General features: G+C 72.2%; 50 protein-coding genes, 3 pseudogenes and 1 riboswitch (2 of these 54 only partly in view). Of the genes and pseudogenes, 21 read left to right on the top strand and 32 right to left on the bottom strand.

Annotated elements, in window-relative coordinates; all coding sequences use genetic code 11:
• Both LRS07_RS03185 and LRS07_RS03180 read left to right on the top strand, forming a co-directional pair.
• Positions 1–670 carry the 3' portion of a serine hydrolase gene (locus LRS07_RS03185; protein ID WP_260500571.1) on the top strand. 536 nt of this gene lie to the left of the window's left edge, so the window shows 670 of its 1,206 coding nt (coding positions 537–1,206); the start codon falls outside the window, past its left edge; it ends in the stop codon at positions 668–670.
• The gene (locus LRS07_RS03180) at positions 594–1,703 is read left to right on the top strand and encodes a serine hydrolase (protein WP_260500570.1); all 1,110 of its coding nucleotides are present in this window, start codon (positions 594–596) and stop codon (positions 1,701–1,703) included. The genes LRS07_RS03185 and LRS07_RS03180 overlap by 77 nt, the downstream gene beginning before the upstream one ends.
• On the opposite strand, the gene LRS07_RS03175 is transcribed toward LRS07_RS03180, so the two are convergent.
• The 8 genes from LRS07_RS03175 to LRS07_RS03140 all read right to left on the bottom strand — a co-directional run bounded on the left by LRS07_RS03175 (position 1,700) and on the right by LRS07_RS03140 (position 8,513).
• Entirely contained in the window at positions 1,700–2,683 is a 984-nt protein-coding gene (locus LRS07_RS03175) for a branched-chain amino acid ABC transporter permease (RefSeq protein WP_260500569.1), read from the bottom strand. The two genes, LRS07_RS03180 and LRS07_RS03175, sit on opposite strands and share 4 nt — an antisense overlap.
• Complete coding sequence (locus tag LRS07_RS03170) at positions 2,683–3,570, bottom strand: branched-chain amino acid ABC transporter permease (protein ID WP_260500568.1); 888 nt, start codon at positions 3,568–3,570, stop codon at positions 2,683–2,685. The genes LRS07_RS03175 and LRS07_RS03170 overlap by 1 nt, the downstream gene beginning before the upstream one ends.
• A gap of 11 nt (positions 3,571–3,581) precedes the next feature.
• Positions 3,582–4,802 (bottom strand): ABC transporter substrate-binding protein, encoded by a 1,221-nt coding sequence (locus LRS07_RS03165; RefSeq protein ID WP_409450589.1) that lies wholly within the window; start codon positions 4,800–4,802, stop codon positions 3,582–3,584.
• A gap of 34 nt (positions 4,803–4,836) precedes the next feature.
• Positions 4,837–5,541, bottom strand: a complete 705-nt coding sequence (locus tag LRS07_RS03160; RefSeq protein WP_260500567.1) for an ABC transporter ATP-binding protein — start codon at positions 5,539–5,541, stop codon at positions 4,837–4,839.
• Positions 5,541–6,320 carry an ABC transporter ATP-binding protein gene (locus LRS07_RS03155; protein WP_260500566.1) on the bottom strand — a complete coding sequence of 260 codons (780 nt, stop codon included), beginning with the start codon at positions 6,318–6,320 and terminating at the stop codon, positions 5,541–5,543. The genes LRS07_RS03160 and LRS07_RS03155 overlap by 1 nt, the downstream gene beginning before the upstream one ends.
• Positions 6,321–6,330: 10 nt before the next feature.
• Positions 6,331–7,140 carry an IclR family transcriptional regulator gene (locus tag LRS07_RS03150; protein ID WP_260500565.1) on the bottom strand — a complete coding sequence of 270 codons (810 nt, stop codon included), beginning with the start codon at positions 7,138–7,140 and terminating at the stop codon, positions 6,331–6,333.
• 232 nt (positions 7,141–7,372) lie between these two features.
• A complete protein-coding gene (locus LRS07_RS03145; protein WP_260500564.1) occupies positions 7,373–7,588 on the bottom strand; it encodes a zinc-finger domain-containing protein in 216 nt (71 codons plus the stop codon).
• A gap of 7 nt (positions 7,589–7,595) precedes the next feature.
• Entirely contained in the window at positions 7,596–8,513 is a 918-nt protein-coding gene (locus tag LRS07_RS03140; protein WP_260502025.1) for a branched-chain amino acid transaminase, read from the bottom strand.
• A gap of 263 nt (positions 8,514–8,776) precedes the next feature.
• Here LRS07_RS03140 and LRS07_RS03135 point away from each other — a divergent pair, with 263 nt between their 5' ends.
• Positions 8,777–9,331 (top strand): PEP-CTERM sorting domain-containing protein, encoded by a 555-nt coding sequence (locus LRS07_RS03135; protein ID WP_260500563.1) that lies wholly within the window; start codon positions 8,777–8,779, stop codon positions 9,329–9,331.
• 42 nt (positions 9,332–9,373) lie between these two features.
• On the opposite strand, the gene LRS07_RS03130 is transcribed toward LRS07_RS03135, so the two are convergent.
• The gene (locus LRS07_RS03130; RefSeq protein WP_260500562.1) at positions 9,374–9,811 is read right to left on the bottom strand and encodes a hypothetical protein; all 438 of its coding nucleotides are present in this window, start codon (positions 9,809–9,811) and stop codon (positions 9,374–9,376) included.
• A gap of 31 nt (positions 9,812–9,842) precedes the next feature.
• Positions 9,843–11,210, bottom strand: a complete 1,368-nt coding sequence (gene radA / locus LRS07_RS03125; RefSeq protein WP_260500561.1) for a DNA repair protein RadA — start codon at positions 11,208–11,210, stop codon at positions 9,843–9,845.
• Positions 11,211–11,226: 16 nt separating this feature from the next.
• On the opposite strand from radA, the gene LRS07_RS03120 reads away from it, so the two are divergent.
• Positions 11,227–11,859 carry a LysE family transporter gene (locus LRS07_RS03120; protein WP_260500560.1) on the top strand — a complete coding sequence of 211 codons (633 nt, stop codon included), beginning with the start codon at positions 11,227–11,229 and terminating at the stop codon, positions 11,857–11,859.
• Between the two features lie 12 nt (positions 11,860–11,871).
• Here the strand turns inward: LRS07_RS03120 and arfB are convergent, their stop codons facing one another.
• Both arfB and alr read right to left on the bottom strand, forming a co-directional pair.
• Complete coding sequence (gene arfB, locus LRS07_RS03115) at positions 11,872–12,309, bottom strand: alternative ribosome rescue aminoacyl-tRNA hydrolase ArfB (RefSeq protein WP_260500559.1); 438 nt, start codon at positions 12,307–12,309, stop codon at positions 11,872–11,874.
• Between the two features lie 15 nt (positions 12,310–12,324).
• On the bottom strand, positions 12,325–13,422 hold the full coding sequence (gene alr, locus LRS07_RS03110) for an alanine racemase (RefSeq protein ID WP_260500558.1): 1,098 nt from the start codon (positions 13,420–13,422) through the stop codon (positions 12,325–12,327).
• Between the two features lie 176 nt (positions 13,423–13,598).
• Between alr and lplT the strand changes: the two genes are divergently transcribed.
• The 5 genes and pseudogenes from lplT (at position 13,599) to LRS07_RS03085 (ending at position 17,531) form a co-directional block, all read left to right on the top strand.
• On the top strand, positions 13,599–14,876 hold the full coding sequence (gene lplT / locus LRS07_RS03105; RefSeq protein WP_260500556.1) for a lysophospholipid transporter LplT: 1,278 nt from the start codon (positions 13,599–13,601) through the stop codon (positions 14,874–14,876).
• A 10-nt stretch (positions 14,877–14,886) separates the two neighbouring features.
• A pseudogene (locus tag LRS07_RS03100) lies at positions 14,887–15,243 on the top strand (EamA family transporter); the annotation flags it as partial.
• A 202-nt stretch (positions 15,244–15,445) separates the two neighbouring features.
• Complete coding sequence (locus tag LRS07_RS03095; protein ID WP_260500555.1) at positions 15,446–15,772, top strand: EamA family transporter; 327 nt, start codon at positions 15,446–15,448, stop codon at positions 15,770–15,772.
• Positions 15,773–15,802: 30 nt separating this feature from the next.
• A complete protein-coding gene (locus LRS07_RS03090; protein ID WP_260500554.1) occupies positions 15,803–16,294 on the top strand; it encodes a glutathione peroxidase in 492 nt (163 codons plus the stop codon).
• 22 nt (positions 16,295–16,316) lie between these two features.
• Positions 16,317–17,531: pseudogene (locus LRS07_RS03085) on the top strand (amino acid aminotransferase).
• Between the two features lie 15 nt (positions 17,532–17,546).
• Here the strand turns inward: LRS07_RS03085 and LRS07_RS03080 are convergent.
• Positions 17,547–17,849: a hypothetical protein gene (locus LRS07_RS03080; protein ID WP_260500553.1), complete on the bottom strand. Its 303-nt coding sequence runs from the start codon at positions 17,847–17,849 to the stop codon at positions 17,547–17,549.
• A gap of 151 nt (positions 17,850–18,000) precedes the next feature.
• Between LRS07_RS03080 and LRS07_RS03075 the strand changes: the two genes are divergently transcribed.
• Positions 18,001–19,395 (top strand): amidase, encoded by a 1,395-nt coding sequence (locus tag LRS07_RS03075; protein ID WP_260500552.1) that lies wholly within the window; start codon positions 18,001–18,003, stop codon positions 19,393–19,395.
• Positions 19,396–19,416: 21 nt separating this feature from the next.
• On the opposite strand, the gene LRS07_RS03070 is transcribed toward LRS07_RS03075, so the two are convergent.
• The gene (locus tag LRS07_RS03070) at positions 19,417–20,295 is read right to left on the bottom strand and encodes a tripartite tricarboxylate transporter substrate binding protein (protein ID WP_260502024.1); all 879 of its coding nucleotides are present in this window, start codon (positions 20,293–20,295) and stop codon (positions 19,417–19,419) included.
• Positions 20,296–20,504: 209 nt separating this feature from the next.
• Here LRS07_RS03070 and LRS07_RS03065 point away from each other — a divergent pair, with 209 nt between their 5' ends.
• Both LRS07_RS03065 and LRS07_RS03060 read left to right on the top strand, forming a co-directional pair.
• A complete protein-coding gene (locus tag LRS07_RS03065; protein ID WP_260500551.1) occupies positions 20,505–22,085 on the top strand; it encodes a winged helix-turn-helix domain-containing protein in 1,581 nt (526 codons plus the stop codon).
• 104 nt (positions 22,086–22,189) lie between these two features.
• Positions 22,190–22,984, top strand: a complete 795-nt coding sequence (locus LRS07_RS03060) for a PEP-CTERM sorting domain-containing protein (RefSeq protein WP_260500550.1) — start codon at positions 22,190–22,192, stop codon at positions 22,982–22,984.
• A gap of 13 nt (positions 22,985–22,997) precedes the next feature.
• Here the strand turns inward: LRS07_RS03060 and LRS07_RS03055 are convergent, their stop codons facing one another.
• A complete protein-coding gene (locus LRS07_RS03055; protein WP_260500549.1) occupies positions 22,998–24,947 on the bottom strand; it encodes an ATP-binding cassette domain-containing protein in 1,950 nt (649 codons plus the stop codon).
• 79 nt (positions 24,948–25,026) lie between these two features.
• Here LRS07_RS03055 and LRS07_RS03050 point away from each other — a divergent pair, with 79 nt between their 5' ends.
• On the top strand, positions 25,027–26,076 hold the full coding sequence (locus LRS07_RS03050) for a 5'-methylthioadenosine/S-adenosylhomocysteine nucleosidase (RefSeq protein ID WP_260500548.1): 1,050 nt from the start codon (positions 25,027–25,029) through the stop codon (positions 26,074–26,076).
• On the opposite strand, the gene gshB is transcribed toward LRS07_RS03050, so the two are convergent.
• From gshB to LRS07_RS03020, 6 genes are all read right to left on the bottom strand, one after another.
• Complete coding sequence (gene gshB, locus LRS07_RS03045) at positions 26,045–27,001, bottom strand: glutathione synthase (RefSeq protein WP_260500547.1); 957 nt, start codon at positions 26,999–27,001, stop codon at positions 26,045–26,047. The two genes, LRS07_RS03050 and gshB, sit on opposite strands and share 32 nt — an antisense overlap.
• A 9-nt stretch (positions 27,002–27,010) precedes the next feature.
• Positions 27,011–28,891, bottom strand: a complete 1,881-nt coding sequence (locus tag LRS07_RS03040; protein WP_260500546.1) for a potassium transporter Kup — start codon at positions 28,889–28,891, stop codon at positions 27,011–27,013.
• A gap of 124 nt (positions 28,892–29,015) precedes the next feature.
• Entirely contained in the window at positions 29,016–30,311 is a 1,296-nt protein-coding gene (gene gshA / locus LRS07_RS03035) for a glutamate--cysteine ligase (RefSeq protein WP_260500545.1), read from the bottom strand.
• A gap of 251 nt (positions 30,312–30,562) precedes the next feature.
• Entirely contained in the window at positions 30,563–32,059 is a 1,497-nt protein-coding gene (locus LRS07_RS03030) for an ammonium transporter (RefSeq protein ID WP_260500544.1), read from the bottom strand.
• Positions 32,060–32,090: 31 nt separating this feature from the next.
• Positions 32,091–32,429, bottom strand: a complete 339-nt coding sequence (locus LRS07_RS03025; RefSeq protein ID WP_260500543.1) for a P-II family nitrogen regulator — start codon at positions 32,427–32,429, stop codon at positions 32,091–32,093.
• A gap of 30 nt (positions 32,430–32,459) precedes the next feature.
• On the bottom strand, positions 32,460–33,227 hold the full coding sequence (locus LRS07_RS03020) for a TorF family putative porin (RefSeq protein WP_260500542.1): 768 nt from the start codon (positions 33,225–33,227) through the stop codon (positions 32,460–32,462).
• Between the two features lie 245 nt (positions 33,228–33,472).
• On the opposite strand from LRS07_RS03020, the gene LRS07_RS03015 reads away from it, so the two are divergent.
• The gene (locus tag LRS07_RS03015) at positions 33,473–35,011 is read left to right on the top strand and encodes a YifB family Mg chelatase-like AAA ATPase (RefSeq protein ID WP_260500541.1); all 1,539 of its coding nucleotides are present in this window, start codon (positions 33,473–33,475) and stop codon (positions 35,009–35,011) included.
• A 13-nt stretch (positions 35,012–35,024) separates the two neighbouring features.
• Here LRS07_RS03015 and LRS07_RS03010 read toward each other — a convergent pair whose 3' ends face one another.
• From LRS07_RS03010 to metH, 4 genes are all read right to left on the bottom strand, one after another.
• Positions 35,025–35,753 (bottom strand): glycine zipper 2TM domain-containing protein, encoded by a 729-nt coding sequence (locus LRS07_RS03010; protein WP_260500540.1) that lies wholly within the window; start codon positions 35,751–35,753, stop codon positions 35,025–35,027.
• 140 nt (positions 35,754–35,893) lie between these two features.
• Positions 35,894–37,378 (bottom strand): DUF1501 domain-containing protein, encoded by a 1,485-nt coding sequence (locus LRS07_RS03005; RefSeq protein ID WP_260500539.1) that lies wholly within the window; start codon positions 37,376–37,378, stop codon positions 35,894–35,896.
• A gap of 8 nt (positions 37,379–37,386) precedes the next feature.
• Positions 37,387–38,727, bottom strand: coding sequence for a DUF1800 domain-containing protein (locus LRS07_RS03000; RefSeq protein ID WP_260500538.1), 1,341 nt, complete (start codon positions 38,725–38,727; stop codon positions 37,387–37,389).
• A 604-nt stretch (positions 38,728–39,331) separates the two neighbouring features.
• Positions 39,332–42,082: a methionine synthase gene (metH, locus tag LRS07_RS02995; RefSeq protein ID WP_260500537.1), complete on the bottom strand. Its 2,751-nt coding sequence runs from the start codon at positions 42,080–42,082 to the stop codon at positions 39,332–39,334.
• A gap of 63 nt (positions 42,083–42,145) precedes the next feature.
• A riboswitch (S-adenosyl-L-homocysteine riboswitch) is annotated at positions 42,146–42,249 on the bottom strand.
• A gap of 85 nt (positions 42,250–42,334) precedes the next feature.
• Here metH and LRS07_RS02990 point away from each other — a divergent pair.
• Positions 42,335–42,805: a hypothetical protein gene (locus LRS07_RS02990; protein WP_260500536.1), complete on the top strand. Its 471-nt coding sequence runs from the start codon at positions 42,335–42,337 to the stop codon at positions 42,803–42,805.
• Between the two features lie 24 nt (positions 42,806–42,829).
• On the opposite strand, the gene LRS07_RS02985 is transcribed toward LRS07_RS02990, so the two are convergent.
• Positions 42,830–43,897: a homocysteine S-methyltransferase family protein gene (locus LRS07_RS02985; protein WP_260500535.1), complete on the bottom strand. Its 1,068-nt coding sequence runs from the start codon at positions 43,895–43,897 to the stop codon at positions 42,830–42,832.
• A 104-nt stretch (positions 43,898–44,001) separates the two neighbouring features.
• Here LRS07_RS02985 and LRS07_RS02980 point away from each other — a divergent pair, with 104 nt between their 5' ends.
• The 3 genes from LRS07_RS02980 to LRS07_RS02965 are packed head-to-tail and all read left to right on the top strand — an operon-like array spanning position 44,002 to position 47,650.
• Entirely contained in the window at positions 44,002–45,348 is a 1,347-nt protein-coding gene (locus LRS07_RS02980) for a paraquat-inducible protein A (RefSeq protein ID WP_260500534.1), read from the top strand.
• Positions 45,345–47,057 carry a PqiB family protein gene (locus LRS07_RS21945; protein ID WP_312028348.1) on the top strand — a complete coding sequence of 571 codons (1,713 nt, stop codon included), beginning with the start codon at positions 45,345–45,347 and terminating at the stop codon, positions 47,055–47,057. Before LRS07_RS02980 ends, LRS07_RS21945 begins: the two co-directional genes overlap by 4 nt.
• Positions 47,054–47,650 carry a PqiC family protein gene (locus tag LRS07_RS02965; RefSeq protein ID WP_260500533.1) on the top strand — a complete coding sequence of 199 codons (597 nt, stop codon included), beginning with the start codon at positions 47,054–47,056 and terminating at the stop codon, positions 47,648–47,650. Before LRS07_RS21945 ends, LRS07_RS02965 begins: the two co-directional genes overlap by 4 nt.
• Before the next feature lie 4 nt (positions 47,651–47,654).
• Here LRS07_RS02965 and LRS07_RS02960 read toward each other — a convergent pair whose 3' ends face one another.
• The 3 genes from LRS07_RS02960 to LRS07_RS02950 are packed head-to-tail and all read right to left on the bottom strand — an operon-like array spanning position 47,655 to position 50,201.
• Entirely contained in the window at positions 47,655–49,160 is a 1,506-nt protein-coding gene (locus LRS07_RS02960) for a DUF3455 domain-containing protein (RefSeq protein ID WP_260500532.1), read from the bottom strand.
• A gap of 38 nt (positions 49,161–49,198) precedes the next feature.
• Positions 49,199–49,321, bottom strand: coding sequence for a hypothetical protein (locus LRS07_RS02955; RefSeq protein ID WP_260500531.1), 123 nt, complete (start codon positions 49,319–49,321; stop codon positions 49,199–49,201).
• Positions 49,322–49,346: 25 nt separating this feature from the next.
• Positions 49,347–50,201 carry a class I SAM-dependent methyltransferase gene (locus LRS07_RS02950; RefSeq protein WP_260500530.1) on the bottom strand — a complete coding sequence of 285 codons (855 nt, stop codon included), beginning with the start codon at positions 50,199–50,201 and terminating at the stop codon, positions 49,347–49,349.
• A 111-nt stretch (positions 50,202–50,312) separates the two neighbouring features.
• On the opposite strand from LRS07_RS02950, the gene LRS07_RS02945 reads away from it, so the two are divergent.
• The 3 genes and pseudogenes from LRS07_RS02945 (at position 50,313) to LRS07_RS02935 (ending at position 53,080) form a co-directional block, all read left to right on the top strand.
• Positions 50,313–52,334, top strand: a complete 2,022-nt coding sequence (locus LRS07_RS02945; protein ID WP_260500529.1) for a transcriptional regulator — start codon at positions 50,313–50,315, stop codon at positions 52,332–52,334.
• 86 nt (positions 52,335–52,420) lie between these two features.
• Positions 52,421–52,738: pseudogene (locus LRS07_RS02940) on the top strand (GFA family protein); the annotation flags it as partial.
• 99 nt (positions 52,739–52,837) lie between these two features.
• Entirely contained in the window at positions 52,838–53,080 is a 243-nt protein-coding gene (locus LRS07_RS02935; protein WP_260502022.1) for a DUF1653 domain-containing protein, read from the top strand.
• On the opposite strand, the gene LRS07_RS02930 is transcribed toward LRS07_RS02935, so the two are convergent.
• The 3 genes from LRS07_RS02930 to LRS07_RS21940 all read right to left on the bottom strand — a co-directional run.
• Complete coding sequence (locus LRS07_RS02930) at positions 53,077–55,389, bottom strand: ATP-binding protein (protein ID WP_260500528.1); 2,313 nt, start codon at positions 55,387–55,389, stop codon at positions 53,077–53,079. The two genes, LRS07_RS02935 and LRS07_RS02930, sit on opposite strands and share 4 nt — an antisense overlap.
• Positions 55,390–55,586: 197 nt before the next feature.
• Complete coding sequence (locus tag LRS07_RS02925) at positions 55,587–55,859, bottom strand: BTH_I0359 family protein (protein WP_260500527.1); 273 nt, start codon at positions 55,857–55,859, stop codon at positions 55,587–55,589.
• 134 nt (positions 55,860–55,993) lie between these two features.
• On the bottom strand, positions 55,994–56,071 hold the 3' portion of the coding sequence (locus tag LRS07_RS21940; RefSeq protein WP_312028347.1) for a DUF3108 domain-containing protein. It continues 978 nt past the right edge of the window; 78 of the gene's 1,056 nt are visible here — the last part of the coding sequence; the start codon falls outside the window, past its right edge; it ends in the stop codon at positions 55,994–55,996.

The raw sequence follows: 56,071 nt of genomic DNA, 5'->3' as shown, positions 1-56,071 counted from the left end.
CGCGGTGCCGGCCGGCTTCCGCCCCATCACCACGCTGGCCGACGTGCGACGCGAGGTCTACGGCCAGCTCACGCCGGCAGCGCGCAGCCTGAGCGGGCGCGACTTCCTGCTGCTGCGGGCGCAGCCGGGCGAGGCGGAGCGGCTGCAGGTGCTGGCGCGGCGGCTCGGCGTGCCGGCCGGCGAGTTCCGCCTGCCCGGCCTGCGCCCGGCCTACGACGCGTACTACGCCGGCGGGCTGAACTCGGCGCGGCTGGACGCGTACGGCGAACTGCTGACCCGGTTCGCCCGAGGCGAGGTGCTGGACGACCGCCGCACGCGCTGGCTGCTGGCGCTCATGGAGCGCTCGCGCACCGGCCCACAACGGGTGCGCGCCGGCCTGCCCAAGGGCGTGCGCTTCGCCCACAAGACCGGCACGCAGCGCGAGCGCACGTGCGACTCGGGCGTCATCACCGTGCCGCGGCTGGGCCGCGACCAGCGCATCGTGCTGGCCGCCTGCACCCGCGGCGAACCGTCGCTGGCCGCGGCCGAACGCGCGTTGCGCGGCATCGGCACCGCCCTCTGCCGCTCCGGATTGTTGGACCAGGGAACCCGCCATGACACCGTCTGCCCCGACGACCTTCCCGCCCTGCCGCTGGCGCCGCCGCGCGGCGCTGCTGGCCCTCGCCCCTAGCCTCGCCCTCGCCTCGGCCGGTGCCGCGGTCGCCCAGGCGGCCGACTGGACGCAGGCGCTGCGCCAGGAGGTGGAGCGCATCGACCGCAACACGCCGGGCGAGCTGGGGCTGTACGTCAAGCGGCTGGCCGACGGCCGCACGCTGTCCTACCAGGCCGGCGAGCCGTGGTACCTGTCGTCGTCGGCCAAGCTGCCGATGGCCATCGGCCTGCTGCAGGAGGTGCAGGCCGGCCGGCTGTCGCTGGACCAGCGGCTGGCGCTACAGGACGGCGACCGCATCGACGGCGCCGGCAACGTGGTCTGGCAGGCCACCGGCACCCGCTACAGCCTGGGCGCACTGCTGGAGCGCACGCTGATGCAGAGCGACAACACCGCTGCCAACATGCTGGTCCGCGCCATGGGGGCGGACACCATGCAGCAGCGGACGAAGGCGTTGATCGGCGGCGACGGCTTCAAGGGCCTGACCGACTTCGCCCAGGTGCGCCGCGACGTCTATGCCGAGCTGCACCCCAGGGCGGCCGAGCTGCCCAACGCCGCGCTGGTGAAGATCGCCGCCGCCAAGCTGGGCCCGCCGCGGGTGGAGGCCGTGCGGCGCACGCTGGGCGTGCCGCGCAGCGAGCTCAAGGTGCCGACCATGGAGGCCGCCTACGACCGCTACTACGCCAAGGGGCTCAACGCGGCCTCGCTGGAGGCCTACGGCGCCATGCTGGAGAAGCTGGTGCGCGGGCAGCTGCTCTCGCCCGAGCACACCACGCTGCTCTACAAGCGGCTGAAGTACGACACCTACGACGCCTACCGGCTGGAAGCCGGCCTGCCGCGCAGCGAACGCTTCATCCACAAGACCGGCACGCAGTACCGGCGGGCCTGCCACATGGGCGTGGTCAACCCGCAGGACGGCGGTCGCGACGCGGTGGTCGTCACCGCCTGCGCCAAGGGCCTGGACGAACACGACGGCGCGGCCGCCCTGTTCGAACAGGTGGGCCGCGCCATCACCAAGACCGTGCTGCAGCCCCCGGCCGCCGACCGGCGCTAGCGCGGTGCAGGCGCCGCGGGGGCGACGGCGGCGGCGGCCTGGGCCCGTTCGCGCCGCCGCTCGGTCCAGGCCTGGTACTCGCCGACGAAGCCGCGGCGGAAGGCCAGCACGCAGACCACGAAGATGGCGCCGATGATCACCGTCACCCAGGAGCCCACCCGGTCGGCCAGGTAGTTCTGCAGGCCGATGATGACGGCCGAGCCCACCACCGGCCCGGCGAAGGTGCCCAGGCCGCCGAGCAGCGTCATCAGGATGACCTCGCCGGACAGCGACCAGTGCACGTCGGACAACGTGGCGAAGCCCAGCACCATCGTCTTCAGCGCGCCGGCCAGGCCGGCCAGCGCGGCCGACAGCACGAAGGCCAGCAGCTTGTAGCGGTCGACGTCGTAGCCCAGCGAGACGGCGCGCGGTTCGTTCTCGCGGATGGCCTTGAGCACCTGGCCGAACGGCGAGTGCACCACGCGGATGATGAACAGGAACACCGCGACGAACACCGCCAGCACGACGAAGTACAGCACCAGGTCGCTGGCCAGCGGCAGCAGGCCGAAGAGGCGGCCGCGCGGCACGCCCTGCAGCCCGTCCTCGCCGCCGGTGAAGGGCGCCTGCAGGCAGACGAAATAGACCATCTGCGCCATGGCCAGCGTGATCATGGCGAAGTAGATGCCCTGGCGACGGATGGCGATGAAGCCGACCACCAGGCCGAGCAGGGCCGCCACCGCCACGCCGGCCAGCACGCCGAGCTCCGGCGGCCAGCCGGCCGAGCGCACGAACCAGCCGCAGGCGTACGCCGCCGACCCGAGGAAGGCCGCATGGCCGAACGACAGCAGGCCGGTGTAGCCCAAGAGCAGGTTGAAGGCGCAGGCGAAGATGGCGAAGCACAGCGCCTTCATCATGAAGACGGGGTACAGGCCGATGAAGGGTGCCGCGATCAGCAGGGCCAGCACCACCAGCGCGATCGCCTGCGCAGAACGGCGGCGCATCACTTCTCCTTCCCGAACAGCCCGGCGGGCCGCACCATCAGCACGATGGCCATGATGACGAAGACGACGATGTTGGAGGCCTCCGGGTAGAACACCTTGGTCAGCCCCTCGACCAGGCCGAGGCCGAGGCCGGTGAGGATGGAGCCCAGGATGGACCCCATGCCGCCGATCACCACCACCGCGAACACCACGATGATGAGGTTGCTGCCCATCAGCGGCGTGACCTGGATCACCGGCGCGGCCAGCACGCCGGCGACGGCCGCCAGCGCCGCGCCGCCGGCGTAGGTGAGCGTGACCATGCGCGGCACGTTGACGCCGAAGGCCTGCACCAGCTTCGGGTTCTCGGTGCCAGCGCGCAGCGTCGCGCCGAGCGACGTCTTCTCGATGACGAACCAGGTGGCGAAACACACCACCAGCGAGGCCAGCACCACCCAGCCGCGGTAGTTGGGCAGGATCATGAAGCCGAGGTTGGTGGCGCCCTGCAGCGCGTCGGGCACCGGGTACTGCTGGCCGGAGACGCCGAAGCGGTCGCGGAACACGCCCTCGAAGATCAGTGCCAGGCCGAAGGTGAGCAGCAGGCCGTAGATGGGGTCGAGCTTGTACAGGTGCTTGAGCATCGTGCGCTCGACCACCACCCCCAGCGCGCCGACCAGCAGCGGCGCCAGCAGCAGCGCCCACCAGTAGCCGATGCCGAAGTACTCCAGCGCCCCCCAGCCGACGTAGGCGCCGATCATGTACAGCGCGCCGTGGGCGAAGTTGACGATGCCCAGCAGCCCGAAGATGACCGCCAGGCCCAGGCTGAGCACGGCGTAGAACGAGCCGTTGACCAGCCCGAGCAGCAGTTGCCCGAGCAGGGCCGGCAGGGGGATGCCGAAGATCTCCGTCATGTCACGTCAGGTCACTTCCAGAGCGGGCACTTGGTCTCGGCCTTGGTGGTGAAGGCGTCGTCGCCCTTGATGGTGGTCACCACGTTGTAGTAGTCCCAGGGCTCCTTCGACTGGTCGGGCGCCTTGACCTGCATCAGGTACATGTCGTGCACCATGCGGCCGTCGGCGCGCAGGCTGCCGTTCTTCATGTACAGGTCGTTGACCTTGACCTTGCGCAGCTGCTCCATCACCTTGTCGCCGTCGTCGGTCTTGGCCGCCTTCACCGCGTTCAGGTAGTACATCGTGGCCGAGTAGTCGGCCGCCTGCAGGGAGGACGGCATGCGCTTGACCTTCTCGAAGAAGCGGCGGCTCCAGGCGCGGGCCTCCGGCGACTGGTTCCAGTACCAGCTGTCGGTGAGGTACATGCCCTGCGTCGACTTCAGGCCCAGCGAGTGGATGTCGTTGATGAAGACCAGCAGGCCGGCCATCTTCATCGTCTTGGTGATGCCGAACTCGTTGGCCGCCTTGATCGCGTTCACCGTGTCGCCGCCGGCGTTCGCCAGGCCGAGGATCTGCGCCTTGCTGGTCTGCGCCTGCAGCAGGAAGGACGAGAAGTCGCTGGCGTTGAGGGGGTGCCGCACCGCGCCGGCCACCACGCCGCCGGAGGCCTTCACGATGTTGGCGGTGTCGTTCTGCAGCGCCTGGCCGAAGGCGTAGTCGGCGGTGAGGAAGAACCAGTTCTTGCCGCCGGCCTTGACCACCGCGTTGCCGGTGCCCTTGGCCATGGCCACGGTGTCGTAGGCGTAGTGGATGGTGTAGGGCGTGCACTGGTCGTTGGTCAGCGCCGACGAGCCGGCGCCGATGACGATGAAGGGCTTCTTCTTCTCCTGCGCCACCTTGGCCATGGCCAGGCTGGCGCCGGAGTTGGTGCCGCCGATGAGCATGTCCATGCCCTGCTGGTCGAACCATTCGCGCGCCTTGGCGGCGGCGATGTCGGGCTTGTTCTGGTGGTCGGCAACCAGCACCTCCACCGTCTTGCCCTCGACCTTGCCGCCCAGGTCGGCGATGGCCATGCGGATGGCCTCGGCGCCCGCCGGGCCGTCGATGTCGGAATACAGGCTCGACATGTCGGTGATGAAGCCAATGCGGATCACATCGCCGGAGTACTGGGCGTGGGCCGGGGTCACGCCGAACATCGCGGCCAGCGCCAGGCCGCAGGCGGCCACGGTGGTCTTCAGGGTCCTCTTGCTCATGTCCGTCTCTCCTTGTGTTGCCAATCGAATGGCCCTAGACGCCCAGGGTCTGCTGGAGCTGCGCCATGCGCGCGGGCAGCTCCTCGCGGGTGAACTGCTGGGTGATGACGCCGTGCTCCATCACCAGGAAGCGGTCGGCCAGGCGGGCCGCGAAGCGGAAGTTCTGCTCCACCATGACCACCGTGTAGCCCTGCCGGCGCAGCTCGGTGACCATCTCGGCCAGCTTATGCACGATCACCGGCGCCAGGCCTTCCGAGATCTCGTCGAGCAGCAGCAGCTTGGCGCCGGTGCGCAGGATGCGGGCGACGGCCAGCATCTGCTGCTCGCCGCCGGACAGCCGCGTGCCCTGGCTGGACGCACGTTCCTTCAGGTTGGGGAACATGCCGTAGATCTGGTCCAGCCCCATGCCGCCCGGCGACAGCACCGGCGGCAGCAGCAGGTTCTCGTGCGCGCTCAGCGACGAGAAGATGCCGCGCTCCTCCGGGCAGTAGCCGATGCCCAGGCGGGCGATGCGGTGCGACGGCAGGTCGATGGTCTCGGTGCCGCGCACGCGCACCGAGCCCTTGCGCCGGCCGATCAGGCCCATGACGGCGCGCAGCGTGCTGGTGCGGCCGGCGCCGTTGCGGCCGAGCAGGGTCACCACCTCGCCCTCGTCGACGTGGAAGTCCACGCCGTGCAGCACATGCGATTCGCCGTACCAGCCCTGCAGGCCGCGGACTTCGAGGAAGCGCTGCGACATCAGTGGGCCCCCACGAGCTCGGTGTCCGCGCTGCCCATGTAGGCCTCGACCACCAGCGGGTTCTTCGACACCTCGGCGTACGGCCCCTCGGCGAGGGTGGCGCCACGCGCGAGCACGGTGATGGTGTCGGCGATGCTGGAGACCACGCTCATGTTGTGCTCCACCATCAGCACCGTGCGGCCGGCGGCGACGCGCTTGATCAGGTCGCGGATGCGGTCGACGTCCTCGGCGCCCATGCCCTGCGTCGGCTCGTCCAGCAGCATCAGCTCGGGCTCCATCGCCAGCGTGGTGGCGATCTCCAGCGCGCGCTTGCGGCCGTAGCTGAGGTTGACGGTCAGCGCCTCGGCGTAGCCCTGCAGGTCGACCGCGGCCAGCAGTTCGCGCGCGCGCTCGTCGAGCACGGCCAGCGATCGCTCCGGCTTCCAGAAGTGGAACGACGTGCCGAGCTTGCGCTGCAGCGCCACCCGCACGTTCTCCAGCACCGTCATGTGCGGGAAGACGGCCGAGATCTGGAACGAGCGGATGATGCCGCGGCGGGCGATGTGGGCCGGCTTCTCGCGGGTGATGTCGTCGCCGTTGAACAGGATCTGGCCGGCGGTGGGCTCCAGGAACTTGGTCAGCAGGTTGAAGCAGGTGGTCTTGCCGGCGCCATTGGGGCCGATGAGCGCATGGATGCTGCCCCGGCGCACGGTCAGGTTCACCTGGTTGACGGCGACGAAGCCCTTGAACTCCTTCGTCAGGGCGCGGGTCTCGAGGATGGTGGGGCTGGCGCTGTCCATGGCGGGTCCGTCAGGCCGGCGGCGGTGGCACGAGGCCGCCGAGGCGGCGGGTGAGCAGGCGGGCGATCTCGACCACGCCGTCGAGGTGGACGCCGCCGCGGCGCGAGGCCCACAGCGCCTTCTGCACGCAGGCGCCGACGCCGGCGATCGGCGTCCCGGCGGGACCGAACACCGGCGCGCCGAAGCAGAACACGCCCTCCCGAACGCCCTCGTCGTCGACGCTGTAGCCGCGCTCGCGGGCGGTGGCCAGTTCGTCGAACAGCGCCTTCAGCGTGCCGGCCCGGCGGCCGCGGAAGAAGGGCAGCTTGCCGTCCGGGTAGAGGCCGCGCACGAAGGCCGGGTCGTGCCAGGCCAGCATGGCCTTGCCCGAGGCGGCCAGGTGCGCCGGCAGCCGCATGCCCACGGAGAAGGCCAGGCTGAGCGGCCGCTCGCCGGGCCGGGTGGCGACATAGACGATGTCGGTGCCGTCGAGCACCGACAGGATCACCGTCTCCTCCGGCGCGGCGGCCAGGTCGGGCCACAGGCTGGCGAACTCGCGCGCCACGCTGGTGTGGCCGGTGAAGGCGTTGGCCAGGCTCATCACGCCCGGGCCGATGAAGTAGCGGCCGTCCTCCTCCCGACGCAGGTAGCCGCGGGCGGCCAGCGTGTTGCACAGGCCGTGCACGCTGCTCTTGGGCAGCTGCAACCGTTCGGCCAGGCGGGTGGGGGTCATCGGCATGCGTTCGGCGGCGAGCAGGTCCAGCAGGCTCAGGGCCCGGGTGACGGCCGGCACGCCAGGGGCGGTGGAGGGCGCGGCGCCGTGCGCCAGGACAGGAGACATGCGGCTGCAGCGGGAGGATCGATTCAACGGGCTGAATTGCATTCGGTTCGCTGAATCAGCGGCGGAGTCTAGGACCGGTGCCGCGCCTTGCGCATCCCTGGTGAACCCGAGGGCGGGTAAGCCCGGTCCCGACGGTCGCGCGACCCGACGGCCACAGCGCCGGCCCATGAAAAAAGGCCGGCGGGGGCCGGCCTTCGAGGGCTGCACCGGGCGCGTCGGCCCGCCGCGGTCGTCAGTGCGCCGCGGACACCTTCTCGCCGGCCTTCAGCCGGTAGACCGTGTTGCAGTAGGGGCACCAGCCCTCGCCGGTGCTCGTCACGTCGATGAACACCCGCGGGTGGTTGCTCCACAGCGGCATCTTGGGGTTCGGGCAAAACACCACGCCGGGGCCCTGCAGGTCGGCCGCCAGCACCTCGACGACGGCCTTGGGTTCCTTGCTGCTGCTCATCGCCGCCTCAGACCTTGGTCAGCCACTCGGCGTATTTGGCGTTGCGGCCGTTGACGATGTCGAAGAACGCGCTCTGGATCTTCTCGGTGATCGGCCCGCGCGAACCGCGTCCGATCTCGATGCGGTCGAGTTCGCGGATCGGCGTCACCTCGGCCGCGGTGCCGGTGAAGAAGGCCTCGTCGGCGATGTAGATCTCGTCGCGGGTGATGCGCTTTTCGACCAGCTTCAGCCCCAGGTCCTGGCAGATGGCGAAGATGGTGTTGCGGGTGATGCCGTTGAGCGCGCCGGCCGACAGGTCGGGCGTGTAGAGCACGCCGTTCTTGATCACGAAGATGTTCTCGCCCGCGCCTTCGGAGACGAAACCGGCCGAGTCGAGCAGCAGCGCCTCGTCGTAGCCGTCCTCGGTGGCCTCCATGTTGGCCAGGATGGAGTTGCTGTAGTTGCTCACCGCCTTGGCCTGCGTCATCGTGATGTTGACGTGGTGCCGGGTGTAGCTGGAGGTCTTGACGCGGATGCCGCGCTTGAGCCCCTCCTCGCCCAGGTAGGCGCCCCAGGCCCATGCCGCGATGGCGAGGTGGATGGTGTTGCCCTTGGGGCTGACGCCCAGCTTCTGCGAGCCGATCCAGGCCAGCGGGCGGATGTAACAGCTCTCCAGCCGGTTCTCGCGCACCACCTGCTTCTGCGCCTCGATGACCTGCTCGAACCCGAACGGCATCTTCATGCGCAGGATCTTGGCGCTGTTGAACAGGCGCTCGGTGTGCTCGCGCAGCCGGAAGATCGCCGTGCCGTTGACGGTGTTGTAGGCCCGCACCCCCTCGAAGACGCCGCAGCCGTAGTGCAGCGTGTGCGTCAGGACGTGGACCTTGGCGTCGCGCCAGTCGACCAACTGGCCGTCCATCCAGATCTTGCCGTCGCGGTCGTGCATGGGGAGCATGGTCAGGAGCGTCGTGCGGAAAGGCCGCATTCTAGGGCGGCGGCTGCGGCCGCCGAAGCGCCGGCGAGGTCGATGTCGCCGGCTTGGATCCCGGGGTCTGAAATGGGATCAACGTCCCAACTTCCCCCGAAAACGGGGGGGTGAGCGCCGCGCCGCCTTGGCTACATTTACCTACCCGCTCGGCAATCCGCAAGGCGATTTCCGGGCAACGGCGGGCCCATCCGGCGTCCCGCACCTAAGACTGGAGGGACCCCATGAAAAAGCTTCTGGCCCACGCGGCCTTGGCCGTCCTGGCGACGGCGAGCCTGCCGGCGCTCGCGGTGGACTGCAACGAAACCACCTGGACCGCGCTGGCCGCCAGCGACTGCCGCGGCTCGTTCAGCGGCAACATCAACGGCAGCGCCGGCGAACTGACGTACCTCGCCAGCCAGTGGGGCAGCACCTGGTCCTTCCTGGGCAAGAGCGACGACGCCGGAACCTTCGGCCCGTTCACCGGCAATCCCACCGTCGGCACCAACGGTACGCTGACGTTCGACACGCCGATCACCGGGACGTTCGTCATCGCCTTGAAGTCGTCCAACGACTACAGCTACTACCTGTTCAACGCGCTGTCGCCGGTGTCGAGCCTGACCTTCGACGACACGCTGGGAGTGACGGCCGGCGCCGGTCCGCAGGTGAACCCGAAGGCGCTGTCGCATGCGAACCTGTACGTGGCCGCCGCGCCGATCCCGGAGCCGGAAACCTACGCCCTGATGCTCGCCGGCCTCGGCGTGCTGGGCTTCGTCAGCCGCCGCCGCAGGCAGGGCTGAACCAGGCCCTCGTCGCAGAACGGCCCCCTCGGGGGCCGTTCTTCATGGCGTCGCCGAAGGTGGCAGCACCGCGGTGCCGGCGTCCTCCTCCGCTTCGGCCGACGGTCGCTCCAGCGTCCACCGCACCAGCGCCGCACGCTGGAACTCCAGCACCACCCGGCTGCCGCCCTCGTCGGTCCAGCGCCAGACCTCGGGGGACTGTGCGGGCGGGGAGACCTGCTCGCCCAGGCTGCGCGCCAGCGCCACCACCTCGATCATCTTCATGCCGCGCTTCAGGCGTGCGTTGAACATCACCGCGCTCGGCACATGCCCCACCGGCGACCGCGCCGCGCCGCGCATCACCTTCATCGCGCGGTTGAACTGCAGCAGCAGCCAGAAGACGATCACCGTCACCGCCGTCACCACACCCTGCCAGCCGTATTGCTGCCAGCCCACGCCGAGCAGCACCGCCGCCAGCAGCCATCCGATTCGAGCATCCATGGGGGGCGATTGTCCTCAGTCTCGTGCGTGATCAATCGAGGCCGCGCACCGCCTCGATGGCCTGCTCGATGCGCTCCACCGCGTGGATCGTCATGCCCTCGATCGGCCGCTTCGGCGCGTTGGCCTTCGGCACGACGGCCACCGAGAAGCCCAGCTTGGCCGCCTCCTTCAGCCGCTCCTGCCCCCGCGGCGCCGGCCGCACCTCGCCGGCCAGGCCGACCTCGCCGAAGGCGATGAAGCCGCGCGGCAGCGGCCGGCTGCTGAGCGAACTGCGGATGGCCAGCAGCACCGCCAGGTCGGCCGCCGGCTCGCTGATGCGCACGCCGCCCACCGCGTTGACGAACACGTCCTGGTCCATGCAGGAGACGCCGGCGTGGCGGTGCAGCACCGCCAGCAGCATGGCCAGGCGGTCGCGTTCCAGCCCCACCGACAGCCGGCGCGGGCTGGGCCCGCCGGCATCGACCAGCGCCTGCACCTCCACCAGCAGCGGCCGCGTGCCCTCCAGCGTCACCAGCACGCAGGCGCCGGGCACCGGCTCGCTGTGGGTGGACAGGAAGATGGCGCTCGGGTTGCTGACCCCGCGCAGCCCGCGCTCGGTCATGGCGAAGACGCCGATCTCGTTGACGGCGCCGAAGCGGTTCTTGATCGCCCGCACCAGCCGGTGGCTGGAATGGGTGTCGCCCTCGAAGTAGAGCACCGTGTCGACGATGTGCTCCAGCACCCGGGGCCCGGCCAGCGCGCCTTCCTTGGTGACGTGGCCGACCAGCACCAGCGCGCAGCCGGTGGCCTTGGCGGTGCGGGTGAGTTGCGCCGCGCATTCGCGCACCTGGGCCACCGAGCCCGGCGCGCTGGTCAGCTGGTCGGAGTACAGCGTCTGGATCGAGTCGATGACGCAGAAGGCCGGCCGCTCGGCCTCCAGCGTGGCGAGGATGGTCTCCAGCTGGATCTCGGCCAGCAGCCGCACCTTGGCGCCCGCGAGGCCCATGCGCTGCGCCCGCATCGCCACCTGCGCCGCGCTTTCCTCGCCGGTGACGTAGAGCACCGGCATCACGTTCGACAACGCGTCCACCGCCTGCAGCAGCAGCGTGGACTTGCCGATGCCCGGGTCGCCGCCGATCAGCACCACGCCGCCGGCGACGATGCCGCCGCCCAGCACCCGGTCCAGCTCCTCCAGCCCGGTGGGCGTGCGGGCCACGTCGCCGGCGGTGATGTCGCCCAGCGTCGACACCGGCTGCGAGCGGGCCAGCGACTGGAAGCGGTGCCGCACGCCACCGGTGGGCTCGGCCACCCCCTCCTGCAGCGTGTTCCAGGCGCCGCAGTGCGGGCACTTGCCCAGCCACTTCGGGCTGGCGCCGCCGCAGTCGGTGCAGGTGTAGACGGTCTTCGGTTCGCGGGCCATGGCGTATTGTCCGGGCATGGACCTCGCCGTCTGGCTCACCGCCTTCGCCGCCTGCTGGGCCATCAGCCTGTCGCCGGGCGCCGGCGCCGTGGCCGCGATGAACGCGGGCCTGCGTCACGGCGTCGCCCGCGGGCTGTGGTGCACCGTCGGCCTCGTCCTCGGCATCTGGACCCAGCTCGTCGTCGTGGCCGCCGGCCTCGGCGCGCTGATCGCCACCTCGTCGCTGGCCTTCTCGGTGATCAAGTGGGCCGGCGTGGCCTACCTCGTCGGCATCGGCGTGCAGCAGTGGCGGGCGCCGCCGCAGCCGCTGGCGGCCGCCGGCGAGGGCCCGGGCGAGGCGATGTCGCGCCGGCGCCTGGTGCTGCGCGGCTGGGCGGTCAACGCGCTCAACCCCAAGGGCACCGTCTTCCTGCTGGCGGTGGTGCCGCAGTTCCTCGACCTCGCGCGGCCGTTGACGACGCAGTACGCCGTCATCGGCGCCACCCTGGCCTTCACCGACCTGGTGGTGATGACCGGCTACACCGCGCTGGCCGCCCGGGTGCTGGGCGCGCTGCGCAGCGCGCGGTCACAGCGGCTGCTGCAGCGCGGCTTCGGCGGGTTGTTCATCGCCGCGGGAGTGCTGCTCGCCACCGTGCGCCGGAACGCCTGACGGCGTCCGCGCCTACTCCACCGCCGGGCTGCGCCGCCCGGCCTTGATCACCGCCCGCCGCCCCTTGGCCTCGACCCGACGTCGCTGCGAGGCGCGCGTCGGCCGGGTCGGCACCCGGGGCGTCGGCGGCTCGGCCACGCTGTCCACCAGCGCCTGCAGCCGGGCCATCGCCTCGGCCCGGTTGGCGGCCTGGGTGCGGTGGGTCTGGGCCTTGATGACGACGACGCCGTCATCGCCGATGCGGCGGTCGGCCAGCGACCACAGCCGCAGCTTCAGCGCCTCGGGCAGCGACGAGGCGCCGATGTCGAAGCGCAGCTGCACCGCGGTGGCCACCTTGTTGACGTTCTGACCGCCCGGGCCCTGCGCCCGGACCGCCGTCCATTCGACCTCGGACTCGTTGACCGTTGGCGCATGCGCCGGTCGGCGCTGGAGCGGGCGGCGAAGGATCATGCCGGGCCTCGCGCGTCAGCCGTCCACCGACACCGGCACGCGGGGTGCCAGCGCGCACATCAGCTCGTAGCCCACCGTGCCCGCCGCCTGCGCCACCTCGTCGATCGGCAGCACCGCGCCGTCGGCCGAGCGGCCCCACAGCGTGACCTCGCTGCCGATGCCCGACGCCGGCACGTCGGACAGGTCCACGGCGAGCATGTCCATCGACACCCGCCCGAGCAGCCGGGTGCGCCGGCCGTCGACCAGCGCCGGCGTGCCGGTGCCGGCATGGCGGGGGTAACCGTCGGCATAACCGCAAGCCACGATGCCGAGGCGCAGGGCGCGCTCGGCGCGGAAGGTGCTGCCGTAGCCCACCGTGTCGCCCGCCTGCAGCGCCTGCACCGCGATGAGCCGGCTGCGCAGGCTCATGGCGGGCTGCAGGCCCCAGTGCTGGATGCCGTGCGCCGGGAAGTCGGGCGACGAGCCGTAGCAGAGGATGCCCGGCCGCACCCAGTCGCCGCGCACCGCCGGCCGGTCGCCCTCGCGCAGCAGGGCCGCGCTGTTGGCCAGCGACCGTTCGCCCGGCAGGTCCTGGGTGACGGCCTCGAACACCTTCAGCGGGGCCTCGGTCCCGCCGTCGAGGTCGGCGTCGGCGAAGTGGGTCATCAGCGAGATCTCGTCGACCTGCGGCAGCGCGTTCAGCCGGGCCCACGCGCCGCGGAACGCGGCCGGGGCAAAGCCCAGCCGGTTCATGCCGCTGTTGAGTTTGAGGAACACGCGGTGCGGTTTGTGGGTCTTGTGGCGTCCCAGTGCGTCGATCTGACCTTCCTCATGCACCACATGCCAGAGATCCAGCCGCGAGCACAGCTCCAGGTCACGCGGGTCGAACACCCCTTCCAGCAGCAGGATGGGGCCGCGCCAGCCGAGGCCACGCAGCCGCCCGGCCTCGGCCAGGTCCAGCAGCGCGAAGCCGTCGGCCGCACGCAGCGCCTCGTAGGCGCGCTCGAGCCCATGGCCGTAGGCGTCGGCCTTGACCACCGCCCACACCCGCGCGTCCGGCGCCGCCGCGCGTGCGCGGGCCAGGTTGGCCGCCAGGGCGTCCCGGTGGATCACGGCGTGGAGGGGGCGCGGCATGGCGGACGGCGGCAGGGGCGCAGATTCTGCCAGCGACCCCCTGAGCGCAGGCCCCCGGCCGCGTGGCCGGGCCGGCCGCACCCCCGTGCTATAACCCCCGCCGCACAGCGACCGACAGACGTTGCGCCGGCCCGGACCGTTCCGCAGGGCTCGGTCTTCCGCAAGCCAGAGAGCGCATGAAAAAAGGCTTCTACACGATCATGTCGGCGCAGTTCTTCAGCTCGCTGGCCGACAACGCGTTGTTCGTGGCGGCCGTCGAACTGCTGAAGACCTCGGGCGCGGCAGAGTGGCAACGCGCCGCACTGGTGCCGATGTTCGCGCTGTTCTACGTCATCCTCGCGCCCTTCGTCGGCGCCTTCGCCGACGCGGTGCCCAAGGGCAAGGTGATGTTCTATTCGAACAGCATCAAGGTGGTCGGCTGCCTGATGATGCTGTTCGGCTCGCACCCGCTGATCGCCTACGCCATCGTCGGCCTCGGCGCCGCGGCCTACTCGCCGGCCAAGTACGGCATCCTGACCGAGCTGCTGCCGGCCTCGCAGCTGGTCAAGGCCAACGGCTGGATCGAGGGCCTGACCATCGGCTCGATCATCCTGGGCGTGCTGCTCGGCGGGCAGCTGGTCGGCCAGCGGGTGGCCGGCCTGCTGCTCGGCTTCGACCTGCCGCTGATCGACACCGGCATCGACACCGGGCCCGAAGCGGCGATCGCCTCGATGATCCTGCTGTACATCGTGGCCGCGCTCTTCAACCTGAAGATCCCGCGCACCGAGGCGCCGCTGCAGCCGCTGTCGCACAGCGTGGTCGCGCTGGTGCGCGACTTCTCGCTGTGCAATGCCCGGCTGTGGAACGACAAGCTGGGCCAGATCTCGCTGGCCACCACCACGCTGTTCTGGGGCGTTTCGGGCAACCTGCGCTACATCGTGCTGGCCTGGGCGGCGGCGGCGCTGGGCTACAGCACCACGCAGGCGTCCAGCCTGGTCGGCGTGGTCGCCATCGGCACCGCGGTGGGCGCGGTGGTGGCCTCGGTGATGATGAAGCTGGACAAGGCCACCGGCGTCATCCCGCTGGGCATCGGCATGGGCGTGGTCGTAATCGCGATGAACGCCATCTCGAACGTCTGGGTGGCCGCGCCCTTCCTGATGGTGCTGGGCGCGCTGGGCGGCTTCCTGGTGGTGCCGATGAACGCGCTGCTGCAGCACCGCGGCCACAACCTGATGGGCGCTGGTCGCTCGATCGCGGTGCAGAACTTCAACGAGCAGGCGGCCATCCTCGGCCTCGGCGCCTTTTACACCGGCATGACGAAGTTCGGCCTCTCGGCCTTCGGCGCCATCACCATCTTCGGCCTGGTGGTGGCCGGCACCATGTGGCTGATCGGCCGCTGGCACCGGCGCAACCTGGTGCAGCACCCGGCGGAACTGGAGCGCCTGCTGACCATCGCCCGCTCCGACCGGCACTGACCTCTCCTGCATGAGCCATCCACGCGCGGGCCGGGCCCTGCCGGTGTCCGCGCTGCTGTGCAACGCCTTCGTGTGGGGCGTGTCGTGGTGGCCGCTGCGGCAACTGGAGGCGGTCGGGATGCACCCGCTGTGGGCCACGGCGACCGTCTACGCGATGGCGCTGGTCGCCGCCGCGGGGCTCTGGCCCGGCGCCCTCGCCGGCCTGCGGCGCCGGCCGGCGCTGTGGGCGCTGGCGCTGGCCGCCGGGCTCACCAACACCGCCTTCAACTGGGGCGTCACCGTCGGCGAGGTGGTGCGGGTGGTGCTGCTGTTCTACCTGATGCCGCTGTGGTCGCTGGTGCTCGCCTGGTGGCTGCTGGGCGAGCGCCCGACCGCGGCCGCGCTCGGCCGCGTGCTGCTGGCGCTGGCCGGTGCGGCCCTGGTGCTGCGGCCGGAGGGCGGCGGCTGGCCGCTGCCGTCGTCGGGCGCCGACCTGCTGGGGCTGGCCGGCGGCCTCGGCTTCGCGGTGTCGAACGTGCTGCTGCGACGGCTGGGCGAGGGCCCGGCGGGACCGCGCACGCTGGCCATGTTTGGCGGCGGGCTGGTCCTGTCGGCGCTGGCGGCCGCCGGGCTCACCCTGGCCGGCGTGCTGCCCCCCGCCGCGGCCGCAGGCCGCGCTGTCGCTGGCGGGCGGGCTGCTGCTGTTCGGCTTCCTCGCCGGCAACCTGGCGCTGCAGTACGGCGCCTCGCGGCTGCCGGCGCAGCTGACCGCGCTGGTGATGCTCAGCGAGATCGTCTTCGCCGCCGTCAGCGCCTGGGCGATCGACGGCGCGGCGCTGACGGTGCCGCTGCTGGCCGGCGGGGCGTTGATCCTGGCCGCCGGGGTGTTGAGCGCCCGGGCACCGCCCGCCGCATAACATCCGGCCTCCCCATCCCAGGAGACGCGCATGACCGCCGGCACGATCCACGACTTCGAGGCGACGACCATCGATGGCGGCCGGCTCCGGTTCGACGAGCTGGCCGGCAAGGTGGTGCTGGTGGTCAACACCGCCAGCGCCTGCGGCTTCACGCCGCAGTTCGGCGGGCTGGAATCGCTGTGGCAGTCGCGCCGGGACCGTGGCCTGGTGGTGATCGGCTTCCCCTGCAACCAGTTCGGCGGCCAGGACCCGGGCGCCGAGGCCGAGATCGCCCAGTTCTGCCAGAAGAACTACGGCGTCACCTTCCCCATGATGGCCAAGGTGGCGGTCAACGGCGCCAATGCGCACCCGCTGTGGAAGTGGCTGACCGACAGCGCGCCCGGCGTGCTGGGCACCAAGGCCATCAAGTGGAACTTCACGAAATTCCTCGTCGGCCGCGACGGCCGCGTCATCCGTCGCTACGGCTCGGTGGACAAGCCGGCCGACCTGGAACGCGACATCGACGCGGCGCTCGCCGCCTGACCCTTTCTTCACGCGCCTGACCATGTTCGAACACGTGCCCGCCTACGGCGGCGACCCCATCCTCTCGCTCAACGAGGACTTCCAGCGCGACCCGCGGCCGCACAAGGTCAACCTGAGCATCGGCATCTACTTCGACGACCAGGGCCGCATCCCGGTGCTGGCCGCGGTGCGCGAGGCCGAGGCCCGGCTGGCCGCGACGGTCGGCCCCAAGCCCTACCTGCCGATGGAGGGCGCGCAGAACTACCGCGAGGCGGTGCAGGCGCTGCTGTTCGGCGCCGACCACGAGGCGGTGCGCAGCCGCCGCATCGCCACCATCCAGACCGTGGGCTCCTCCGGCGGGCTGAAGGTGGGGGGCCGACTTCCTCAAGCGCTTCTTCCCCGAAAGCGGGGTGTGGATCAGCGACCCCAGCTGGGACAACCACCAGTCGATGTTCGAAGGCGCCGGCATCGCGGTGCAGTCCTACCCCTACTACGACCCGGCCACCCAGGGCCTGCGCTTCGACGACATGCTGGCCGCGCTGGACCGGCTGCCGCCGCGCAGCGTGGTGCTGCTGCACGCCTGCTGCCACAACCCCACCGGCGTGGACCTGACGCCCGCGCAATGGGACGCGCTCATTCCCGTGCTGCAGCGCCGTGAGCTGCTGCCCTACGTCGACCTGGCCTACCAGGGCTTCGGCGACGGGCTCGAGGCCGACGCCCACGCCATCCGCGCCATGGCCGACGCCGGCCTGGCCTTCATCGTCACCAGCTCGTTTTCCAAGAGCATGAGCTTGTACGGCGAGCGCTGCGGCGCGCTCAGCGTCGTCTGCCCCGATGCGAAGCAGGCCGAGCAGGTGCTGGGGCAGCTGAAGTTCACCGTGCGCCGCAACTACTCCAGCCCGCCCATCCACGGCGGCCAGCTGGTCGCCACCGTGCTCGGCGATCCGGCGCTGCGTGCGCAGTGGGCCGAGGAGCTGGAGGGCATGCGCCAGCGCATGATCGCCATGCGACGGCAGGTGCATGCGGTGCTCGGCCGGCGCTGCCCCGGCCGCGACGTCGGCTACTTCCTCCGCCAGCGGGGATGTTCAGCTACACCGGCCTGTCGCCGGCGCAGGTCGACCGGCTGCGCGAGCAGCACGGCGTCTACCTGGTGCGGTCGGGCCGGCTGTGCATCGCGGGCCTGAACAGCGGCAACGTCGACGTCGCCGCCGAGGCGATCGCGACGGTGATGCGCGACGGCGTGCCGTCCGCGACCTGAGGCGGCGACGGCGGCTCAACCCCGCGGCGGCCCGAACGTCGGGTCGTTGGCCGGCGCCACCGCCGCCACCACGCGTTCGGCCACCCACTGCACCGTGGCCTGCGGCGGCAGGTGGTCGAGGAGGTCGGCCGGCAGCCAGCCCACCGACGGTTCGACCAGCATCAGGATGCCGACGAGGGTGTGGAACTCCAGCCCGAGCTCGGCCAGCGTCGCCGAGGCCTGCAGCCGCGGTGCACACGCGAGTCCCAGGTCGGCCGCGGCCTGCTGCATCAGGGTGCAGACGTCGGCGGCATCGGGCGGCCAGGGCGGCGGCAGCATCGGCGGGACGGGGCGTGGGCGACGACCCATGCTCCGCTCGCACCGGCTGTGCCGGCATCTGTCATTTGGTGGACGCGCACCGGGCGGGCCCCCCGCGTCCCGGGGGCGGCCTCGCTACCATGGGCCGCATGCCGCCGGAGATCCGCCCGCGATGACCACCCTGCACGAACAGAGCGCCACGGTGCTCGTCTCGCTGTACCGCAACCGGGCGGCGTCGCCGGTGGAGGTCACCCGCTCGGTGCTGGCGCACATCGGCCACTGGGAGCCGCTGCTCAACGCCACCTACGCGCTCGACCCCGAGGCCGCGATGGCGATGGCCCGCGCCTCCGAGCAGCGCTGGCACCACGGCGAGCCGCTGGGCCCGCTGGACGGCGTGCCGGTGACGATCAAGGAGAACATCGCCACCGCGGGTGTGCCGGTGCCGCTGGGCAGCGCCGCCACCACGCTGCAGCCCGCCATCGCCGACGCACCCCCCGCGGCGCGGCTGCGCGAGGGCGGTGCGGTGCTGCTCGGCAAGACCACCATGCCCGACCTCGGCATGCTGTCCTCCGGCCTGTCCAGCTTCCACCCGCTGACGCGCAACCCCTGGGACCTGGCGAAGAACCCGGGCGGCTCCAGCGCCGGCGCGGCGGCCGCCTGCGCCGCCGGCTACGGGCCGCTGCACCTGGGCACCGACATCGGCGGCTCCATCCGCCTGCCCGCCGGCTGGTGCGGCGTCGTCGGCTTCAAGCCCAGCCTGGGCCGGGTGCCCATCCAGCCGCCCTATGCCGGCCGCGTGGCCGGGCCGATCACCCGCACCGTGGCCGACGCCGCGCTGCTGATGGGCGTGCTGTCGCAGCCGGACTGGCGCGACGCCACCGCCCTGCCCGCACAGGCGACCGCCTGGTCGGCGCTGGAGCGGCCGCTGAAGGGGCTGAGGGTCGGCCTGTGGCTGGACGCCGGCTGGGGCCTGGCGCTGGAGGCGCAGACCGAGGCCGTGGTGCGGCGTGCCGCCGAGCGGCTGGAGGGCGAGGGCGCCATCGTCGAACCGCTCGGCCCCTTCACCACCCGCGCGATGGTCGACGGCCTGGACCGCTTCTGGCGCATGCGCGCCTGGCTGGACCTGCAGGCGCTGCCGGCCGGCCGCCGCCACCGCGTGCTGCCCTACATCCGCGACTGGGCCGCGCCGGCGCAGGGCTACAGCGGCGCGCAGGTGTTCGAAGGCTTCAGCCAGATGGCCGCGATCCGCGACGCGACCGTCGCCGCCACCCAGGGCTTCGACGTGGTGCTGTCGCCGGTGTCGCCGGTGCTGCCCTTCGCCGCCGAGGCCGCGAGCCCGCTCGACGACCCGGCGCGGCCGTTCGAGCACATCGCCTACACGCTGCCCTTCAACTTCAGCGAGCAGCCGGCCATCGCGCTGCCCGCCGGCTGGAGCGCCGATGGCCTGCCCATCGGCCTGCAGATCGCCGGCCGCCGGCACGACGACTTGGGCGTTCTGCAGGTGGCGCATGCCCTGGAGCGGCTGACGCCGCGGCGGGCCTGGCCGACGGCGCCGCTGGACGGCTGATTTCGGGGCGCCTGCCGCGCTTCAGCTCGGCTTGATGCCGGACGACCGGACGACCCGCGCCCACTTCGCCGATTCGCGCTCGATGAACCGGCCGAAATCGGCCGGCGACCCCGGCAGCGCGACGGCACCGAGCTCGGCCAGCCGCGCCTTCACCTTGGGGTCCGCCAGCGCCGCGTTGACCTCGGCGTTGAGGCGCTCGATCACCTCCGCCGGCGTGCCCCTCGGCGCCCCGAGGCCGGCCACGGTGGTGGCCTCGTAGCCGGGCAGCGTCTCGGCCACGGCGCTCACCGCGGGCAGCGATTCGGTGCGCGCCGGGGTGGTGACCGCCAGCGCCTGCAGCCGGCCGGCCCGCAGGTGCTCGATCGCCGACGGCAGGTTGTCCATCGCCGCGTGCAGGCGACCGCCGAGCAGGTCGGTGAGCATCGGCGCGCTGCCGCGGTAGGGCACGAGCACGGCGTCGATGCGGGCCTCCGACTTCAGCAGCTCGGCCGCCAGGTGCGAGATCGTGCCGTTGCCGAAGTGCCCCAAATTGAGCTGCCCCGGATGCGAGCGTGCATGGGCGATGAACTGCGGCAGCGTGCGGACGGCCGCCAGCTCGGGGCCGGCCGCCAGCACCAGCGGCTGGGTGGAGATGCCCGCCACCGGCGCGATGTCGCGCACGAAGTCGTACTTCAGGTCGTCGTACAGGGCGCCGTTGAGCAGGTTGCTGGTCGTGGTCTTGAGCAGCGTGTGGCCGTCGGCCGGCGCGCGCACCACCGCCTCGGTGGCCAGGTTGGTGGCGGCACCCGGCCGGTTGTCGACGATGAAGGCCTGACCCAGGCGTTGCTGCAGCCAGTCGCACATCAGCCGCGCGAGGATGTCCGCGCCGCCACCGGGCGGGAAGCCGACCACCACCCGCACCGGCCGCAAGGGGATAGCCCTCGGCGCGCGCCGGCGGCACCATCAGCGGCGAGGACAGCGAGGCGGCCCCCAGTGCAAGCAGGCGACGACGATCGAAGGCCATGGCGTTCTTCCAGGATGACGATGGCCGCGGGGGCGGCCGGTGCCCGAACGATGCCGCAGCCGGGGTGGGGCGTCATCGGCCCGGCGATGAAGCGCGCTGAAACAGCGTGAACCCGGCCGCCGCCCCACCGTCGGCGCAGGCGCTTCGCTTCGGCGGCTTTTGCCTGCTGCCGGGCCGCCGCGAGCTGCGCTTCGGCGAGGCGCCGGTGGCCATCGGCCACCGGGCCTTCGACCTGCTGCTGGCCCTGGCCACCCGCCCCGGCCAGCTGGTCGGCAAGGACACGCTGATGGCCGAGGTCTGGGCCGGCACGGTGGTGGAGGACAACAACCTCGCGGCCCAGGCGTCGGCGCTGCGCAAGGTGCTGGCGGCCGACCCGGCGCTGGCCGGCTGCCTGCAGGCGGTGCCGGCGCGCGGCTACCGCTTCACCGCGGAGGTGGTGGCGGACGCCGCGGGGACGCCCTCTCCGGCGGCCGACCCGCAGGCGCTGTCCCTGGTGGTGATGCCCTTCACCGCACTCGGTGCCGGCGACCAGGCGCACGTGGCCGAGGGGCTGAGCCACACCGTGGCCACCGACCTGTCGCGCATTGCCGGGCTGGACGTGGTCGCGTCGGCCAGCGCCGCCTGCCTGCCGGCCGGGCCGTTCGACGCCCGGCAGGTCAGCCGCGCACTGGGGGTGCGCTACCTGCTCGCCGGCAGCGTGCAGCGCCACGGCCCACGGCTGCGCGTCAACGCGCAGCTGGTCGACGGGCCGAGCGGCCGGCAGCTCTGGTCGGACCGCTTCGACGGCGACGACGGCGACCTCTTCGCGCTGCAGGACCGCATCACGGGCCGCATCGCCAACGCCATCGGCCGCGAGGTCTTCGTCGCCGCCGCCCGCGATGGCGAAGCACGCCCGGTGGCGTCCAGCGCCTTCGACCTGCTGATGCGCGGCATCGCCGCCGACAACCGGCCGCAGTCGTTGCCGGCGCTGCGTGAGCAGGCGGCCTGGTTCGCCCAGGCGGTGGCGCGCGACCCGTGCCTGGCCGAGGCCCACGCCCGGCTGGCGCGGGCCCTGCTGCTGCAGGTGACGCAGGCGCACGCCCCCACGGCCGCCGACGAGGACACGCTGGCGCGCGGCGTGGCCGCCGCCGAAGCCGCCGTGGCGCTGGGCCCGGCCAACGCCCGCGCGCACTGCGCCATGGGCCTGGTGCACGTGCTGCGCGGCGACTTCCCGCGGGCGGTGGGGGCCAACGAGGCGGCGATCGCGCTCGACCGCAACTTCGCGCTGGCGCACAACAACCTGGGCAATGCGCAGGTCCACCTGGCCGAGGGTGCGGCGGGGTTGCAGGCGGCCGACACCGCGCTGCGCCTGGACCCGCGCGGGCCGCAGCGCGGCGCGTTCTGCACCACCCGCGGCTTCGCCCTGCTGCTGCTGGACCGGCCGCAGGAGGCCGTGGCCGCCTTCGAGCAGGCCCGCACGGCCAACCCGCAGTTGCCGCGGGCGGCGGCCGGCCTGGCCATCGCGCACGTCCGGCGAGGCGATGCCGCGGCCGCGCGCAGCGTGGCGGCCGAGCTGCGGACGCTGGCCCCGCACTACCGGCTGTCGCAGACCATCGACGCCTGCCGACCCGGATCGTCCGACGGCTACCGCCGCTTCCACGACGAGGTGCTGCGGCCGGGCGCAGAAGCGGCCGGCCTGCCACCCTGAGCGCCCCGCCGCGGCGCCGACATTGCACCTTAGGGGGCGACATGGCCGCGGGCACGACCCTGGCGGCCTACGCTGGCGACCCCTCATCCCACAGGAGTCCGGCGATGACCGCTTCACCCTTGCGCACGGCCCTGGCCGGCGCGGCGCTGCTGCTGTGCAGCCAGGCCGCGCTGGCCGACATCACGCTGTACAGCCAGAACTTCGAGAACCCGGTCAACTTCGTCGACGACGGCGGCAGCGTCAACATCTTCCGCACCGTCAACGACCTCTACGGCAACCAGCCGCCGGGCTTTCTGTTCGCGCAGGACTTCACCGTCGAGACGCTGCGCGTCGGCACGCCGGGCGTGTGGACCTCGTTGTCCAACCCGAGCGGCGCCTTCCTCGACCCGCAGGGCGTCGCCGGCCAGTACGTGGTGAGCATGTTGTCGAGCGCGCAGAACGACCTGCTCGGGCTGTCGTTCAACGTCGGCGCCTTCAAGTTCTTCAACCTCCAGCTCGACATCTCGTCGATCGACCTGAACAACTGGGGCGGCCCCTTCTTCGACGGCACGGCGCCGACGTTCCGCCTGTCGCTCTACGACAACCCGAGCGGCGCCGTCGGCCTGGGCACCGGCGCGCTGCTGTCCAGCGCCGACATCACCGGCACCCTCGCCGCCAACCAGTGGACCTTCGACTGGTCGCGCCGCGTGGTGGGCCTGAGCACCGACGGCAACACCAACGGCAACGTGACGCTGCGCATCGACCTGCTCAACGGCGGTTATGCGGCGATGGACAACTTCCTGATCGCCGCGTCCGACGTGCAGGGCCAGGTGCCGGCCATCCCGGAACCGGGCACCTGGGCGCTGCTGGGCGTCGGGCTGGCCGGCGTGGCCTGGGCGGGCCGTCGCCGGCGCGCTTGACAGGGCGGCTCGCTCAGCGCGCGCCCAGCGCTTCCCAGCGCTCCAGCGCCGCCATCAGCTCGTCCTCGATGGCGGCGAAGCGGGCCTGCAGGGCCGGTGCCTCCTGCGCCGACGCGCCGGCGTAGAGGGCCGGGTCGGCCAGGCGCTCGGCCAGCCGCCGCTGTTCGGCCTCCAGCGACTCGATGCGCGCGGGCAGGTCGTCCAGCTCGCGCTGCTCCTTGTAGCTGAGCTTGGCCCTGGCTTTCGGCGCCTCCGCCTTCGGCGGGGTGGGCGCGGGCGCCGCGCTGCTCGGCTTCGCGGCCGCGGCGGCCCGTGACCGCGCGCGCTGCGCCAGCCAGTCCTCCACGCCGCCTTCGTACTCGCGCCAGCGGCCGGGCTGCACGTCGCCCTCCCAGGCGATGGTGCTGGTCACCACGTTGTCGAGGAAGCGCCGGTCGTGGCTGACGAGGAACACCGTGCCGCGGTACGACTGCAGCAGCTCCTCCAGCAGCTCCAGCGTCTCGATGTCGAGGTCGTTGGTCGGTTCGTCCAGCACCAGCACGTTGGCCGGCAGCGCGAACAGACGCGCCAGCAGCAGCCGGTTGCGCTCGCCGCCGGACAGGGTGCGCACCGGGGAGTTGGCGCGCGCCGGCGAGAACAGGAAGTCGCCGAGGTAACCGCTGACGTGCTTGCGCGCGCCGTTGACCTCCACCCATTCGCTGCCGGGGCTGATGGTGTCGGCCAGCGTGGCGTCGAGGCTGAGCCCGGCGCGCATCTGGTCGAAGTAGGCCACCTGCAGCCGACTGCCCAGCCGGACACTGCCGCTGGTGGGCTGAAGCTCGCCGAGCATGAGCTTGAGCAGCGTGGTCTTGCCGGCGCCGTTGGGGCCGATGAGGCCGACCTTGTCGCCGCGCAGCAGGGTGGCGCTGAAGCCGTCGACGACCACCTTGTCGCCGAAGCGCATGCCGACGTCCTGCAGCTCGCAGACGATGCGACCGCTGGACTGGCCGCTGTCGACCTCCAGCTTGGCGCGGCCGATGACGTCGCGCCGCTGCGCCCGCGCCTCGCGCAGCCGCTCGAGCCGGGCGATGCGGCTGACGCTGCGGGTGCGCCGGGCTTCGACGCCCTTGCGGATCCAGGCCTCCTCCTGCGCCAGCAGCTTGTCGGCGCGGGCGAAGGCGACCGCTTCGGCCTCCAGCTCGCGCTGCTTGGCGGCCTCGAAGGCGGCGAAGTTGCCGGGGTAGCTGCGAAGCTGGCCGCGGTCGAGCTCGACGATGCGGGTGGCCACCGCGTCGATGAACGCGCGGTCGTGGGAGATCAGCACCACCGCGCCGCGGAACGCGGACTTCGTGCCCCCAGACGCCTTCGTCGTCGGCCCCCGAGGGGCGCGGTCGGCTTGGGGCGGCCCGGCGCCGACCAACAGCTCCTGCAGCCAGTCGATGGCGTCGAGGTCGAGGTGGTTGGTCGGCTCGTCGAGCAGCAGCACCTCGGGCCGGGCCACCAGCGCACGGGCCAGCGCCGCGCGCTTGGCGGTGCCGCCGGACAGCGACTCGATGCGCGCGCCGCCGTCGAGCCGCAGGCGTTGCAGCGTCTCGTCCACGCGCTGTTCCCAGGTCCAGCCGTCGAGCGCTTCGAGCCGGCTCTGCAGTGCGTCGAGGTCCTCGTCCGGCGCATGGGCCTCGTAGCGGTCGCGCAGGGCGCGGGCCTCGGCGACGCCTTCGGCCACGGTGTCGAACACCGTGACGCCGGCGGTGAACTGAGGCTCCTGCGGCACGTAGATCCGGCGCACCGTCTGCTGGGCCTGCACCAGGCCGTCGTCGGGCTTCTCCAGCCCGGCCAGGATCTTCAGCAGCGAGGACTTGCCGGCGCCGTTGCGGCCGATGAGGCCGATGCGCTCGCCGGCCTCCAGCGAAAAGGCGGCGCCGTCGAGCAGCGGGACATGCCCGTAGGCAAGGTGGGCGTCGGTGAGGGACAGCAGGGCCATGGGCGGATTGTCCGCCGCCGACGGTGGCACCCTTCCTGCAACGGGCCTTCGCCGCCGTCCGGCGGCGTTGGAGCCTGCCGTGCGCGTCCGTCCCGCTGCCCTGTGGTGTGCCCTGGTCCTGGGGTGCGCCGGCCTGCCGCCGGCCACGGCGCGCTGCCTGTCGGACTGCACGCCGCGCATCGGCATCGTCTCGGCCTTCGGCGCCGAGGCCGACCTCCTGGTCGCCCAGACGCGCCAGGCACGCACCCGCACCGTCAACGGCAACCGCTTCACCACCGGCGTGCTGCGCGGCCGTCGGGTGGTCATCGTGCTCAGCGGGGTGAGCATGGTCAACGCCACCATGGTGACGCAGCTGATGCTGGACCACTTCCGCATCGAGCGGCTGGTCATGAGCGGCATCGCCGGCGGCGTGAACCCGGCGCACCGGGTGGGCGACGTCACCGTGCCGGAGCGCTGGGTGATGCCGATGGAGGTCTACTGGAACGGGGAGGCGCGCCTGCCCTCGGCCTGCGGTGTGCCCGGCGACCTGGCCTGCCTCGGCCTGGCGCTCGCACGGCAGCCCGACGGCACGCCGTGGCCGCCCTACCAGACCTGGTACCTGCGGCAGAACTTCGTCATGACCGCGGCCAACGCGCCCCAGGGCGAATACCGCTTCGACTACCCGGTCGATGCCGAGATGCTGGCCGTCGCCCGCTCCCTGCGCCCCCCGCTGCAGCGCTGCGGCCCACGGGCCAGGACCGCCCAGGGCGGCATCGACGACCCGCAGTGCGTGAAGGCCCAGCCGACGCTGGTGGTGGGCGGCACCGGCGTGTCGGGCACCGCCTTCCTGGCCAATGCCGACTACCGGCGCTACCTCTTCGACACGCTGGGGGCGCAGGTGGTGGAGATGGAGACCGCCGCCCTGGCCCATGTGGCCCTTGCCAACCGCGTGCCCTACATCGCCATGCGCAGCGTCAGCGACCTGGCCGGCGCCCAGGACTTGCATGCCGACGCGGTGGCGCTGTTCACCAGCGGGCTGGCGGAGGCGAACGCGGCGGCGGTGACGCTCTCCTTCCTCGAGGCCTGGTCGGCGCACCAGGCCTCGAAGCGGCGAGCGGTTAGGCCAGCGCCGCCTCCAGCGCGTCGATGAAGCGCGACGCCACGTCGAACCCGGTCTGCTCGGTGATCTCCTGGAAGCAGGTCGGGCTGGTGACGTTGATCTCGGTGAGGCGGTCGCCGATGACGTCCAGGCCCACCAGCAGCAGGCCGCGGGCCGCGAGGATGGGCCCCAGCGTCTGCGCGATCTCGCGGTCGCGCTCGGTCAGCGGTTGCGCCACGCCCTTGCCGCCGGCCGCCAGGTTGCCGCGCACCTCGCCGCCCTGCGGGATGCGCGCCAGGCAGAACGGCACCGGCTCGCCGGCGATGACCAGCACGCGCTTGTCGCCCTGCGCGATGGCCGGCAGGTAGCGCTGCACCATCACCGTCTGGGCGCCGTCGCGGTTCAGCGTCTCGATGATGGCGCCGAGGTTCAGCCCGTGCTCCGGCACGCGGAAGATGCCCATGCCGCCCATGCCGTCCAGCGGCTTGAGGATGACGTCGCGGTGCTCGGCATGGAAGGCGCGGATGGCCTGCGCGTCGCGCGTGACCAGCGTCGGCGCGATGAGCTGCGGGAACTCGAGGATGGCCAGCTTCTCGGGGTGCTCGCGCAGCGCGGCCGGCTTGTTGAACACCCGCGCGCCCTCGCGCTCGGCCTGCTGCAGCAGGTGGGTGGCGTAGAAGTACTCGGGGTCGAACGGCGGGTCCTTGCGCATCAGCACCGCGTCGAAGCCGTGCAGCGCGCGCTCGGCCTCTTCCTCCACGGTGAACCAGTCGTGCCCGCCTTCACCCGTGCGCCCGGTCAGCGCGATGCGCTGCACCCGTGCCTGCACCTGGCCGCCCTGCCGCCACTGCAGCGTCACCGGCTCGCAGGCCCAGATCGCGTGGCCGCGGCGGGCGGCCTCGCGCATCATGGCGAAGGTCGAGTCCTTGTAGGTCTTGAAGGACACGAGCGGGTCGACGACGAAGAGCAGGTCCATGGCGCCTTTCTAGATCTCGACTTTCGAGCCGAGCTCGACCACGCGGTTGGCCGGCAGGTTGAGGAAGTCGGCCGCATTGGAAGCGTTGCGGTGCATGCTGGCGAAGAGCTTCTCGCGCCACAGCGCCATGCCGTGGGCCACCGTGGGAATGACGATGTCGCGTGACAGGAAGTAGCTGGTCTCCATGTCGTCGAGCTGGACGCCGCGAGAGCACAGCAGCTTCAGCGCCTGCGGCACGTCGGGGTCGTTCTTGAAGCCGAAGCTGAGGATCACCGCCCAGCAGTCGCGGCCCAGCGGTTCGACCGAGATGCGCTGCTCGAACCGCACCCAGGGCACCTCGTGGTGGCGCACGGTGACGAACAGGTTCTGCTCGTGCAGCACCTTGTTGTGCTTCAGGTTGTGCATCAACGCGTTCGGCGCCAGGCCCGCCTCGGCGGACAGGAAGACGGCCGTGCCCGGCACCCGGGTGGGCGGGCTGATGAAGACGGCGTCGAGAAAGCTCTTCAGGTCGATCGCTTCGTCGCGCAGGCGTTCGCTGAGCAGGGCCCGACCCTGCTTCCAGGTCATCATCAGCGTGAACATGCCGACGCCGATGACCAGCGGGAACCAGCCGCCGGCGAACAGCTTGAGCATGTTCGAGGCGAAGAAGGTGATGTCGATGAGGAAGAAGAACCCGGTGGCCGCGATGCACAGCGCCAGCGGCAGACCCCAGCCGTAGCGGATGACGAAGAAGGTCATCACTGTGGTGATGGTCATGTCCAGCGTCACCGCGATGCCGTAGGCCGACGCCAGCTTGGACGACGAGCCGAACAGCGCCACCGCCAGCACGATGAACAGGTACAGCCCCCAGTTGACGAAGGGCACGTAGATCTGGCCCAGGTCGCGCACCGAGGTGTGCTGCACCTGCAGCCGCGGCAGCAGGCCCATCTGGATGGCCTGCTTGGTGACCGAGAAGGCGGCGGTGATCAGGGCCTGCGACGCGATGACGGTGGCCATCGTCGCCAGGCACACCAGCGGCAGGGTGGCCCAGGCCGGCGCCAGCTTGTAGAACGGGTTCTCGATGGCGGTCGGGTCCTGCAGCAGCAGCGCACCCTGGCCGAAGTAGTTGACGACCAGCGCCGGCATCACCACCGCGTACCAGGCGATGCGGATGGGCTTCTTGCCGAAGTGGCCCAGGTCGGCGTAGAGCGCCTCGCCACCGGTGACCACCAGCACCACCGCGCCCAGCGCGATGAAGGCGATCACCGGGTTGGCCAGGATGAAGGCCACCGCATGCGCCGGGTTGAGCGCGGCCAGCACCGACGGGTTGCCCACGATGTAGGGCAGCCCGAGCAGCACCAGCACGATGAACCACACCAGCGTGACCGGCCCGAAGAAGCGGCCGATGCCGCCGGTGCCGTAGCGCTGCACCGAGAACAGCACGGTCAGCACCACCAGCGTGACCGGCACGACGAACTTCTCCAGCCCGGGTGCGGCGACGCCAAGGCCTTCCACCGCCGACAGCACCGAGATGGCGGGCGTGATGACGCCGTCGCCGTAGAAGATGGCGGTGCCGAACATGCCGACCACCAGCAGCACCTGGCGCAGGCGCGGCTTCTCCTTCACCGCGGTGGTCGCCAGGGCCAGCATGGCGATCAGGCCGCCCTCGCCGTTGTTGTCCGCGCGCAGGATGAGCAGCACGTACTTCAGCGAGACGATGACCGTCATCGTCCAGAAGATGAGCGACAGCACGCCGAGCACGTTCGTCGGCGTCATCGGCACGTGGCCGGCGTGGAAGACCTCCTTCAGCGCGTACAGCGGGCTGGTGCCGATGTCGCCGTAGACGACGCCCAGCGCGCCGAGCGTCAGGGCGGCCAGCTGGGCCGGCGAGTGGGAGACTTCGCGCCTCACGGGTCCGACGTCTCAGCCGGGGACGCGGGCGGCGGCTTCGCCGGTGCGCCGCAACGGCCCCTCGAGGGGCACCAGGGGGAACCCGTCAAGGTCCCCGGGACCGCCGCCGGCGGGCGCCTGGGCGCTATTCATAGATCTCGGCGTCGGGGTCGTGCGCCTCCAGCTCGTAGCTGGCCGCCAGCATCGCCAGCCGGGCGATGACGCCGTACATGTAGAAGCGGTTGGGCGCGCTGGCCCCGGGCTTGGCCCCGGGCCGAGGCAGGTGCGACGGCTCGGCGAACGCCAGCGGCACGAAGTGCGCGCCGGGCGAGTTCAGGTTCTCGTCCACACCGCGCTCGGCGTGCACGCGGTAGAAGCCGCCGACGACGTAGCGGTCGATCATGTAGACCACCGGCTCGGCCACCGCCTCCTGCACCCGCTCGTAGGTGGGCACGCCCTCCTGGATGATCAGCTCGGACAGCTCCTGGCCGTCCTTGGTGGTGCTCATCTTGTTGCGCGTGCGGCGGTTGATCTCGTCGAGGTCCTTGGCGTCGCGCACCGTCATGATGCCCATGCCGTAGGTGCCGTTGTCCGCCTTGACGATGACGAACGGCTTCTCGTTGATGCCGTACTCCTTGTACTTGCGACGGATCTTGGCCAGCAGCGTCTCGACGTTGCTGCGCACGCAGTCCAGGCCCTCGCCCTCCTGGAAGTTGACCTTGCCGCAGTGGGCGAACATCGGGTTGATCAGCCACGGGTCCATGCCCAGCAGCTTGGCGAACTTCTTGGCCACCTCTTCGTAGGCCTGGAAGTGCTGCGTCTTGCGGCGCACCGCCCAGCCGGCGTGCAGCGGCGGCAGCAGGTACTGCTCGTGCAGGTTCTCCAGCACCTTCGGGATGCCGGCGGACAGGTCGTTGTTGAGCAGGATGGTGCAGGGGTCGAAATCCTTCAGCCCCAGCCGGCGCGGGGTGCGCAGCAGCGGCTCCAGCAGCAGTTCGCCGCCGTCGGGCAGCGGCAGCTTCACCGGCTCGGTCACCGCCTCGTCCAGCGAGCCCAGCCGCACGTTCAGCCCGGCCTGGTGGAAGATCTGCATCAGCCGCGCGACGTTGCTCAGGTAGAAGCTGTTGCGGGTGTGCTTCTCGGGGATGAGCAGCAGGTTCTTCGCCTCGGGGCAGATCTTCTCGATCGCCGCCATCGCCGCCTGCACCGCCAGCGGCAGCATCTGCTCGGTCAGGTTGTTGAAGCCGCCGGGGAACAGGTTGGTGTCCACCGGCGCCAGCTTGAAGCCGGCGTTGCGCACGTCCACCGAGGTGTAGAACGGCGGCGTGTGCTCCATCCACTCCAGCCGGAACCAGCGCTCGATGGCCGGCATGGACTCGAGGATGCGCTGCTCCAGCTCGTTGATCGGGCCGGTGAGCGCGGTGATGAGGTGCGGGACCATGGGACGGGGGGGTGGGTGGCAGGTGCCCCCGGGCCGACGGCAGCGCCGGGGGAGAGGGATTCTAGGCAGTCGGCCGTGACGACAGCGCCGGCAGCAATCGGACCGCCCGCCATGGCGCAGGCGCCCGATCCTGGCCCAGATGGCGGCGGTCCGCCAAAGAAAAAGGGCCACCTTGCGGTGGCCCTGCCCGTCCGGCACGGGGCCGGGCGGTCGTCGGCGGGTCGGCGCAACCGGCCCGGCCGACGAAGTCGTCAGCGGTGGTAGGCGGTCTCGCCGTGGGCGCTGATGTCCAGGCCCTCGCGCTCCTCCTCCTCGGTCACCCGCAGGCCGATCACCAGGTCGACGATCTTGAAGGCGACGAGGGAGACGATGCCCGACCAGACGATGGTCAGCAGCACGCCCTTGAGCTGGATCCACACCTGGGTGCCGATGGCGTTGGAACCGACCGTGGCCGTCACCCAGTCGGTGACGAGGCCGGGGCCGCCCAGCGCCTGGTTGTTGAACACGCCGGTGAGCAGCGCACCGACGATGCCGCCCACGCCGTGCACGCCGAAGACGTCCAGCGAGTCGTCCGCACCGAGGATCTTCTTCAGGCCGTTGACGCCCCACAGGCAGGCGAAGCCGGCGATGAAGCCGATGACGATGGCGCCCATCAGGCCGACGTTGCCGGCGGCCGGGGTGATGGCCACCAGGCCGGCGACGGCGCCCGAGGCGGCACCCAGCATCGACGCCTTGCCCTTCATCAGCGACTCGCCGATGCACCAGGCCAGCACCGCGGCGGCGGTGGCGGTGAAGGTGTTCATGAAGGCCAGCACGGCGGAGTTGCCGGCTTCGAGGGCGGAGCCCGCGTTGAAGCCGAACCAGCCCACCCACAGCAGCGAGGCACCGACCATGGTCAGCGTCAGCGAGTGCGGGGTGAAGGCTTCCTTGCCGTAGCCCACCCGCTTGCCCACCATGTAGGCACCGACCAGGCCGGCGACCGCGGCGTTGATGTGCACCACCGTGCCGCCGGCGAAGTCCAACGCGCCCCACTGCCAGATCAGGCCGGCCTTGCCGTTCATCTCGTCCACCACGCCGGCGGCGGAGTAGGCGTCCGGGCCCATCCAGTACCACACCATGTGGGCGATCGGCGCGTAGCTGAAGGTGAACCACAGCACCATGAACAGCAGCACCGCACTGAACTTGATGCGCTCGGCGAAGGCGCCGACGATCAGGCAGCAGGTGATGCCGGCGAACGTCGCCTGGAAGGCGGCGAACAGCAGTTCCGGCACGTAGACGCCCTTGCTGAACGTGGCGCCCATGGCGAAGGTGCCGTCGGCCGGGTTGAACAGGCCCTTCAGGAACAGCCGGTCCAGCCCGCCGATGTAGGCGTTGCCCTCGGTGAACGCCAGGCTGTAGCCGTAGATGGCCCACAGCACGACGATCAGCGAGAAGGTGACGAACACCTGCATCAGCACGGACAGCATGTTCTTGCTGCGCACCAGGCCGCCGTAGAACAGCGCCAGGCCGGGGATGGTCATCATGATGACCAGCAGGGTGGCGACCAGCAGCCAGGCGGTGTCGCCCTTGTTGGCGGTCGGCGCGGCGGCGGGCGCCGCATCGGCCGGCGCGGCCGCCGCAGGCGCTGCGGCGTCGGCCGCCGGCGCGGCCGCGGCCGGCGCGGACGCCGCGGCATCCTGCGCAGAGGCCACGCCGGCAAAGCCCAGCGCGGCCAGGCCCAGGGCCAGTGAAGCAATCAGTTTTCTCATGGTTGTCTTCTCGTCTTGGCAGCGCCGCGGCTCAGAGCGCGTCCTTGCCGGTTTCACCGGTGCGGATGCGCACCACCTGTTCGAGCGTCGACACGAAGATCTTGCCGTCGCCGATCTTGCCCGTGCGGGCGGCGGCCTCGACCGCCTCGATGACGCGCTCGACGATGGCGTCGTCGACCGCGGCCTCGATCTTGACCTTGGGCAGGAAGTCGACCACGTACTCCGCACCGCGGTACAGCTCGGTGTGGCCCTTCTGGCGGCCGAAGCCCTTGACTTCGGTCACCGTGATGCCCTGCACGCCGATGGCGCTGAGGGCTTCACGCACTTCATCAAGCTTGAAGGGCTTGACGATGGCGGTCACCATCTTCATGTCGGTTCTCCTAGACAGTGCGCTGGCCGATCAGAAGGTCTTCGACAAGGAGAGGACAGCCTTCGCCTTGCCAGCGCCCTCCGTGAAGCCGGAACGGGCCGTGGTGAACAGGTTCTTCTCGGTCGTGCCGATGACGGACGCACCGACCACCCAACCCGAAAGATCCTTGGTCACGCCGAGCTTGTAGTCGCCGACGGTGTCGTCGATCAGGCCGGCGGCACGGCCGTCCTTGATCTTCTGGTAGCCGTAGTGCGCGACAGCGCCCCAGCCGCTGCCGAGGTCGAAGTTCGCGTTCAGGTCGATGTAATACGACCCCTTGGTGTCGACGCCGGGCACGCCCTTGCCGATCGAGAAGAACTCGGTCGTGGCGTAGTAGAACTTCGCCGAGAAGACGCTGTAGGAAGCGCCGAGGTAAAGCTCTCCGTTCTTGATCTTCAACGTGCCGCCGGAGCCGGAGTTCGGGTAGTAGTAGTAGATGAAGCCCAGGTCGTAACCCAGCGGCCCGGCGGTGCCCTTGTAGCCGCCATAGAAATCCATTTCGAGGCTGGCGCCGTTGTACAAGCCCTGCTCGACGTTGGAGTTCCAGTTCCCGACGTAGAAGCCGGAGGAATGAGCGACGTCGAATCCGCCTTGGAACGCGGGCCGATAGCCGGTCTGGCTGAAACCGCGGAATCGGTAGTCGCTGTACAGACCAGCGTTGCCCGTGATCGTCCAGTCCGACGCGGGAGCGCTCTGAGCGAACGACGGCGCGGCGCTCACCGCCAGGAGGGCGGCCAGGGCGAGCATGCTTTTCTTCATGGGTTCTCCGAATCCTCTGTGGGTGTGAAAAATGAGGCCGGCCGCATTTGCATGATCCATGCCAATGCTCCACAAAGGGGAGCGGCGCCACAAAGCGGGGTGTCTGCGTGTGCGCATGCACCTTCATAAGGCAGATACGCCACCAATCTGCACCGATCGCGGGCGGTCGCGGACTCCGTGCAGCCACCGCGCCCCCTAGCCCATCGGGGGCGGTGCGCTGGCGGCGCTGGCACCATGCCCGCCCCATGTCGCTCGCCATCGTCCGCACCCGCTGCCTGATCGGACTGGAGGCGCGGCCGGTCACCGTCGAGGTGCACCTGGCCAACGGACTGCCGAGCTTCACCCTCGTCGGGTTGGCCGACACCGAGGTGAAGGAGGCGCGCGAACGGGTGCGCTCGGCGTTGTTGAGCAGCGGCCTGCCCTTCCCCCACAACAAGCGCATCACCGTCAACCTGGCGCCGGCCGACCTGCCGAAGGACTCCGGCCGCTTCGACCTGCCGATCGCGCTCGGCCTGCTGGCGGCCGACGGGCAGTTGCCGGTCGACGGGGTGCTGTCGCAGGCCGAGTTCGCGGGCGAGTTGTCGCTGGCCGGCGAACTGCGACCGGTGCGCGGGGCGCTCGCCATGGCGCTGGCGATGCGCCGGGAGGCGACTGCGCCCGTCGGGCCGTTGGTGTTGCCGACCGCCAGCGCCGCCGAGGCGGCCCGCGCCCGCGGCGTCGACGTCCGCGCCGCCGCCCACCTGCTCGACGTGGTGCGCGCCCTGACGCCGGGTGACGCGCCGCAGCCGCTGCCACCGGCCCGGCCTCCGGCGCAGAACGGTTCACCGCCGCCGCGGCCGGACCTCGCCGAGGTGCGGGGCCAGGCCGCCGCCAAACGGGCGCTGGAGATCGCCGCCTGCGGGCGGCACAGCCTGCTGCTGGTCGGACCGCCGGGCACCGGCAAGTCCATGCTGGCGCAGCGGCTGCCCGGCCTGTTGCCGCCGATGGACGAGGACGAGGCGCTGACCAGCGCCGCGCTGCGCGGGCTGTCCGCCGACGGCCTGGGCGGCGGCGAATGGGCGCAGCGGCCGGTGCGCGCGCCGCACCATTCGGCGACCGCCGCGGCGTTGGTCGGTGGCGGCTCGCCGCCGCGCCCGGGCGAGATCTCGCTGGCCCACGGCGGCGTGCTCTTCCTGGACGAACTGCCCGAGTTCGTGCGTCCGGCGCTGGAGGCGCTGCGCGAGCCGCTGGAGAGCGGTCACATCACCATCTCGCGGGCGGCACGCCAGGCGCGGTTTCCGGCCCGCTTCCAGCTCGTGGCCGCCATGAACCCCTGTCCGTGCGGCTGGCATGGCGCGCGGCCCGGCCTGGGCCGCGAGTGCCGCTGCACCACCGACGCGGTGGCCCGCTACCGCGCTCGGCTGTCGGGCCCGCTGCTGGACCGGCTCGACCTGCAGGTGGAAGTGCCGGCGCAGCCGCCGTCGGAAGTGCTGGCGGCGCCCGACGGCGAACCCACCGCCGCGGTGGCCCGACGGGTGGCCGCCGCGGTGGCCCGCCAGCTCGAACGGCAGGGCTGCCGCAATGCCGACCTCGACGGCGTGTCGCTGGACCGGCACTGCGCGCTGGACCCGCCGACGCGCGGCTGGCTGCAGACCACGGCGCAGCGGCTGGGGTGGTCGGGCCGGCGCCTGCACCGCACGCTGCGGGTGGCCCGCAGCGTGGCCGACCTGCGCGGGGCCGCACGCATCGACATCGAGGCGCTGGCCGAGGCGGTCCAGTACCAGCGCGCGCTGCGGGCGGACTGATTCCGCCCTGCGCTCAGAAGGTTGCGCGGTCGCTGGTTTGCATCACGCCGGGTTGCACGGCCGGGGCCGGATCGGCCTGCAGGGCCTGCAGGCGACCGTTGTCCACCGTCACCCGGCTGCCGACGGCCGGCGGCTGCTTCTGGGTGACCGTGCGCAGCGTGCCGTCGTCCATGCGCACGCGCACCTGGTAGACGGTGTCCGTGCGAACGCGCTTCTCGATCTCGTGGCCGGCATAACCACCGCCCACCGCGCCGAGCACGGTCATCGCCGTGCGGCCGTTGCCCTTGCCGACCTGGTTGCCCAGCACGCCACCCAGCACGCCACCGGCGACGGCGCCCAGCCCGCTGCCCTGGCCCTGCTGCTGCACGGCGTTGACCGATTCGACGCGGCCGCAGGTGGCGCACACCGCCACGGGGCGCGTGGGCAGCGGCGTGGCGGCCGGTTCCGCGGTCGCCACCGGAGCCCGCGGCGCCGGCGCGGTCCGGGGTGCGGTGCGCTGGCTGGGCGTGGGGACGGCCTGCTCGGCCACGAGGGCCGAAGGGGCCTGCGGGGCCGGCGTCGCCGCGCCCTGCGCGGCCACCGGCCCCTCGGCCGCGCGGCGGGCCTGGTCGCCCTTGATCAGCCAGCCGGCGGCGGCACCCAACGAAGCGACCAGCACGGCGCCGGCGACGAGGCCCGCGACCGGTACGCGGGCCGCGGGACGGACCGCCGGAGAAACGTCGGTGGAGGCAGTGGGGCTCATGGCGTTCATGGCGTGCTTGTTCGTGTTGTGGAGAAGGAGCAGGCACCGGGCCTGCCCTTCCTTCAACGCCCGAGACGCGTTCTCGGAGACCCCGGACAACGCATCAAAGGTAACGAGGTGTCATCCATGGTGCGCGGCCCTCACGCCATGAACCCGAGGTTGCGGCGCGACGCATCGAACGCGGTCAGCCGCGGGAAGATGTCGGCCAGCCCGCCGTCGCTGACGCCGAACCAGCGGCCGAGCGTGGCGCCCAGCTGCTCGACCGAGATCTCCGGCAGCAGCGAGCCGTTGCCGATCTGGTTCGGGCTGGTGAAGTCGCCGCGACTGTCGGGCAGGCCGTAGGCCGGGAAGTTGCCGTACACCTCGCGGCCGCGCACCGCGCCGCCCATGACGAAGTGGTGGGCGCCCCAGCCGTGGTCGGTGCCGTCGCCGTTGCTGGTGAAGGTGCGGCCGAAGTCGCTGGCGGTGAAGGTGGTGACGCTGTCGCGCAGGCCCATCGCGCCCAGCGTGTTGTCGAAGTAGACCAGGGCCTGCGACAGCCGTGCCATCAGGTCGGCGTGCTGCCGGTTCTGGTTGTCGTGCGTGTCGAAGCCGCCCATGCTGACGAAGAACACCTGGCGCCGCGTGCCGAGCGCGGTGCGGCCGGCGATGGTGCGTGCCACCACCTGAAGCTGCTGTGCCAGGCCGTTGTTGTTCAGCGGCGCCACCAGCGGCCCGTAGGGCGCGGTGTTGGCCGCCGGCAGCGCGGCACCGAAGGCCTGCTCGGCGTCGATCGAGCGGCCGACCACGGTGGCGTGGTCGCGCAGCAGCACCGAGTCGCTGCGCGCGTTGCGCATGACGCGCCGCATCGACTCCAGCGCCGGGCCGGAGCCGAACAGCGTCGTCGCCCCGTTGCCGCCGATGCGGATCGCGCCGTTGGTCGACACCTGGTACTGCAGCACGTTCTGCCCCGACAGCCACACCGCGTTGCCGCTGGCCGAGATGCTGGTGAAGAGGGCGTTGCCGTTGCCGGCGGCCAGCAGGTCGCCCATGCGCCCGCCCCAGCCGGCGGTGGCGCCCTCGGCGGCCAGCGTCTGCCAGGTCGATTGCTGGTCGTTGTGCGAGAACAGGCTGGCCGGCTTGGGCACCGCGCTGTTGCGGTAGTCGGCCTTGGTCAGCGGCCGCAGCAGCGGCCCGACGTTGGAGACGATGGCCAGCCGGCCCGCGGCGAAGAGGTCGCGTGGGCCGGTGAGCATCGGGTGCAGCGCGATGCCCCGGCCCTGCGGCGTGATCGGGTTCAGCGCCAGCACCCCGCCCAGCCGTGCCGGCGATCCGGCGCCCGCACCGGTGTTCTCCGGCGTGCCGGGGGCCAGCAGCGCGATGGAGTCCGGGGCCTGGTTGCGCACCTGCGTGTAGTTGGCCCAGGACGGCGCATCGGTGGCCAGCACGGTGTTGTAGGTGTCGTTGCCGCCGTAGAGGAACAGACACACCAGGGCCTTGTAGTCGCTGCCGGCGGACTGGGCGCTGGCCGTGCCCAGCGCCGCCAGGTTCAATGCCAGCGGTGTCGCCGCCATGCCCAGGGTCGACAGGGCGCCGGCGCGGCGCAGGAATTCGCGGCGGGAAGCGGATTTCGAGATGAAGCTCATGGCGCCCCTCACTGGATCAGGAATTCCGGCGACACCGCCGTCAGGTACACCGCCAGCAGCGCGCGGTTGCGCTTCGCGGTGTTGACCTGGTTCTGGTTGCCGCCGTCGGCGCGCAGCGCGGGCAGCGCCACCGATTCGACGGCCGTGCGGATCTCGGCCTTCAGCGCGTCGTTGGCGCCGCCCGGCAGCAGGCGCGCGGTGACGCGGTCGACCAGCGCCTGCGGCTGGTCGGCCAGCGCCAGTTCGGCGTCGAGCGGGATCTGCACGTCGTTGCGCGGCGCCTGGTGGTTGGTGCCGCGCTGGCCGAAGCCGCCCTGGATGCCGCCGCGCAGGTAGTTGGCATAACCGGCCACCGAGGTCTCGTGCGCGATCTGCAGTTCGGGCACCGTCATGCCCAGCGCGCCGGACAGCGTGCCCGGCGGCACGTAGCCCGGCCGGTAGAAGTTGAAGACCGACGGGCTGCGCATCGGCGTCTGGCCGAGCTGGGTGCCGGCGTCGTCGGTGGTGCCGATCAGCCACTTGCCGCTGTCCGACGTCGCGCCCATGCCGCGCAGCAGCGCGGTCAGCCGCAGCACCGGCTCGCGCAGCTTGCCGGCGTTGGCGTCGGTGCTACGCGCCTCGGGGTCCAGCAGCACGGCGCGCACCACGGCCTTCAGGTCGCCGCGCACGCCGCTGCCGTTGTTGTTGAAGGCGGCGGCGACGCGGGCCACGTAGGCCGGGCTGGGGTGGCTGGTGACCAGCCGCTGGATCAGCTGGCGGCCGATGAACGGCCCGACGTTCGGATGGTTGGCCAAGGTGTCCAGCGCCAGCGTCAGGCTGGCGTTCGGATCGGCCCGGCCCTGCGCGGGCACCACCTGGCCGAGGAAGCGCTTTTCCGAGATGGAGTGGAACTGGCTGTAGCCCTGCATCGGCTTCCACTCCCGGTCGGGGTCGCGCGTGGCGCCGTCCCAGCCCCAGAAGCGGCTGTCGGCGGTGTCGGGCCCGTCCCAGCTCCAGCCGGTGAACACCCGCGACAGGCCCGCCACGTCGTCGCCGCTGTAGGTGGCTCCGCCACGGGCGCTGCCGTCGAGGTTGAGCTCGACCAGGCCGATGCTGAACAACTGCATCACCTCGCGGGCGAAGTTCTGGTCCGGGATTCGGCCGGTGGCCACGTTCTCCTTCTGGTTCTTCATGTGCGACAGGTACACGCCCATCACCGGCGCGCGGGCCACTTGCTCCAGCAGGTCGCGGTAGCGGCCGAACGCGTTGGCGCCCAGCATGTCGAGGTAGCCGGCCACGCCGCGCGGGTTCTCTGAGACGCCGCCGTCGACCATCGAGACCACGAAGATCTGCGACAGCGCAAAGGCCACGCGCTGTCGCAGCTGGTCCGGCCCCCTGCACCGCCTGGCGGTAGAAGGTGTCGAGCACCTCCCGCGTGCCGGCGCCGCTGTTGGCCGCCTTCAGGGCCAGGTGCTCGGCGTCCCAGTAACCGCGGTGCAGCGTCTGCGGCAGCGCCATCTGCTCGTCGATCCAGCGGCCGTAGCCGACGGCCATCACGCGGTCGAGGTCGGCCTCGGTGGCGCCGAAGGTCGCCTGGTTGAGGAAGCGCACCGCCTCCTGCCGCGAGCCGGGCACCGACAGCGCCGACGCGGTGCCGTCCGCCCCGCCGGCATCGTCGCCGCCACCGCCGCCACCGCCACAGGCGGTGAGCAGGGCAACGACCAGCACGACGGCCCACCCGCGGTGGCGTCCGCGGGCGGCGTGGGGGCTCGGGGCGGTCGATGGCATGGCGGGTCCCTCCGTGTTCGCATCGCGACGCCCTGGTGGACGCCGCGGCGCGATTGTTCGGAGGACCCGGCCACGAAGGCCGCCAACTAAGTCGCGGCCGACACAGTGCTTACGGAAGCACGCAAATCAGTGCCGCACGGCTGAACGCTCGCTCGGACGAACGGCGCCCGGCCCACGGCCCGGAGGTCAGAGCTGCGGCGCCAGCAGCCGCCGCGCGTCGTCCAGCGCCAGGCGCTGGCGCTCGGCGAAGTCGGCGAGCTGGTCCTCGCCGATGCGGCCGACATTGAAGTACATCGCCTTCGGATGGGCGAGGTAGAAGCCCGAAACGCTGGCCGCCGGCATCATGGCCAGGCTCTCGGTCAGCGTCATGCCGATGTCCTCGGCCTGCAGCAGCTCGAACATGCCGCGCTTGACGCTGTGGTCGGGGCAGGCCGGGTACCCCGGCGCGGGGCGGATGCCGCGGTACTTCTCGGCGATCAGCTCCTCGGCGCTCAAGGCCTCGTCGGCGGCGTAACCCCACAGCTCGGTGCGCACCCGCTGGTGCAGGCGCTCTGCGAAGGCCTCGGCCAGCCGGTCGGCCAGCGCCTTGAACATGATGGCGGCGTAGTCGTCGTGGTCGGCCAGGAACTGGCGCTCCTTCTTCTCCACGCCGACGCCGGCGGTCACCGCGAACAGCCCGATGTAGTCGTCGGCCGCGCCCTTGGGCGCGATGAAGTCGGCCAGCGAGCGGTTCGGCCGCTTGACGCCGTCGATCACCGGCCGCTCGCTCTGCAGCCGCAGGGGCTGCCAGCGCAGCACCACGTCCTCGCGCGAGTCGTCGGCGTAGACCTCGATGACGTCGTCGTCCACCGTGTTGGCCGGGTACAGGCCGACCACGCCGTTGGCCTGCAGCCAGCGGCCCTCGACCAGCCGCTGCAGCATGCGCTTGCCGTCGCTGAAGACCCGCTGCGCCGAGTCGCCGACGATGTCGTCGCGCAGGATCTCGGGGAAGGGCCCGGCCAGGTCCCAGGTCTGGAAGAAGGGACCCCAGTCGATGAAGGCCGCCAGTTCCGCCAGGTCGTAGTTGCGGAAGACGCGGCGGCCGATGAACTTCGGCTTCGGCGGCGTGTCGTGCGACCAGTCCATCACCGCCTTGTTGGCGCGGGCGGCGGCCAGGCTGACCAGCGGCGTCTGCTTCTTGTTGGCGTGCAGCTGCCGCACTTTCTCGTAGTCGGCCTTCAGCTCGTCGATGAAGCGGGCGGCGCGCTCCTCGCTCAGCAGGTCGGCGCACACGCCCACCGACCGCGACGCATCCGGCACGTAGACCACCGGCCCTTCGTAGTGCGGCGCGATCTTCACCGCGGTGTGCACCCGGCTGGTGGTGGCGCCGCCGATCAGCAGCGGGATCTTCTTCAGGCGGAAGTGCTCGTCGCGCTGCATCTCGCTGGCGACGTACTGCATCTCCTCCAGGCTGGGCGTGATCAGGCCCGACAGGCCGATGATGTCCGCGCCCTCGACCTTCGCTTTGGCGAGGATCTCCTGGCAGGGGACCATCACGCCCATGTTCACCACCTCGAAGTTGTTGCACTGGAGGACGACGGTGACGATGTTCTTGCCGATGTCGTGCACGTCGCCCTTGACGGTGGCGATGACGATCTTGCCCTTGGGCTTGGCGTCGCCGCCGCCGGCCACCAGCAGCCGCTTCTCCTCCTCGATGTAGGGCAGCAGGTGGGCCACCGCCTGCTTCATCACGCGCGCCGACTTCACCACCTGCGGCAGGAACATCTTGCCCTGGCCGAACAGGTCGCCGACCACGTTCATGCCGGCCATCAGCGGGCCTTCGATGACGTGCAGCGGCCGGCCGCCGTCGGCGCGGATCTGTTGCCAGACCTCCTCGGTGTCCTGCACGATGAACTCGGTGATGCCCTGCACCAGCGCATGGGACAGCCGCTCGGCCACCGGCAGCGCGCGCCACGCCAGTCGCACGCTGTCGTCCTTGGCAGCGCCCTTGGCGCGCTCGGCGATCTCGATCAGGCGCTCGCCCGAATCGGGCCGGCGGTTGAGCACCACGTCCTCCACCCGCTCCCGCAGCTCCGGGTCGAGGTCGTCGTACACGCCCACCATGCCGGCGTTGACGATGCCCATGTCCATGCCCGCCTGGATGGCGTGGTAGAGGAACACGGTGTGGATGGCCTCGCGCACCGGCTCGTTGCCGCGGAAGCTGAAGCTGACGTTGCTGACCCCGCCCGACACCTTGGCGCCGGGCAGGTTCTGCTTGATCCAGCGGGTGGCGTTGATGAAGTCCACCGCGTAGTTGTCGTGCTCCTCGATGCCGGTGGCGATGGCGAAGATGTTCGGGTCGAAGATGATGTCCTCGGGCGCGAAGCCGATGCCGTCCACCAGCAGGCGGTAGGCGCGCTCGCAGATCTCGACCTTGCGCTCGTAGGTGTCGGCCTGGCCCTTTTCGTCGAAGGCCATCACCACCGCCGCGGCGCCATAGCGCTTGATGAGCTTGGCCTGGTGGCGGAACGGGCCCTCGCCCTCCTTCAGCGAAATGGAGTTGACGATGCCCTTGCCCTGCAGGCACTTGAGTCCCGCCTCGATCACCTCCCACTTCGAGCTGTCCACCATGATCGGCACGCGCGCGATCTCGGGCTCGGAGGCGATGAGGTTGAGGAAGCGCACCATGGCCGCCTTGCTGTCCAGCATGGCCTCGTCCATGTTGACGTCGATGACCTGCGCGCCGTTCTCCACCTGCTGGCGGGCCACCGCCAGGGCCTCCTCGAACTGGCCGTTGAGGATCATCCGCGCGAAGGCTTTGGATCCGGTGACGTTGGTGCGCTCGCCGATGTTGACGAACAGCGTGCCGGCGCCGATGGACACCGGCTCCAGGCCGGCGAGGCGAAGCGGCGGCACGGCCACCGAGGAAGCGGAAGCAGGGGATGGGGCAGTGGTCATGGCACGGGTCGGTGCCGGCGCCGGACCCCGGCCTGCGGCCCATCCGCAGGCCTGGGATCCAGGCCGGGATGAGCGCCGTTGCGTCGGTCCGACCGGCGCAACCTCCCCTCCGGCGAACCCGCCCGAGCCTGGCCGTCACACGGACGGTCGCAGCGCTCCTCGGGCAGGCAACCAGTTTATCCGCCACCATCGTGCACGCCCATTGCCACGCCCTGCGACATGACGCCTTCCGCCGCACGACACCGCCTTCGCTTGACCGGCCTGCTGCCGCTGCTGCCGGTGCTGGCTGCCTGCTCGTCCGTGCCACTGGGTCCGGGCCGCGGAGCGCCAGGGGCATCCACCGCCGCGCCGCCCTCGCTGGCCGCCGAGCAGCGCCGGCTGGCCGATCTGTTCCGTGGCACGCCTGTGGTGTTCACGCTGCTGCCCCACGGCGCATTGAGCACCGAGGTGCCGCTGGGCCACTGCTTCGACCGCGGCGCGGTGGTGGTGCGGCGGCCGCTGCAGGCGGTGCTGGACCGGCTGGCCGCCAGCGCGGCGGTGCGGGCGGCGGCGTCGGTGGAGACGCTGGCACCGTCGGACGCGGGCCGGCCCAACCCGGCGCTGGCCACCGAGCGTGCCGCCGCGGTGCGCGACTACCTGGTGGCCGGCGGGCTGATGCTGGTGCGCTTCAAGCCGCCGCGTGCAACCACCACGGAGGTGGTGCAGGTCATCGTCACGCCGTGACGCCGAGGGCGCCGGCGCGGGGCGTCAGGCCGCCTCGGCCAGCGATGCGAAGAGCGGGTCGTGCAGCCCGCGCGGGCGGTAGGCGCTGACGCGCTTCGCGATCTCGGCGATGTGCTCGGGCGTGGTGCCGCAGCAGCCGCCGGCGATGTTGAGCAGGCCCTGCCGCGCGAAGTCCTCCATCAGGCCGCCGGTCACGTCCGGCGTCTCGTCGAAGCCGGTTTCGCTCATCGGGTTGGGCAGGCCGGCGTTGGGGTAGCAGCTGATCCAGGTGTCGCCGGCCACCTTGGCCAGCTCCTCCAGGTAGGGCCGCATCAGCGCCGCGCCGAGCGCGCAGTTCAGGCCGACGGCGATCGGCTTGGCGTGTCGCACCGAATGCCAGAAGGCGCTGACCGTCTGGCCCGACAGGATGCGGCCGGAGGCATCGGTCACCGTGCCGGACAGGATCACCGGCAGGCGTTCGCCGGTCTCTTCCATCAACTCGTCGAGCGCGAAGATGGCCGCCTTGGCGTTCAGCGTGTCGAAGATGGTCTCGACGAGGAAGACGTCGCAGCCGCCTTCGAGCAGCCCGCTCGCCTGCTCGTGGTAGGCCGCGCGCAGGGTGTCGAAATCGACGTTGCGCGCGCCGGGGTCGTTGACGTCGGGGCTGATGCTGGCGGTGCGCGGCGTGGGGCCGAGCGCGCCGGCCACGAAGCGGGGCTTGTCCGCGCTGGTGAACCGGTCGCAGGCCTCGCGTGCCAGCCGGGCGGCGGCCACGTTCATCTCGCGCGCCACCTCGGCCAGGCCATAGTCCTCCTGCGCCACCGAGGTGGCGCCGAAGGTGTTGGTCTCGATGATGTCCGCCCCCGCGGCCAGGTAGGCCGCGTGGATCTCGCGCAGCACGTCGGGCCGGGTGAACTGCAGCAGCTCGTTGTTGCCCTTGAGGTCGCGCGGATGGTCCGCGAAGCGCTCGCCACGGTAGTCGGCCTCCGTGAGCTTGTGGCGCTGGATCATCGTGCCCATCGCGCCGTCGATGATCACGATGCGCCGGCGCAGCAGGTCCGGCAGGGCCTGCGCGCGGGTGTAGCGGACAGTGGGGGCGGGGGCTCGGTCCATGGTCCGGGGATTCTAGAGAGCGACGGCGGCTCATCGGGGGGCTGCGCCGTATGCTCGGGTACACCCGTTGCTTCGCGCCGGTAGCTTTTCAACACACCCAACCGTTGCCGAACGCCGCCCTCCCCGCCGCCGCGCACCCCGATCGGCCGCCCACCCCGGAACGGGCCGGCCAGCCCTGCCCCGACTGGGTGGCCTGCCACGACTGCGGCGCGGTGTGGCGGCGGCCGTCGCTGGACGCCAGCCAGCAGGCGCGCTGTGCACGCTGCGGCGCCCTGGTCGGCCGAGGCCACCGCATGTCGCTGCAGGGCGTGCTGGCGCTGAACATCGCGGCGCTGGTGGTGTATGCCGTCGCGCAGTGGCAGCCGATCTGCACGCTGGCCCTGGCCGGGATGGTCACCGACGCCAGCTTTCCGCAGGCGGTGGCCACCACCTGGGCCGGTGGCGAGCGGCTGGCCGCGTTGATGGCGCTGGCCGCCGGCAGCGTGTTTCCGCTGGCGGTGCTGCTGCTGCGGCTGGCGGTGCTGCTGCCGCTGGTGAGCGGACGTGCACCCGCCTCCTTCCTGCGCGCCTTCCCGCGGCTGCTGCGCGCGCTGGCCTTCAGCAGCCGCTGGAGCATGGTCGAGGTGCTGATGCTGGCCGCCCTGGTGTCGGTGGTGCGCATCGCCGACCTGGCGCGGCTGACGGTGCAGCCGGGCCTGATCGCCTTCGGGGCGCTGGCGCTGCTGATGGCGGCCCTCGACAGCGCCGGGGTCCACCGTTTGTGGGACGCTGCCAGCGACATGGCGCGCCGTGCGCGACCCGCGCCGCCAAGCCCGGCCCACGGCAAGGCCCTGGGCTGCCGGCATTGCGGCCTGGTCTCGCTGTGGCCCGCGGGCATGGCCGGGGTCGCCGGTTCGGCACGCTGCCCGCGCTGCGACGGCCCGCTGGTGCGCGACCCGCAGGCCAGCCTGCAACGCACCTGGGCGCTGCTGCTGGCGGCGGCGGTGGCCTACCTGCCGGCCAACCTGCTGCCGGTGATGCACAGCCAGCAGGCGCTCACCGGCGGCGGCGGCCACACCATCCTCGGCGGCATCGTCGAGCTGTGGATCGCCGGCGCCTTCGACCTGGCCATCATCGTCTTCGTCGCCAGCATCGCCGTGCCGCTGCTGAAGATGGCGGTGCTGGCCCACCTGGCCTGGAGCGCGCAGCGCGGCTCGACCGGCTCGCCGCGCCAGCGCAGCCGGCTCTACCGCATGGTCGAGGCGGTGGGCCACTGGTCGATGCTCGACGTCTTCGTCGTCGTGCTGCTGGCCGCCATGCTGCAGTTCGGCGCGCTGGCGCGCATCAGCCCGCAGCCCGGCCTGCTGGCCTTCGGCGCGGTGGTGGTGCTGACCATGCTGGCCGCCGAGGCCTTCGACCCGCAGCTCATCTGGCGCCGGCCGCCCGCTCGCCACCCCAACGACACGGCATGAACGACCAAGACCCATCCCCTTCCGACGCGCCGGGCCAGCCGCCGCTGCCCGCGGTGCAGCCGCGCAGCCGGCTGCGGCTGTCGATGGTCTGGCTGGTGCCGCTGATCGCGGTGGCGGTCGGCATCGGCCTCGTGGTGCAGTCGCGGCTGCAGGTGGGGCCGGAGATCGTCATCGACTTCCGCACCGCCGAGGGCCTGGAGGCGGGCCGCACCCAGGTCCGCTACAAGGAAGTGCCGGTGGGCCAGGTGACGAAGGTGCAGCTGTCGGCCGACCGCCAGACCGTGCGCGCCACCGTGCGCCTGGACCGCAGCGCCGCCGCCATGGCGGTCGAGGACAGCCGCTTCTGGGTGGTGCGACCGCGCATCGGCGCCACCGGGCTGACCGGCCTCAGCACGCTGGTCAGCGGCGCCTACATCGGCGTCGATGCCGGCGTGTCGGAACAGGCCCAGCGCGAGTTCGTCGGCCTGGAGAACCCGCCCTTCGTGCTGCGCAACGAGCCCGGCCGCAGCTTCGTGCTCAGCGCCACCAACCTCGGCTCGCTGGACATCGGCTCGCCGGTGTACTACCGGCGCACCCGCGTCGGCCGGGTGGTGGGCTGGGAGCTGGACGCGGAAAACGACACGCTGTCGGTGCGGCTGTTCGTCGAGTCGCCGCACGAGCGGCTGGTGACGCAGCACAGCCGCTTCTGGAACGCCAGCGGCGTTGACCTCGCGCTCAACGCCAACGGGCTGACGGTGAACACCCAGTCGCTGACCTCGGTGCTGGCCGGCGGGGTGGCCTTCTCCAACGTCGGCGACACCAAGGGCGAGCCGGCCGCCGAAGGCAGCCGCTTCCGCCTCTTCCGCGACCGCGAGACCGCCGTGGCGCCACCGGACGGCCCGGCGCAGCGGGTGCGCATGGTCTTCCGGCAGAACGCCCGCGGCCTGGCGGTGGGGGCACCGGTCGAGGTCCTGGGGGTGGAGGTGGGTCGGGTCGAACAGGTGCGACTGCGCCAGGACCCGAAGACCCGCCACTTCCACGTCGAGGCCGAGGCCGACCTCTTCCCGTTGCGCGTCGGCCTGCCGCTGCTGGCGCCGGCCGATGCACGACAGGCGCTGAAGCGGCTGGTCGACGACGGCCTGCGCGCCGAGCTGCGCACCGGCAACCTGCTCACCGGCCAGGCCTACATCGCGCTGGACTATCCGCAGCGGCCGACGCCGGTGCGCTTCGACACCAATGCCGCGGTGCCCGAGCTGCCCACCGTGCCGGGCGCCTTCAGCGAGCTGCAGCCGCAGCTGATGCAGATCGTGCGGCGGCTGGGCTCGGTGCGCTTCGACCTCATCGGCGAGAGCCTGCAGTCCACGCTGCAGACCGCCGACGGCACGCTGAAGTCGCTCACGCCCGAGGCGCGCGAAGCCCTCGCCAGCCTGCGCCGGGCGCTGGACACCGCCGACGGGGTGATGCGCGAGCTGGGCCCCGAGGCCAAGGCCGCGCTCGGCGGCGTGCAGGCCACGCTGCGCTCGGCCGACCGCACGCTGCAGGGCCTCGAGCGCCAGGTCGGCCCCGGCGCCGCCGGCGGCGGGCTGCAGGCCACGCTGGAGGAGTTCCAGCGCAGCGCCCGCGCGCTGCGCCAGCTCGCCGACTACCTGCAGCGCCACCCGCAGTCGCTGCTGCGCGGTGCGCCGGCCGACCCGGTGCTGGCGCCGGCCGCCCAGGAGAACGCCCGATGAGACCGCTCCGCCCGTGCACCGTCGCCCTGCTCGGCGCTCTGCTCGTCGCCCTCGCCGGCTGCGCCGGCACCCCGGCCGTGCGGCTGCACAGCCTGCGGCCGCCGGCGCCAGCCGGCGCCGCGGCCGGCCCGGTGCCGTCGCTGTCGGTGCAGGTCGAGCGCGTCGCCGTGCCGCCCGGCCAGGACGGTGCCGAATGGCGGGTGCGCGACGGCCAGGGCACGCTGCACCAGCTGGAGCAGCAGCGCTGGACCGCCCCGCTGCCCGACGAGCTGCGTGCCGCCCTGGTCGCCGGCCTGGCGCTGCAGGGCGTGCGGGCCGGCGGCGATGCCGCCGCGCCGCGGCTGGTGGTCGAGTTGCTGCGTTTCGAGTCCACGCTCGGCGGCCCCGCGCTGCAGGAGGTGGTGTGGACGCTGCGCGGCGCCGAGGGCACGCCGGCGCTGCAGTGCCTGCGCCGCAGCCGCGAGGCGGCGCCCGGCGGCTACGAGGGACTGGCCGAGGCGCACCGGCGCGCCTGGCAGCGGCTGGCGGCGGACGTGGCCGGTGTGCTGCAGCGCCCGCCGGGCAGCGAGGCCCCACGCTGCCCGGCGACCTAGGGCGCTACGACGCGTAGAGCAGGTAGTCCGCGGTGTAGGGCACCCGCTCCGTCGCGCCCGCCGAACCGGCGTCACAGGCGCGGCGGGGCGCGTTGCCGCCCTCGGTGTTGACCCGCAGCACCTGCGTCACCGCCGCGAAGCGGCCATCGCCGCCCACCGACCGCGCCGACAGCAGCAGCCAGGGGATGGCGTCGGCCCGTGGCGCCTCGCTGCGCGCCTGCACCGTGCCGACGATGCGGCTGCCGTCGGCGGCTTCCCAATGCGGTCCCTCGTAGTGCCGGCCGTCGGGGGCGCCACGCGCGTCCAGCAGCTCGGCCTGCGGACCGACGAAGGCCCAGCCGTCGGCGCGGCATTCGTAGACCTGCACGCCGCGGGCGGCCAGCCGCTCGACCAGCCGGTGCGGGCCCCGCGGCGCCAGGGCCGCGGGCACGGCCGGTTCGTCGCGCACCAGCTGCTCGGGCGACGGCGGACGGGCGACGCGGGCGGCGGCCAGCGCGCCGACCTGCCGGCCCATGGCCAGCCCGACCTCGGTGGCCTGGCGGAAGTGCACGCCCTCCCAGATGCGAGCGTCCGACACCTCCTGCGCAAAGGCCTCCGGCGTGCGCCAGCGGCGCGTCACGCCGGGCGCGCTCGGGCTGGTGGTGGACAGCTCGGGCATCTCGCCGGCACCGACCTCGGCCCGCACCAGCGCGCTGAGGGCACCGGCCAGCACGCTGTGGGCGCTGGGGTACTCGGGGTGCAGCGGGTTGTCGATCAGCGGCACCCAGCCGGCCTCGGCCTCGGTGCCGGGATGGCCGTCCTGGTCGCCGTTGCGGATGGCGGTCACCGGCCGCCAGAAGCCGAAGTGGTACTTGGCGTCGAACACCGCGATCAGCGCATCGTCCATCGCCTGGCCGGCGGCGGCGAAGAAGCGGGCGTTCTGCGCCAGGCTGCGGCCGGGCCCCTGCGCCACCGCGCGCAGCACGCCGTGGTAGACCGGCGGCAGCGAGTACTCCCAGAAGCGCGCGGCCTCGGTCTGCTCGGGCGTGCGCTGGCGGCTGGCCCTGGCGCCGAGCGCTTTCACCTCGTTGAAGTCGCGTGCCCACTGGGCGCTCGTCAGCGCCGGCGGCGGGCCCGGGCGGAACTGCGCGGCGCCGGTCATCAGCCAGGGCTGGCGCTGCGGCCACTGCGCGGCGGCCACGCCGGCGGTGGGCACGTAGGCCCCCGGCGCCGCATGCGGCCGGTAGCGCTCGGGCGTGGCCGCGCCGTCGTCGGCACGCCAGGCCAGCACGCGGGCGGCGGCCTGTTCGCCGGCGGCCACACCCGCCGCCTTGGCCGGACCGTCGGGCAGCTTGGCCAGCGCGGCCTGGTAGGCGGCGTGGATGGCCGCCGCCTGCGTCGGCGGCAGCAGGCGCGTCAGGCCGGCGCGGTTGGCCGCGGCCACCGCGGCGGCGGCGGCGGTGTCGTCGGCAGGCCGGGCCGGCAACGCCGTCACCGCCTCGTGCACGGCGGTCTGCACGAGGGCCAGCACGCGGTAGGCCGGTGGGGGGCCGAGCCGTGCCTCGGCGATCAGCTCGCCGGCCTTGGCATGCCAGTCGGTGACCGCATCGGCGGCCCAGGGGTGGTGCCGGCGGCCAGGCCGAAGAGGGCCAGCGCGATGCGGCCGGCGGTGAATGCGAAGGAGCGGGACATGAGGGTCTCCTGGCGTGCCCGGCCGTCAGGCGCGGGTGACGACGATCTCGAGGTAGTCGCTGGGCACGACCACCGTGCCGTCGTCGGCGCGGTTGAAGCGCTCGACGAGGGCCAGCAGGTCGGCCGCCAGCGCCTGCTGGCCACCGGCCGCATCGAGCGCCGCGAAGGCCTTCAGCACCGGGCCGTAATAGCCGCGGAAGACCTCGAGAAAGTGCTCCGGCGAGCGGTAGCGGAAGGTGAAGACCCGCGTCTCGGCGACGATCCGCGCGGCCTGCGCCTCGAACAGCTCGGCGATGCGGCCGCGCTGGCCCCACAGCGCCGGGGACTCGACGCCGGCGGGCGGCGCGACGTGGCGGCCGATGGTCCTGAACATCTGGCCGATGAAGCCCTCGGGCGTCCAGTTGGCCAGCCCGATGCGACCGCCCGGGCGCACCACGCGCAGCAGCTCGGCGGCGACGCGGCGCGGGTTGGGCGCGAACATGCAGCCGAAGGTCGACAGCACCACGTCGAAGGTGCCGTCGGCGAAGGGCAGCGCCTCCGCATCGGCCTCGCGGAAGTCGATGGCGTGCAGGCGCTCGGCCGCGGCGCGCTCGCGGCCGCGTTCGAGCAGCGCCGGCACGTAGTCGGTGGAGCAGACCTCGCACCAGCGGCGGGCGGCCGCCAGCGTGGCGTTGCCGTTGCCGGCGGCCACGTCGAGCACGCGCTCGCCGGCGCGCAGGTCGATGGCCTCGCACAGCGACTCGCCGACGATCTGCAGCGTGGTGCCGACGACGGCGTAGTCGCCGGAGGACCAGGCCGCCTTCTGGCGGGCCTTGACGCCGGCGAAGTCGGGGGTGCCGGCGCTGGCCGGCGACGGGAGGGTGGCGGACAATGAAGTCATGGTGGGCAGCGCTCCAGGGTGGGGGTGGGTCGAACGGTGGGCCGCGGGGTCGCTGGCCGGCACCGACGGTCACTCTGCGCGGCGGGAGTGGGTGCGGCCGTGGGGCGCGGCGTGGGAACTGCCGTGGGCACCGTGGTCGGCGAGCCCGCGCTGACGCTGCGCCTGTTCGGCCCGCCGGCGCTGCGCCGCGACGGGCAGGCGGTGGCCTTGCCGCCCTCGCGCAAGGTGCGCGCGCTGCTCGCCTACCTGGCCCTGGCGGGCCATGGCGTCAGCCGCAGCCGCCTCTGCGAACTGCTGTGGGACCTGCCCAGCGATCCGCGCGGCGAACTGCGCTGGACCCTGAGCAAGCTGCGCGGCCTGCTCGACGCGCCCTCACGGCCTTGTGTCGTCACCACCGGCGACAGCGTGGCCGTCGACCTCGCCGAGGGCGCCGTGGACGCCGTGCAGGTGCAGCGGGCGGTGCAGCAGGGCATCGCCACCACCAGCGCCGACGGCCTGGAAGCGCTGGCCGGGCTGCTGGCCGGCGGCGAGTTCCTCGAAGGCCTGGACCTGCCGCGCAGCCCGGCGTTCACCGGCTGGCAGCTGGCGCAGCGGCGGCGCTTCCGGGCGGCGGAGGCGGCGGTGCTGGAGCACTGGGTGCAGGCGCTGCCGGCCGACGACCCGCGCGCCCTGCCGGCGCTGGAGCGCTGGACCACCATCGCGCCCTTCGACAAGCGCGCCCACCAGGGGCTGCTGCAGGCGCTGGCCGTGGGCGGCCGGCTGCACGAGGGCGAGGCGCACCTGGCCGCCACCGCCCGCCGCTACGAGGCCGAAGGCCTGGACTGGGCGCCGATCGGCCACGCCTGGCGCGCGGCACGGCAGGGCCGGCCGGCGGCGGCCATCGCCGCCGGCGCCACGCGGCCCGCCCTGAACGAGCCCATCACCGACCCGGCCGTGGCGACGGCGCCCGCGGCCGCACGCCGTGCCTCGCTGGCGGTCATGCCCTTCACCGACCTCAGCCCCGGTGCCGGCCTGCGGGGTGGCATGGGCGACGGGCTGGCGCACGACGTGATCTCGCGGCTGGCCAAGCTGCGCAGCCTGTTCGTCATCGCGCAGGGCAGCGTGTTCGCGCTCGACGAACGGCGCGTCGACCCGCACGACGCCGGCCGCCGCCTGGACGTGGACTACCTCGCCAGCGGCAGCCTGCGCCGCGACGCGGACGGACGGCTGCGTGTGATGGTGCAGTTGACCGACGCCCGCAGCGCCCGCGTGCTCTGGGCCGACGAGTTCCAGGGCCAACGCGACGACACGCTGGCGCTGCTCGACGAGGTGGGCAACCGCATCGTCAGCGCGTTGTCGCAGCAGGTGGAGATGGCCGAGCGCAACCGTGCGGTGCTCAAGCCCCCCGGCTCGCTGGACGCCTGGGAGGCGCACCACCGCGGGCTGTGGCACATGCTGCGCTTCAACCGCGAGGACAACGAACAGGCGCGGCACTTCTTCGAGACCGCCCTGCGCCTGGACCCGACGTTCGGCCGCCCCTATGCGGGGCTGTCCTTCACCCACTTCCAGGACGCCTTCCTCGGCTGGGCCGAACACCGGGGGGCCGCCGAGCAGGCCTACCGCATCGCCTCGCAGGGGCTGATGGTCGACGAGCACGACCCGGCGGCGCACTGGGCGCTGGGCCGCGCGATGTGGCTGCAGGGCCGGCCCGGCGACGGGCTCACCGAACTGCAGGCGGCGGTGCACCTCAGCCCCAACTTCGCGCTCGGCCACTACACGCTCGGCTTCGTGCAGTCGCAGTCGGGCGACCCGCAGGCGGCGATCGGCGCCGTCGACCTGGCCCGTGCCCTCAGCCCGTTCGACCCGCTGCTGTTCGGCATGCTGGCGTCGCGTGCGCTGGCGCTGCTGCGCCTGGACCGCGCCGAGGAAGCGGCGAACTGGGCGCTGCAGGCCGCCGCGCGGCCGAACGCGCATGCGCACATCCAGGCCATCGCGCTGGGCTGCCTGCGGCTAGCCGGCCGCCAGGCCGAGGCGCAATCGGTGGCCGACGCGCTGAAGCGAGACTGGCCGGCCTACGGCCTCGAGGACCTGCTGCGCGCCTTCCGGCTGCCGCCGCCGCTGCAGGACCTGCTGCGGCGCGCGCTGGCCGCCTAGCGGCCAACGCGAATGAGCGATGAACCGAGCTGGAGAACTGCCATGACCAAGGCCCTGGCCGCCGCCCCGAGCCACGGGGGCGTTCGGTGCTGACCGGCGGCTGTCTTTGCGGCGCGGTGCGGTACGAAGCGCACGGCACGCCCTTCGATTCGACGCTGTGCCATTGCGCGCTGTGCCGGCGCAGCAGCGGCGCCCCTGCCGTGGCGTGGTTCAGCGTGGCACGGCGCGACCTTCGCCTGCGGCAGGGCGAGCCGGCGCGACACCGGTCCAGCGTGCATGGCGAACGCGGCTTCTGCGCGCGTTGCGGCACGCAGCTCACCTTCGCCAGCGACCTCGCGCCCGACGAGATCGACGTCACCACCGGCAGCCTGGACGAGCCCGGACGCCTGCCGCCCGAGGACCACACCTGGGCCTCGCGCCGGTTGCCGTGGTTGCACCTGTGCGACGGCCTGCCCGAGCACGACGAGGGTCGCCCGTCGCCCACGCCGGCGACGTCGCAGGACGTGCGCGATGCGGACCTGCCCGCCCTGCCGTCGCTGCCGTCAGGCCGTTATCGCCACCACAAGGGCGGGGACTACGAGGTCCTCGGCCTCGTGCGCCACAGCGAGACGCGGGAGCCGCTGGTGCTGTACCGCGCGCTGTACGGCGCGCGCGGGCTGTGGGTGCGGCCCCATGCCATGTTCGTGGAGCAGGTCGAGGTGGCGGGGCGGCGGGTGCCGCGTTTTGCGCGGCTGGACGCTGCCTAGCCGCCGGCCCGGAAGCCGATGCTGCGCCGCTCGCGCACCTGCGGCTTGACCCGGTGCTCGCCTTCGAGCTGCGACAGGAACTCGTCGGGCTCGAAGGGCACGCCGAGGATCTCCACCTGCTGGCGCACGGCGGCGAAGTCCCCGGGGGTCAGCTGGTCGAGCGCGGCGAGGCGGCGGCGCTGTTCGTCGTCCAGGGCCGTGGCCTCGCCGGCCAGCGCCTCGGCCACGAACATGCGTTCGCGCTGGATACCGGTCAGCGGCGCGAAGCGGACCTTGAAGGTGAAGCGCCGCAGCGCCGCCTCGTCCAGTTCCTCGAACAGGTTGGTGGTGCAGACGAAGATGCCGGCGAAGCGCTCCATGCCCTGCAGCATCTCGTTGACTTCGGTGACCTCGTAGCTGCGCTCGGCGCGGCGGCGGCTGCGCAGGAAGCTGTCGGCCTCGTCGAGCAGCAGCACCGCCTGCTCGCGCTCGGCCTCCTCGAACAGCCGCGCCAGGTTGGCCTCGGTCTCGCCGACGAACTTGCTCATCAGGTCGCTGGCCTGCCGCACCAGCAGCGGCCGCTGCAGCGCCTGGGCGATGTGCTCGGCCAGCGCGGTCTTGCCGGTCCCGGGCGGGCCGTGGAAGCACAGCGTGCCGTGGCCGCGCCGGCGCAGCGCCTCGATCACCGCCGGCACGGCGAAACGGGTCTCCAGGTTCAGCAGCGACAGGTCGTAGGTGGTCACGCAGGCCCGCGGGCCACGCTCGCGGGCGCCGCGGCCCAGCGCCTGGTCGGCATGGTGCAACTGGCGCTCGATCAGCGGCTCCAGCGGCTGCCCGTCGCCGGCGGCCAGTCGGGCGAAGCGCACCGCGGTGCGGATCTGCGCCGGCGTGAGGCCCCGGCGCTCGGCCAGGCCGGCGGCGAAGGCGGTGTCGATGGCCACGCCTTCCAGCGCCCGCGCCACCAGCGCCTCGCGTGCCCCAGGCGGCGGCGAGTTCAACGCCAGGTGGTACTGGAAGCGGCGGCGGAAGGCGGGGTCGATCTGCTCGATGCGGTTGGTGATCCAGACCACCGGCACCGCGTTGGTCTCCAGCATCTGGTTGACCCAGGCCTTGCCGGAGACGCTGTGAGCGCTGCCCACCGGGCCATCGGCCGACTCCAGGCGCGCCAGCCAGGCCGCGGCCTCGCCGCCCATGCTGGGGAAGACGTCCTCGACCTCGTCGAACAGCAGCGCCACGTCGGCGCTGCCCTTGAGGAAGACCTGGCTCAGCTGCAGCGAGCGGTAGCGGTCGCGGCCGGACAGCGGGTGGCCGTCGCGGTCGGCGTACTCGACCTCGTAGAGCTGGAGCCCGGCCGCCTGTGCGGCCACCTTGGCCAGTTCCGTCTTGCCGGTGCCCGGCGGGCCGTACAGCAGCACGTTGACGCCGGTCTCGCGCCGCTGCACCGCGTGCTTCAGCAGCGCGGTGAGCACCGCCACGTCGTCGGCGATGAAGGCGAAGTCGGTGGCCGTCAGCGCGCTCGGCGCCGAGGGCTTGGTGAAGACCGCCATCAGCTCGGACGCCTCGGCGTACTCGCGCATCAGCACCGGCGGCAGCTGGTCGCTGACCTTCATCAGGTCGGCCAGGTCGGTGATGTTGTGTTCGGAGATCAGGTTCTCGACCATGCCCACCCGCTCCAGCCGGGAGCCGGCGCGCAGCGCCTCGGCCACCTCGCGCTCGTCGACGCCGGCCACCTGCGCCAGCACCGCGTAGGCCTCCTGCGCGTTCGCCACCTTGAACTCGACCAGCAGGCCGCGCAGGTCGCGCTGGTAGCGGGCCAGCGTGCCGTAGAGCAGCAGCGCGCGTTCGGCCGGGTTGAGCTGCAGCAGGCCACCGAGCAGGTCGATGTTCTGCTGCACCCGGGTCGACTCGCGCTGCAGGCTCTTGCGCAGCCAGTCGGCGGTGGCCTGCAGCACGGCCATCAGGTCCTTCGGCGCGTCCTTGGCGTATTCGTCGAGGTAGAAGAAGAGCGTGCCCTCTTCATAGGGACCGCGCCAGACGCCGTGGCGCGCCAGCCAGGCCACGTCGTCCAGCGCCTCCTGCCCGCGCCAGGGCGACTGCGCGCGGCAGCGGCGCAGCAGGAAGGCCCGCAGCCGCGCCAGCACGGCCGGCGGCCAGGCCAGGTGCCGGCCGACCAGCGACAGCAGGCTGTTCCAGTCGCGCCGCGGACCGAGCCGCGCCGCATGCTGCACGGTCAGCGCCAGCACGAAGTGAGAGGCCATGCGGTCGAGCACCGGGGCCTGGGCCAGGCCGGGCGACAGCACGACGGCCGTCGAGGCGGTGGAGCGGGGCATGGGCTGTGCGCGCGGCGATGCAGGGCGGACCATCTTGGCCCAGCCGGGCCGCCGGGGACAAGCCCTTGTCCGCCGGTGGCCGGCGCCGATGGCGTCAGGACCGCTCGCGCCGCTGTAGGTGCCGGCCGACGCCGGCCCGGGAACGGGAGGCCGAAGTTGCCGTCAGGCCGACGTGGCGGGGCGCGCGCAGGCGTCCGTCAATGCAGGATGACGGGCTGCTGGGCCAGCGTCGTGAAGCGGCCGATGAAGTCGTCCAGTTCCTCTTCCGACGGTTCGTCGCGAATCAGGGCTTCGACGCCGTCCTTGAAGTGCTGGGCCATGTCGCCCTGCAGGAAGATCTCCTTCTTGGCGAACTTGTCGACGATCTCGTAACCGCCCCCCAGCAGCGGCCCCTCGCCGCGGGCGGCCAGGTGCTCGGGCACGTCCATCTGCACGACCACGAAGTTGTCGGAGTTGTAGAGCATCTGCATGGTCGTCACCTCGTTGGACGGGCCGGCGCAGCGCCGGCGTTGGGTGGACAGGTGAGGCGATCGCTGCAGGATTCAAGCCAAGGACGCGGCGATGGGTCGGCGTGTCGGGCGGCCCCGACACGTCGAGCAGCAGGTCACTGCGGCTGCAGCAGCAGGTCCAGCGCGTCGCCACCGGCCACCGGCGTCAGCGCCATGCGCAGCGGCAGGTGCTC

The organism is Aquabacterium sp. J223 (assembly GCF_024666615.1).
Lineage (GTDB): Bacteria > Pseudomonadota > Gammaproteobacteria > Burkholderiales > Burkholderiaceae_C > J223.
Note: the sequence above shows the minus strand (reverse complement) of the source record. Positions and strands in the feature narration are given on the sequence as shown.

Coding starts and splice junctions, on each gene's coding strand:
- LRS07_RS03180 (WP_260500570.1), top strand. CDS start 594: ATGACACCGTCTGCCCCGACGACCTTCCCGCCCTGCCGCTGGCGCCGC.
- LRS07_RS03175 (WP_260500569.1), bottom strand. CDS start 2,683: ATGCGCCGCCGTTCTGCGCAGGCGATCGCGCTGGTGGTGCTGGCCCTG.
- LRS07_RS03170 (WP_260500568.1), bottom strand. CDS start 3,570: ATGACGGAGATCTTCGGCATCCCCCTGCCGGCCCTGCTCGGGCAACTG.
- LRS07_RS03165 (WP_409450589.1), bottom strand. CDS start 4,802: ATGAGCAAGAGGACCCTGAAGACCACCGTGGCCGCCTGCGGCCTGGCG.
- LRS07_RS03160 (WP_260500567.1), bottom strand. CDS start 5,541: ATGTCGCAGCGCTTCCTCGAAGTCCGCGGCCTGCAGGGCTGGTACGGC.
- LRS07_RS03155 (WP_260500566.1), bottom strand. CDS start 6,320: ATGGACAGCGCCAGCCCCACCATCCTCGAGACCCGCGCCCTGACGAAG.
- LRS07_RS03150 (WP_260500565.1), bottom strand. CDS start 7,140: ATGTCTCCTGTCCTGGCGCACGGCGCCGCGCCCTCCACCGCCCCTGGC.
- LRS07_RS03145 (WP_260500564.1), bottom strand. CDS start 7,588: ATGAGCAGCAGCAAGGAACCCAAGGCCGTCGTCGAGGTGCTGGCGGCC.
- LRS07_RS03140 (WP_260502025.1), bottom strand. CDS start 8,513: ATGCACGACCGCGACGGCAAGATCTGGATGGACGGCCAGTTGGTCGAC.
- LRS07_RS03135 (WP_260500563.1), top strand. CDS start 8,777: ATGAAAAAGCTTCTGGCCCACGCGGCCTTGGCCGTCCTGGCGACGGCG.
- LRS07_RS03130 (WP_260500562.1), bottom strand. CDS start 9,811: ATGGATGCTCGAATCGGATGGCTGCTGGCGGCGGTGCTGCTCGGCGTG.
- radA (WP_260500561.1), bottom strand. CDS start 11,210: ATGGCCCGCGAACCGAAGACCGTCTACACCTGCACCGACTGCGGCGGC.
- LRS07_RS03120 (WP_260500560.1), top strand. CDS start 11,227: ATGGACCTCGCCGTCTGGCTCACCGCCTTCGCCGCCTGCTGGGCCATC.
- arfB (WP_260500559.1), bottom strand. CDS start 12,309: ATGATCCTTCGCCGCCCGCTCCAGCGCCGACCGGCGCATGCGCCAACG.
- alr (WP_260500558.1), bottom strand. CDS start 13,422: ATGCCGCGCCCCCTCCACGCCGTGATCCACCGGGACGCCCTGGCGGCC.
- lplT (WP_260500556.1), top strand. CDS start 13,599: ATGAAAAAAGGCTTCTACACGATCATGTCGGCGCAGTTCTTCAGCTCG.
- LRS07_RS03090 (WP_260500554.1), top strand. CDS start 15,803: ATGACCGCCGGCACGATCCACGACTTCGAGGCGACGACCATCGATGGC.
- LRS07_RS03080 (WP_260500553.1), bottom strand. CDS start 17,849: ATGCTGCCGCCGCCCTGGCCGCCCGATGCCGCCGACGTCTGCACCCTG.
- LRS07_RS03075 (WP_260500552.1), top strand. CDS start 18,001: ATGACCACCCTGCACGAACAGAGCGCCACGGTGCTCGTCTCGCTGTAC.
- LRS07_RS03060 (WP_260500550.1), top strand. CDS start 22,190: ATGACCGCTTCACCCTTGCGCACGGCCCTGGCCGGCGCGGCGCTGCTG.
- LRS07_RS03055 (WP_260500549.1), bottom strand. CDS start 24,947: ATGGCCCTGCTGTCCCTCACCGACGCCCACCTTGCCTACGGGCATGTC.
- gshB (WP_260500547.1), bottom strand. CDS start 27,001: ATGGACCTGCTCTTCGTCGTCGACCCGCTCGTGTCCTTCAAGACCTAC.
- gshA (WP_260500545.1), bottom strand. CDS start 30,311: ATGGTCCCGCACCTCATCACCGCGCTCACCGGCCCGATCAACGAGCTG.
- LRS07_RS03030 (WP_260500544.1), bottom strand. CDS start 32,059: ATGAGAAAACTGATTGCTTCACTGGCCCTGGGCCTGGCCGCGCTGGGC.
- LRS07_RS03025 (WP_260500543.1), bottom strand. CDS start 32,429: ATGAAGATGGTGACCGCCATCGTCAAGCCCTTCAAGCTTGATGAAGTG.
- LRS07_RS03020 (WP_260500542.1), bottom strand. CDS start 33,227: ATGAAGAAAAGCATGCTCGCCCTGGCCGCCCTCCTGGCGGTGAGCGCC.
- LRS07_RS03015 (WP_260500541.1), top strand. CDS start 33,473: ATGTCGCTCGCCATCGTCCGCACCCGCTGCCTGATCGGACTGGAGGCG.
- LRS07_RS03010 (WP_260500540.1), bottom strand. CDS start 35,753: ATGAGCCCCACTGCCTCCACCGACGTTTCTCCGGCGGTCCGTCCCGCG.
- LRS07_RS03005 (WP_260500539.1), bottom strand. CDS start 37,378: ATGAGCTTCATCTCGAAATCCGCTTCCCGCCGCGAATTCCTGCGCCGC.
- metH (WP_260500537.1), bottom strand. CDS start 42,082: ATGACCACTGCCCCATCCCCTGCTTCCGCTTCCTCGGTGGCCGTGCCG.
- LRS07_RS02985 (WP_260500535.1), bottom strand. CDS start 43,897: ATGGACCGAGCCCCCGCCCCCACTGTCCGCTACACCCGCGCGCAGGCC.
- LRS07_RS21945 (WP_312028348.1), top strand. CDS start 45,345: ATGAACGACCAAGACCCATCCCCTTCCGACGCGCCGGGCCAGCCGCCG.
- LRS07_RS02965 (WP_260500533.1), top strand. CDS start 47,054: ATGAGACCGCTCCGCCCGTGCACCGTCGCCCTGCTCGGCGCTCTGCTC.
- LRS07_RS02955 (WP_260500531.1), bottom strand. CDS start 49,321: ATGTCCCGCTCCTTCGCATTCACCGCCGGCCGCATCGCGCTGGCCCTC.
- LRS07_RS02950 (WP_260500530.1), bottom strand. CDS start 50,201: ATGACTTCATTGTCCGCCACCCTCCCGTCGCCGGCCAGCGCCGGCACC.
- LRS07_RS02930 (WP_260500528.1), bottom strand. CDS start 55,389: ATGCCCCGCTCCACCGCCTCGACGGCCGTCGTGCTGTCGCCCGGCCTG.
- LRS07_RS02925 (WP_260500527.1), bottom strand. CDS start 55,859: ATGCAGATGCTCTACAACTCCGACAACTTCGTGGTCGTGCAGATGGAC.